At 36.9% G+C, this 57534-nt stretch carries 62 protein-coding genes and 2 pseudogenes (1 of these 64 only partly in view); 53 read left to right on the top strand and 11 right to left on the bottom strand.

What is annotated here, in order from left to right; genetic code table 11:
• The 4 genes in view from pyrK to pyrE are tightly spaced (each overlapping or abutting the next) and all read left to right on the top strand, a layout consistent with a single transcriptional unit that may run on beyond the window.
• Positions 1-185, top strand: partial view of a dihydroorotate oxidase B electron transfer subunit gene (pyrK, locus tag AAIE21_RS02075; protein WP_343265248.1) — the end only. Its footprint begins 595 nt before the window's first position; the window shows 185 of its 780 coding nt (coding positions 596-780); the start codon falls outside the window, past its left edge; its stop codon occupies positions 183-185.
• Positions 182-1111 (top strand): dihydroorotate oxidase B catalytic subunit, encoded by a 930-nt coding sequence (gene pyrD, locus AAIE21_RS02070; protein ID WP_343265247.1) that lies wholly within the window; start codon positions 182-184, stop codon positions 1109-1111. Before pyrK ends, pyrD begins: the two co-directional genes overlap by 4 nt.
• On the top strand, positions 1096-1812 hold the full coding sequence (gene pyrF / locus AAIE21_RS02065) for an orotidine-5'-phosphate decarboxylase (protein WP_343265246.1): 717 nt from the start codon (positions 1096-1098) through the stop codon (positions 1810-1812). The genes pyrD and pyrF overlap by 16 nt, the downstream gene beginning before the upstream one ends.
• Complete coding sequence (pyrE, locus tag AAIE21_RS02060) at positions 1809-2441, top strand: orotate phosphoribosyltransferase (protein ID WP_343265245.1); 633 nt, start codon at positions 1809-1811, stop codon at positions 2439-2441. Before pyrF ends, pyrE begins: the two co-directional genes overlap by 4 nt.
• Positions 2442-2535: 94 nt before the next feature.
• Here the strand turns inward: pyrE and AAIE21_RS02055 are convergent, their stop codons facing one another.
• A complete protein-coding gene (locus AAIE21_RS02055; protein ID WP_343265244.1) occupies positions 2536-3120 on the bottom strand; it encodes a LysE family transporter in 585 nt (194 codons plus the stop codon).
• Between the two features lie 117 nt (positions 3121-3237).
• Here AAIE21_RS02055 and AAIE21_RS02050 point away from each other — a divergent pair, with 117 nt between their 5' ends.
• The gene (locus AAIE21_RS02050; RefSeq protein WP_343265243.1) at positions 3238-3795 is read left to right on the top strand and encodes a helix-turn-helix domain-containing protein; all 558 of its coding nucleotides are present in this window, start codon (positions 3238-3240) and stop codon (positions 3793-3795) included.
• Between the two features lie 127 nt (positions 3796-3922).
• Here AAIE21_RS02050 and AAIE21_RS02045 read toward each other — a convergent pair whose 3' ends face one another.
• Together AAIE21_RS02045 and AAIE21_RS02040 are read right to left on the bottom strand one after the other, a co-directional pair.
• Positions 3923-4177: a YbeF family protein gene (locus AAIE21_RS02045; RefSeq protein WP_343265242.1), complete on the bottom strand. Its 255-nt coding sequence runs from the start codon at positions 4175-4177 to the stop codon at positions 3923-3925.
• 167 nt (positions 4178-4344) lie between these two features.
• Positions 4345-5250: pseudogene (locus tag AAIE21_RS02040) on the bottom strand (hypothetical protein); the annotation flags it as partial.
• 51 nt (positions 5251-5301) lie between these two features.
• Here AAIE21_RS02040 and AAIE21_RS02035 point away from each other — a divergent pair.
• The gene (locus tag AAIE21_RS02035; protein WP_343265241.1) at positions 5302-6822 is read left to right on the top strand and encodes a recombinase family protein; all 1521 of its coding nucleotides are present in this window, start codon (positions 5302-5304) and stop codon (positions 6820-6822) included.
• Here the strand turns inward: AAIE21_RS02035 and AAIE21_RS02030 are convergent.
• Positions 6819-6944 carry a hypothetical protein gene (locus tag AAIE21_RS02030; RefSeq protein ID WP_000792136.1) on the bottom strand — a complete coding sequence of 42 codons (126 nt, stop codon included), beginning with the start codon at positions 6942-6944 and terminating at the stop codon, positions 6819-6821. The genes AAIE21_RS02035 and AAIE21_RS02030 overlap by 4 nt on opposite strands.
• Positions 6945-7317: 373 nt before the next feature.
• On the opposite strand from AAIE21_RS02030, the gene AAIE21_RS02025 reads away from it, so the two are divergent.
• The 5 genes from AAIE21_RS02025 to AAIE21_RS02005 are packed head-to-tail and all read left to right on the top strand — an operon-like array spanning position 7318 to position 9379.
• Entirely contained in the window at positions 7318-7599 is a 282-nt protein-coding gene (locus AAIE21_RS02025; RefSeq protein WP_343265240.1) for a helix-turn-helix domain-containing protein, read from the top strand.
• Between the two features lie 12 nt (positions 7600-7611).
• A complete protein-coding gene (locus AAIE21_RS02020) occupies positions 7612-8235 on the top strand; it encodes a hypothetical protein (RefSeq protein ID WP_343265239.1) in 624 nt (207 codons plus the stop codon).
• Positions 8236-8289: 54 nt separating this feature from the next.
• Positions 8290-8562 (top strand): hypothetical protein, encoded by a 273-nt coding sequence (locus AAIE21_RS02015; RefSeq protein WP_343265238.1) that lies wholly within the window; start codon positions 8290-8292, stop codon positions 8560-8562.
• 35 nt (positions 8563-8597) lie between these two features.
• Positions 8598-8816: a hypothetical protein gene (locus AAIE21_RS02010; protein WP_065223784.1), complete on the top strand. Its 219-nt coding sequence runs from the start codon at positions 8598-8600 to the stop codon at positions 8814-8816.
• Positions 8817-8833: 17 nt separating this feature from the next.
• The gene (locus tag AAIE21_RS02005; RefSeq protein ID WP_343265237.1) at positions 8834-9379 is read left to right on the top strand and encodes a helix-turn-helix domain-containing protein; all 546 of its coding nucleotides are present in this window, start codon (positions 8834-8836) and stop codon (positions 9377-9379) included.
• On the opposite strand, the gene AAIE21_RS02000 is transcribed toward AAIE21_RS02005, so the two are convergent.
• Entirely contained in the window at positions 9376-9660 is a 285-nt protein-coding gene (locus tag AAIE21_RS02000; RefSeq protein WP_088107571.1) for a chromosome segregation protein SMC, read from the bottom strand. The genes AAIE21_RS02005 and AAIE21_RS02000 overlap by 4 nt on opposite strands.
• Before the next feature lie 264 nt (positions 9661-9924).
• Between AAIE21_RS02000 and AAIE21_RS01995 the strand changes: the two genes are divergently transcribed.
• Positions 9925-10134 carry a hypothetical protein gene (locus tag AAIE21_RS01995; protein ID WP_088107572.1) on the top strand — a complete coding sequence of 70 codons (210 nt, stop codon included), beginning with the start codon at positions 9925-9927 and terminating at the stop codon, positions 10132-10134.
• A 443-nt stretch (positions 10135-10577) separates the two neighbouring features.
• Here the strand turns inward: AAIE21_RS01995 and AAIE21_RS01990 are convergent, their stop codons facing one another.
• On the bottom strand, positions 10578-10724 hold the full coding sequence (locus tag AAIE21_RS01990) for a hypothetical protein (RefSeq protein WP_343265236.1): 147 nt from the start codon (positions 10722-10724) through the stop codon (positions 10578-10580).
• A gap of 293 nt (positions 10725-11017) precedes the next feature.
• Between AAIE21_RS01990 and AAIE21_RS01985 the strand changes: the two genes are divergently transcribed.
• The gene (locus AAIE21_RS01985) at positions 11018-11266 is read left to right on the top strand and encodes a phage minor head protein (protein ID WP_343265235.1); all 249 of its coding nucleotides are present in this window, start codon (positions 11018-11020) and stop codon (positions 11264-11266) included.
• Between the two features lie 1587 nt (positions 11267-12853).
• Here AAIE21_RS01985 and AAIE21_RS01980 read toward each other — a convergent pair.
• A pseudogene (locus AAIE21_RS01980) lies at positions 12854-13345 on the bottom strand (hypothetical protein); the annotation flags it as partial.
• A gap of 168 nt (positions 13346-13513) precedes the next feature.
• Between AAIE21_RS01980 and AAIE21_RS01975 the strand changes: the two are divergent.
• Together AAIE21_RS01975 and AAIE21_RS01970 are read left to right on the top strand one after the other, a co-directional pair.
• Positions 13514-13885 carry a YoqO family protein gene (locus AAIE21_RS01975; protein WP_343265234.1) on the top strand — a complete coding sequence of 124 codons (372 nt, stop codon included), beginning with the start codon at positions 13514-13516 and terminating at the stop codon, positions 13883-13885.
• Positions 13886-13924: 39 nt separating this feature from the next.
• Positions 13925-14305: a YoqO family protein gene (locus AAIE21_RS01970; RefSeq protein WP_343265233.1), complete on the top strand. Its 381-nt coding sequence runs from the start codon at positions 13925-13927 to the stop codon at positions 14303-14305.
• A 34-nt stretch (positions 14306-14339) separates the two neighbouring features.
• Here the strand turns inward: AAIE21_RS01970 and AAIE21_RS01965 are convergent, their stop codons facing one another.
• The 3 genes from AAIE21_RS01965 to AAIE21_RS01955 form a co-directional block, all read right to left on the bottom strand.
• Positions 14340-14864 carry a DinB family protein gene (locus AAIE21_RS01965; protein WP_343265232.1) on the bottom strand — a complete coding sequence of 175 codons (525 nt, stop codon included), beginning with the start codon at positions 14862-14864 and terminating at the stop codon, positions 14340-14342.
• Positions 14865-14989: 125 nt separating this feature from the next.
• The gene (locus AAIE21_RS01960) at positions 14990-16057 is read right to left on the bottom strand and encodes a M24 family metallopeptidase (RefSeq protein ID WP_343265231.1); all 1068 of its coding nucleotides are present in this window, start codon (positions 16055-16057) and stop codon (positions 14990-14992) included.
• Positions 16058-16425: 368 nt separating this feature from the next.
• Positions 16426-18135, bottom strand: a complete 1710-nt coding sequence (locus AAIE21_RS01955; RefSeq protein WP_343265230.1) for an Rqc2 family fibronectin-binding protein — start codon at positions 18133-18135, stop codon at positions 16426-16428.
• Between the two features lie 104 nt (positions 18136-18239).
• On the opposite strand from AAIE21_RS01955, the gene AAIE21_RS01950 reads away from it, so the two are divergent.
• From AAIE21_RS01950 to spoVM, 17 genes are all read left to right on the top strand, one after another.
• A complete protein-coding gene (locus AAIE21_RS01950) occupies positions 18240-20960 on the top strand; it encodes a calcium-translocating P-type ATPase, SERCA-type (RefSeq protein WP_343265229.1) in 2721 nt (906 codons plus the stop codon).
• Between the two features lie 99 nt (positions 20961-21059).
• On the top strand, positions 21060-21935 hold the full coding sequence (locus tag AAIE21_RS01945) for a YicC/YloC family endoribonuclease (protein ID WP_343265228.1): 876 nt from the start codon (positions 21060-21062) through the stop codon (positions 21933-21935).
• A 67-nt stretch (positions 21936-22002) separates the two neighbouring features.
• Positions 22003-22266 (top strand): extracellular matrix/biofilm regulator RemA, encoded by a 264-nt coding sequence (gene remA / locus AAIE21_RS01940; RefSeq protein ID WP_001251459.1) that lies wholly within the window; start codon positions 22003-22005, stop codon positions 22264-22266.
• Between the two features lie 13 nt (positions 22267-22279).
• A complete protein-coding gene (gmk, locus tag AAIE21_RS01935) occupies positions 22280-22897 on the top strand; it encodes a guanylate kinase (RefSeq protein ID WP_343265227.1) in 618 nt (205 codons plus the stop codon).
• Between the two features lies 1 nt (position 22898).
• Complete coding sequence (rpoZ, locus tag AAIE21_RS01930; RefSeq protein ID WP_343265226.1) at positions 22899-23111, top strand: DNA-directed RNA polymerase subunit omega; 213 nt, start codon at positions 22899-22901, stop codon at positions 23109-23111.
• A gap of 267 nt (positions 23112-23378) precedes the next feature.
• Complete coding sequence (gene coaBC, locus AAIE21_RS01925) at positions 23379-24584, top strand: bifunctional phosphopantothenoylcysteine decarboxylase/phosphopantothenate--cysteine ligase CoaBC (protein ID WP_343265225.1); 1206 nt, start codon at positions 23379-23381, stop codon at positions 24582-24584.
• Entirely contained in the window at positions 24581-26986 is a 2406-nt protein-coding gene (gene priA, locus AAIE21_RS01920; protein ID WP_343265224.1) for a primosomal protein N', read from the top strand. The genes coaBC and priA overlap by 4 nt, the downstream gene beginning before the upstream one ends.
• Before the next feature lie 11 nt (positions 26987-26997).
• Positions 26998-27474, top strand: a complete 477-nt coding sequence (gene def / locus AAIE21_RS01915) for a peptide deformylase (protein WP_343265223.1) — start codon at positions 26998-27000, stop codon at positions 27472-27474.
• A gap of 16 nt (positions 27475-27490) precedes the next feature.
• Entirely contained in the window at positions 27491-28435 is a 945-nt protein-coding gene (gene fmt / locus AAIE21_RS01910; protein WP_343265222.1) for a methionyl-tRNA formyltransferase, read from the top strand.
• Positions 28432-29766: a 16S rRNA (cytosine(967)-C(5))-methyltransferase RsmB gene (gene rsmB, locus AAIE21_RS01905; protein WP_343265221.1), complete on the top strand. Its 1335-nt coding sequence runs from the start codon at positions 28432-28434 to the stop codon at positions 29764-29766. Before fmt ends, rsmB begins: the two co-directional genes overlap by 4 nt.
• Positions 29767-29770: 4 nt before the next feature.
• The gene (gene rlmN / locus AAIE21_RS01900; RefSeq protein WP_343265220.1) at positions 29771-30859 is read left to right on the top strand and encodes a dual-specificity RNA methyltransferase RlmN; all 1089 of its coding nucleotides are present in this window, start codon (positions 29771-29773) and stop codon (positions 30857-30859) included.
• A gap of 4 nt (positions 30860-30863) precedes the next feature.
• Positions 30864-31616 carry a Stp1/IreP family PP2C-type Ser/Thr phosphatase gene (locus tag AAIE21_RS01895; RefSeq protein ID WP_343265219.1) on the top strand — a complete coding sequence of 251 codons (753 nt, stop codon included), beginning with the start codon at positions 30864-30866 and terminating at the stop codon, positions 31614-31616.
• An 8-nt stretch (positions 31617-31624) separates the two neighbouring features.
• Positions 31625-33598 carry a Stk1 family PASTA domain-containing Ser/Thr kinase gene (pknB, locus tag AAIE21_RS01890; protein WP_343265218.1) on the top strand — a complete coding sequence of 658 codons (1974 nt, stop codon included), beginning with the start codon at positions 31625-31627 and terminating at the stop codon, positions 33596-33598.
• A 293-nt stretch (positions 33599-33891) separates the two neighbouring features.
• Entirely contained in the window at positions 33892-34773 is an 882-nt protein-coding gene (rsgA, locus tag AAIE21_RS01885; RefSeq protein ID WP_343265217.1) for a ribosome small subunit-dependent GTPase A, read from the top strand.
• A 2-nt stretch (positions 34774-34775) separates the two neighbouring features.
• A complete protein-coding gene (gene rpe, locus AAIE21_RS01880; RefSeq protein ID WP_343265216.1) occupies positions 34776-35420 on the top strand; it encodes a ribulose-phosphate 3-epimerase in 645 nt (214 codons plus the stop codon).
• Between the two features lie 98 nt (positions 35421-35518).
• On the top strand, positions 35519-36160 hold the full coding sequence (locus AAIE21_RS01875) for a thiamine diphosphokinase (RefSeq protein ID WP_343265215.1): 642 nt from the start codon (positions 35519-35521) through the stop codon (positions 36158-36160).
• 66 nt (positions 36161-36226) lie between these two features.
• Positions 36227-36307, top strand: a complete 81-nt coding sequence (spoVM, locus tag AAIE21_RS01870) for a stage V sporulation protein SpoVM (RefSeq protein ID WP_001213600.1) — start codon at positions 36227-36229, stop codon at positions 36305-36307.
• Positions 36308-36378: 71 nt separating this feature from the next.
• Here spoVM and rpmB read toward each other — a convergent pair whose 3' ends face one another.
• On the bottom strand, positions 36379-36567 hold the full coding sequence (gene rpmB, locus AAIE21_RS01865; RefSeq protein ID WP_000124776.1) for a 50S ribosomal protein L28: 189 nt from the start codon (positions 36565-36567) through the stop codon (positions 36379-36381).
• Between the two features lie 425 nt (positions 36568-36992).
• Between rpmB and AAIE21_RS01860 the strand changes: the two genes are divergently transcribed.
• The 21 genes from AAIE21_RS01860 to AAIE21_RS01760 all read left to right on the top strand — a co-directional run bounded on the left by AAIE21_RS01860 (position 36993) and on the right by AAIE21_RS01760 (position 57353).
• Complete coding sequence (locus AAIE21_RS01860) at positions 36993-37355, top strand: Asp23/Gls24 family envelope stress response protein (protein WP_000021111.1); 363 nt, start codon at positions 36993-36995, stop codon at positions 37353-37355.
• 22 nt (positions 37356-37377) lie between these two features.
• On the top strand, positions 37378-39054 hold the full coding sequence (locus tag AAIE21_RS01855; protein WP_343265214.1) for a DAK2 domain-containing protein: 1677 nt from the start codon (positions 37378-37380) through the stop codon (positions 39052-39054).
• 365 nt (positions 39055-39419) lie between these two features.
• A complete protein-coding gene (recG, locus tag AAIE21_RS01850) occupies positions 39420-41468 on the top strand; it encodes an ATP-dependent DNA helicase RecG (RefSeq protein WP_343265213.1) in 2049 nt (682 codons plus the stop codon).
• Between the two features lie 90 nt (positions 41469-41558).
• A complete protein-coding gene (fapR, locus tag AAIE21_RS01845) occupies positions 41559-42152 on the top strand; it encodes a transcription factor FapR (protein ID WP_343265212.1) in 594 nt (197 codons plus the stop codon).
• On the top strand, positions 42149-43141 hold the full coding sequence (gene plsX / locus AAIE21_RS01840) for a phosphate acyltransferase PlsX (RefSeq protein ID WP_336452020.1): 993 nt from the start codon (positions 42149-42151) through the stop codon (positions 43139-43141). Before fapR ends, plsX begins: the two co-directional genes overlap by 4 nt.
• A gap of 14 nt (positions 43142-43155) precedes the next feature.
• A complete protein-coding gene (gene fabD, locus AAIE21_RS01835; RefSeq protein ID WP_343265211.1) occupies positions 43156-44106 on the top strand; it encodes an ACP S-malonyltransferase in 951 nt (316 codons plus the stop codon).
• Positions 44100-44840 carry a 3-oxoacyl-[acyl-carrier-protein] reductase gene (fabG, locus tag AAIE21_RS01830; RefSeq protein ID WP_343265210.1) on the top strand — a complete coding sequence of 247 codons (741 nt, stop codon included), beginning with the start codon at positions 44100-44102 and terminating at the stop codon, positions 44838-44840. Before fabD ends, fabG begins: the two co-directional genes overlap by 7 nt.
• A gap of 71 nt (positions 44841-44911) precedes the next feature.
• Positions 44912-45145 (top strand): acyl carrier protein, encoded by a 234-nt coding sequence (gene acpP / locus AAIE21_RS01825; protein ID WP_000786063.1) that lies wholly within the window; start codon positions 44912-44914, stop codon positions 45143-45145.
• 59 nt (positions 45146-45204) lie between these two features.
• Positions 45205-45942 carry a ribonuclease III gene (gene rncS, locus AAIE21_RS01820; protein ID WP_343265209.1) on the top strand — a complete coding sequence of 246 codons (738 nt, stop codon included), beginning with the start codon at positions 45205-45207 and terminating at the stop codon, positions 45940-45942.
• Between the two features lie 153 nt (positions 45943-46095).
• Positions 46096-49668: a chromosome segregation protein SMC gene (gene smc, locus AAIE21_RS01815; protein ID WP_343265208.1), complete on the top strand. Its 3573-nt coding sequence runs from the start codon at positions 46096-46098 to the stop codon at positions 49666-49668.
• Positions 49669-49682: 14 nt separating this feature from the next.
• Positions 49683-50672 carry a signal recognition particle-docking protein FtsY gene (ftsY, locus tag AAIE21_RS01810; protein ID WP_343265207.1) on the top strand — a complete coding sequence of 330 codons (990 nt, stop codon included), beginning with the start codon at positions 49683-49685 and terminating at the stop codon, positions 50670-50672.
• 133 nt (positions 50673-50805) lie between these two features.
• A complete protein-coding gene (locus AAIE21_RS01805; RefSeq protein ID WP_000891064.1) occupies positions 50806-51138 on the top strand; it encodes a putative DNA-binding protein in 333 nt (110 codons plus the stop codon).
• Positions 51139-51150: 12 nt separating this feature from the next.
• On the top strand, positions 51151-52500 hold the full coding sequence (gene ffh / locus AAIE21_RS01800; RefSeq protein ID WP_343265206.1) for a signal recognition particle protein: 1350 nt from the start codon (positions 51151-51153) through the stop codon (positions 52498-52500).
• Between the two features lie 100 nt (positions 52501-52600).
• The gene (rpsP, locus tag AAIE21_RS01795; protein WP_000268748.1) at positions 52601-52873 is read left to right on the top strand and encodes a 30S ribosomal protein S16; all 273 of its coding nucleotides are present in this window, start codon (positions 52601-52603) and stop codon (positions 52871-52873) included.
• Positions 52874-52887: 14 nt separating this feature from the next.
• Entirely contained in the window at positions 52888-53115 is a 228-nt protein-coding gene (locus tag AAIE21_RS01790; protein WP_343265205.1) for a KH domain-containing protein, read from the top strand.
• A gap of 120 nt (positions 53116-53235) precedes the next feature.
• A complete protein-coding gene (rimM, locus tag AAIE21_RS01785; RefSeq protein WP_343265204.1) occupies positions 53236-53751 on the top strand; it encodes a ribosome maturation factor RimM in 516 nt (171 codons plus the stop codon).
• Positions 53751-54482, top strand: a complete 732-nt coding sequence (gene trmD / locus AAIE21_RS01780; RefSeq protein ID WP_343265203.1) for a tRNA (guanosine(37)-N1)-methyltransferase TrmD — start codon at positions 53751-53753, stop codon at positions 54480-54482. Before rimM ends, trmD begins: the two co-directional genes overlap by 1 nt.
• A 149-nt stretch (positions 54483-54631) precedes the next feature.
• On the top strand, positions 54632-54976 hold the full coding sequence (rplS, locus tag AAIE21_RS01775) for a 50S ribosomal protein L19 (protein WP_033672113.1): 345 nt from the start codon (positions 54632-54634) through the stop codon (positions 54974-54976).
• Between the two features lie 101 nt (positions 54977-55077).
• Positions 55078-55629, top strand: coding sequence for a signal peptidase I (gene lepB / locus AAIE21_RS01770; RefSeq protein ID WP_343265202.1), 552 nt, complete (start codon positions 55078-55080; stop codon positions 55627-55629).
• A gap of 22 nt (positions 55630-55651) precedes the next feature.
• Positions 55652-56515, top strand: coding sequence for a ribosome biogenesis GTPase YlqF (gene ylqF, locus AAIE21_RS01765; RefSeq protein ID WP_343265201.1), 864 nt, complete (start codon positions 55652-55654; stop codon positions 56513-56515).
• 64 nt (positions 56516-56579) lie between these two features.
• Positions 56580-57353 (top strand): ribonuclease HII, encoded by a 774-nt coding sequence (locus AAIE21_RS01760; RefSeq protein WP_343265200.1) that lies wholly within the window; start codon positions 56580-56582, stop codon positions 57351-57353.
• Positions 57354-57534: the final 181 nt, after the last annotated feature.

Raw genomic sequence — 57534 nt, 5'->3', positions numbered from 1 at the left:
TTCGTGCATTAGAAGGACGCTATAAAGAGAGAAAAGCCTACATTTCATTAGAAGAACGCATGGGCTGTGGTATTGGAGCTTGTTTCGCATGTGTATGCCACTTACAAGAAGATCCGAGTGGACATTCTTACAAGAAGGTGTGTAGCGACGGACCAGTATTTCCAATCGGGGAGGTTGTACTATGAACAGATTGCAAGTTGAATTACCAGGATTATCATTAAAAAATCCAATTATACCGGCATCTGGATGCTTTGGGTTTGGTCGTGAATATGCACAGTTTTACGATTTAAGTGTACTAGGATCAATCATGATTAAAGCGACGACAGAACAACCACGCTATGGAAATCCAACGCCTCGTGTTGCTGAAACACCGGGCGGAATGCTAAATGCAATCGGACTTCAAAACCCAGGTTTAGAAAAAGTAATGAATTCTGAATTACCATGGTTAGAACAATTTGATCTTCCAATTATTGCGAACGTTGCAGGCTCACAAGCTGAGGATTATGTAACTGTTGCAAAGGAAATTTCTAAAGCGCCTAATGTCCATGCACTAGAATTAAATATTTCTTGTCCAAACGTAAAAACAGGTGGTATCGCCTTTGGTACAAATCCTGAAGTTGCTGCTGATTTAACGAAGCGAGTAAAAGAGGTTTCTGAAGTGCCTGTATACGTGAAGTTGTCACCGAACGTGGCAAACATTGTGGAAATTGCAAAAGCGATTGAAAATGCAGGTGCAGACGGTTTAACGATGATTAATACATTGCTTGGTATGCGTCTAGATTTAAAAACAGCTAAACCGATTTTAGCAAACCGTACAGGCGGATTATCAGGTCCTGCGATTAAGCCAGTAGCAATTCGTATGGTACATGAAGTAAGCCAAGCGGTTAACATTCCAATTATCGGAATGGGTGGTATTGAAACAGCGGAAGATGTAATTGAATTCTTCTACGCTGGCGCAAGCGCAGTTGCAGTTGGTACAGCGAACTTCATTGATCCATTTGTATGTCCGACAATTATTGAAGAGTTACCGGCATTATTAGATGAATTAGGGTTTGATCACATTTCGGAATGTCAAGGAAGGAGCTGGAAGCAAACATGTCACAGTCGTTAATTGTTGCACTAGATTTTCCAGGGAAACAAGAAGTAGAACAATTCTTACACCACTTTGAAGGGGAAGAGTTATTTGTCAAAGTTGGTATGGAGCTATTTTACAAAGAAGGCCCTGCAATTATTACGTACTTAAAAGAAAAAGGACATAAGATTTTTCTAGATTTAAAACTTCATGATATTCCGAACACAGTAAAAAGCGCTATGCGTAGCCTAGCTAGTCTAGATGTTGATATGGTAAATGTTCATGCTGCTGGGGGAAGCAGTATGATGAAATATGCGCTTGAGGGATTAGAGGAAGGTAAGCAAGAAGGAAAAGAGAGACCGATTTGTATTGCAGTTACACAACTAACAAGCACTTCGGAAGCTATGATGAAAAAAGAGATCGGCATTGAGAAAACGTTAGAAGAAGCGGTTGCTCATTATGCAAAATTAACAAAAGAAAGTGGACTTGATGGCGTTGTTTGTTCAACACTTGAAGTTCCAAAATTACGTGAAGTATGCGGAAATGAATTTGTAACAGTAACACCGGGGATTCGTCTGGCAAGTGATGATGTAAATGACCAGGTGCGCGTAGCAACACCGAAACGTGCGAGGGAACTTGGCTCAAGCTACATCGTAGTTGGGCGTAGTATTACAAAAGCAGAAAATCCGCTTGAAGCGTATAGAACAGTAAAACAACAGTGGGAAGGTGTAACAGTATGAAAAAAGAAATCGCATCTCATCTATTAGAAATTGGAGCAGTATTTTTACAACCAAATGATCCATTTACGTGGTCTTCTGGTATGAAATCACCAATTTATTGTGATAATCGTTTAACTTTATCTTATCCAAAAGTACGCCAAGCGATTGCAGCTGGATTAGAAGAGTTAATTAAAGAGCACTTCCCAACTGTAGAAGTTATTGCAGGAACAGCAACTGCTGGTATTGCGCACGCTGCATGGGTAAGCGATCGTATGGATTTACCAATGTGCTACGTACGTAGTAAAGCAAAAGGTCACGGTAAAGGGAACCAAATTGAAGGAAAAGCAGAAAAGGGTCAAAAAGTAGTTGTAGTAGAAGACCTTATTTCAACTGGCGGTAGTGCAATCACTTGTGTAGAAGCACTTCGCGAGGCCGGTTGTGAAGTATTAGGAATCGTATCAATCTTCACATACGAGCTTGAAGCGGGAAAAGAAAAACTAGCAGAAGCAAACGTAGCATCATATTCTTTAAGCGACTACAGCACATTAATTGAAGTAGCAGCAGAAAAAGGTATGATCGGACAAGCTGAAACGAAGAAATTACAAGAATGGCGTAAAAATCCAGCTGATGAGGCTTGGATTACAGCGTAATTATAAAAAAACGACCGCGGGGGGAAACGTGGTCGTTTTTTTATGAGAAACAAATGTGATAGATATATAGGGATTTTTATAATTTCAAAGATATTTACTGTACAAGAATGGATATAGCGCTAAATACTAATAAAACCGCCATGGCGATATTAAATTGTTTCCTATATTGCAATAAAAACTTTTGAAACATTGCTCCAAAGAGGCTCCAACTAAATGTACTCATTAAACCGACTATTCCTAAAAATAAGGAGAAAAGAAGATAACTAGAATATGAATTGTAATAGGGGATAATAAAAGTTGCTACGACGGTAAGTCCAAAAAGAATTCCTTTTGGATTAATAAATTGTAATAAGATACCGATGAAGAAAAGATTTTGATCTCTATCGGCATTTTTTTTAGAATTCCCATGGCTGGTGAGTGTTTTAAAAGCCAAATATAACATATAACCTACACCTAAAAAAGTTAAAGGAGTTTCAATGATTGGCATCGCGTTAGTGAGAATAATATTAAAAATACTACATAATAACGTGAGGACGAAGAATCCAAAACTAACTCCTAAACAAAATTTAAATGTTTCTTTTAGACCATGTTTATTCGCAAATGTCATTGCCATAATATTATTGGGACCTGGAGTAAAACTACTAATAACAACAAATAACAAAAATGAAAATAAAGGCATTGTTAGCCCTCCCTTTTATGGATGTATGTTATAATATCCGAAACGAACACTATAACGTTGTTTGTTTTATTATACATAATGGATGTTATAGTGTAAATGGTATAGGAGTGATTTTTTATGGAAGAAATTCATCTTATTCTTGCTAAAAATTTAAAAGCGATTAGGGAAAAGGAAAAATTAAGTTTAGAAAAAGTCTCTCAATTAAGCGGGGTCAGTAAAGCGATGATTGGGCAAATTGAAAGGGGAGAGTCAAGTCCAACTTTGACGACGATTTGGAAAATAGCTAATGGATTAAAGGTTTCCTTCACTTCTTTAATAAATAATCCGCAGCCTGATACTACAGTTATTTTAAGAAATGAAATTCAAGTATTGTCTGAAGACGGTGGGAGATATAGAGTATATCCTTATTTTCCGTTCCAAGAGGATAGACGCTTCGAAGTATATTCTGTTGAAATTGAAAAAGAAGGAATATTAAATTCTGATTCCCATAAAGAAGGAACGGAGGAATTTATCACCGTTTTTGATGGAGAAGTAACGATTCGCGTAAGTGAGGGTGAGTATCAATTAAAAAGTGGGGATTCTATTAGGTTTAAGGCAGATCGACCACATACATATTATAATTCCGGAGAAGCATTGGCTAGAATGAGTATGACGATATATTATCCAAATGAATAGAAAACGTAAAAAAGTTGACTCCCTTTACGAGTAAAGGGAGTCAACTTTTTGCTTGTATAAGAAGAAATTGAATTACTAAATGTTTAATTTTATTTATCATATTTTTAAAATGATCATATAAAAGATATTAGTGTTTCCCCTCTATAATCTCATATCCTTTTACAAATAATAAAGTCATATAAGAAACGATAAATGAAAAAATGCTATACATGCCGACCCAAAAGAAAAAGGATGGAGGAAATGATATAACTCCTAATATAAGAAAAATAGCAAAGGTTACAATTGGCATCACATAATACGTTCTTGTTTTACGCGTCCCAATTACTGAAACGATAAAAATAAGTAATGGACAAATAAATAAGACGAAAATGAATTCACTCATGGTTATGTCCCCTTTATTGAAGAAGTAATCTGTTTCTCGTAAACGTTGTGAAATAATTGTTCTCCTAATATAGTTTTCGACAGGTGGTTTGAAATCCCTTTTTAAAAATCAGTATATTTCAACAATTTACAAAAGAAAACCGTAAGCAAAGAAAATCTCGCCTACGGTTATAAAAGAAACATCGCTACAATGGTAGTGACAATTAACCCGATTATAACTGGTAAAAAGTTTCGTCTAGCGAGCTCGAATGGATCTACTTTACAAATTGCCGCAGCCGGGATAAGCGCCCAAGGAATTAAGGTGCCGCCTCCAGTCCAAATGGCAGCTACTTGCCCGAGTGCTGTTAATGTAGCTGTTCCGTGTCCAAGTGTTGTTCCGAAAAGATTTGCGATAGAGCCGGCAAGAGAAAGGCCAGAGAAGCCAGATCCGTCTAAACCTGTAATAACACCAACACCGGTTAACGTAATGGCAGAGACATATTGATTAAGAGGGACAGCTTGTGATAGAGCGATACCTAAATCGTTAATGATTCCATGTGACCCTTTTGGTAAATAATCTCCAATGATTTTGACAAAACCGCTGTCTCCTAAGTAAAAGAGTGCGGCAATGGGGATGACAGGACCGAAAATTTTGAAGCCGAATTGGAGGCCTTCAATGAAATAATCAGTTGTTTTATCAAGCCCCTTTTCTCTATATGCAATAAGGGAAATGATAATAATCATGACAACCGTTGTACCACCGATAAGTGCTGTTGCATCGCTGCCTTGTAATTGAAACTGGATCATACAAAGAATATCAATGGCATAAATGATAGGAATACAAATGGCGAGCCACTTTTTTGTGCGAGGGGAAAGAGACGTGAGAGTTTTGGGTGAAATAGTTGCTTCTACATGACTTGTAGGAAATGAAACTGTTTGAAATTCTTTTCGTAATAAGAAAAAAGCAACAGTAGTTGTAACGACTCCCATTACGATAACGAGAGGAATGCTAGCAGAAACAACGCTAGAAACGGGAAGGCCGGCAGCGTCTGCAGTTAGCTTTGGAGCACCTTGGATGACAAAATCACCAGATAAAGTATGTTATTATAATGTATATAAATACTTATTAAATGAGGTGAAACGCAATTGTATAAACCGTTCTCACAGGCAGACTATAAGCCCTCTGATAAGCCTAAAGCCCTGTATATAAGGAAGTCAAAGAAGAGTCAAGGCAAGACTGAGATAGAAACAATTGAAAGCCATTTAAAGCGTTTAACGGACTTCTGCAAAGATCAAGGCTGGAACAACTACGTGATTTATAATGATTATGTTGCAAAGTCGACGGACATAAATAGAATTGAATACAATAAAATGCTGAGTGCTTGTTTAGATGGAAAGCACGATTTAATCGTTGTTGTGGAAGAATCAAGGTTATATCGTACAGTAAATGAACAGACGAATGTGTATGAAGAATTAAAGGGAACTGACATAGCTATCCTTTCCATACGTGAAGGCTACATCTTCCCTAATGATAGAAATCAGTTTCTAACTAATATCATTCGTGGTGCTATGAATCAGCAAGAACTTGAAAACTTTGCTTATAGGATGAATGTAAAGGTTTTAGCAAGTGCGAAGGAAGGTAAATATGTCAATAAGCTACCTTTCGGTTATTTCAAAGATAAGGACAAACTGACACCACACCCTATTGAAAGCAAGACGTTTAGGTTTATTGTAGACAAAGTATTAGAAGGATATGTAATAGCTGAAATCATTGGGCAACTTAACCAACTAGGGTATACCACAAAATCTAATAAGAAATGGAAAGACGTAGGTACAATTACAAGGATGTTGGCTAATCGTGTTTACTTAGGTGAAAGCCACTATTACAGTAAGATGTTTGATGAAGATGTTATAGTGCGTGATACACATCCAGCATTATTAACTATTGAAGAATTTCAAAAAATAAGTAACATGATTCGTTCACGTAGCAGGAACCCACAAGGTATTAGGTATACTAAAATCAATACAGTGCTGGATAGATTAGTTGTATGTGGAATATGCGGTAATAGGTTACCAATTCATAAATCATGGACTAATAAAGAAGGGGTTACATCTTATCAGGTGGGTAAATGCCAAAAGGTTATGGGTGAATACAATGAGAAGAAATGTCCTAATAAATCGATTTCATTGAAGGAACTACTTCCCCACTTTTATATTGCTATTGAAAGCTATAAGGATTCATTAAGAGAAGAAATAGAAAGTGTGGAAATAGATACAACCAGTGATATGAAAATTAAAGTCATGGAACAAATAAAGGATATATCAAAACGTATAGCTGAAATACAAACTGAAATACAAAACGCTAAAAGCTATTTAATCAAAGGAGTTTTATCTGAAGCAGATTATGTAGGATTAGTACCACCCTTAGAGAAGGATTTAAAGGATTTAAATGTGGCACTAGAAGATAATGAACGACTACTTGCTAGTTTGACTGACTATGATAGAAGTGCAGTTATTCAAAACGCTGTTGATTCGCTAAGTAACATTGAAAACGAAGGCATTGAAAATCAGAATAGGGTATATAGACTACTGTTTGAACATCTAGAACTTGTAAATACAGTGAATGAATTTGAAATAAGACTAAAAGAAAAAGACGTCTCCAATTAGGAAACGTCTTTCTTTGTTTCTATGTTAGGCTGAGATAATTTCACGATTGTTTCAGCTACTTGTTTATAGTTAGGATTAGTGGCTTTAATGATTGTTACTTTAGGTATACGTTTATTTTTCATAAACACATCACCCCATGTAAGCCATGGTATTCAGATTGATTTTTTTGGTTACTTAATAATCCATTATTTCCTTCCGTTTTTCTACTTCTACTTACATCTTTCATCTGTACTAGCACCTCACTGAATTTGTGTTTTCATAGAGGTACTTGCAAATACAGAATGAAATAGGACATTGATTTTGAAAATAAATTTTAAAACTTGCTTTAATTACCTGTTACAAACCTAGTCCTCAGAGACTTAAAGGCAGGGAAATCTATTGAGGTTTCCTACGGTGAATAATTTCCCTTTTCGAGGTGTGGCTTAATTGCTACGCCTTTTTTAATTTGTCGTGACTTCTCAAAATGAGAACTTAAAAGAAATTGAGGTGAAATAAATGATTGGTGTAAATACAGACAGCTTGCCTCATGAACGCAAGGTATCTTATCAAATGATTAAGTACCTACGTTTATGCAGGAACATGACTCAAGAACAGTTTGGTGAGGCTTGCAAGCTGGATAGAAGCACACTTGCGAAACTTGAAAGAAATGAACTACCTTTATCGCCACTATATCAATCAAAGATCATGGACGGTATTCATGCATTAAATATTAGCGAACTTGAATTGCTATCAGTAAAACGAATTGTAGAACTAAAACAAAACAGAGGTATCAACTAAGGAGGAAATTACATGTTAAAAATTGACCGTAAAGCAGTAGATAAAGCTATTGAGGAAATGGAACTATTTACAGCTACAAAGGAAGTAATTGCAAGTTATGAAGCAGAGAAAGAAGCATTGGTGAAACGTGGTGACGTGTTAACAGAGAGATTAGCACAGTTACAGGAACAACATACTCAAACTTTAATTGACCGAGAAGTCGCAAATGACAATCCGTCTGACTACATTTATCTTTCAGCACAGCTAACTAAATTAGACAGTGAGGCAAAGGTGCTACTTCCACTACAAGACCAGTTAAAAGAAGATCTGACAGCCCTAAAACAAAAGTACATGCCACTTATTCGAGAAACTTACATTAAAGACTCAGCAACAAGACATAAACATTTTAATGTCAGTGAAACAGTAGCTTATGTCAGAGACGAATTAAAACAAGCTATCTCAGACTATGAAAAAGAGATCCACAAACAAGACCAACAGGTAATGCCTGTTATTTATGATGATTTTCTGGACGACTCAGAACTAATGAATGAAAGCTGGGACAACCCTGATAGACGTATGAAGGCACTCGCATTTAAACGTACCTTTGAATTCGATAGAAACAACTTACTGTATGACAAGGAAATTAGATTGAAATAGAAAGGAAGCTAAATAAATGAACTTAGCTTAACTAGCATTGTAAAACAAGATGTAATGGCAGAACTGAGACAAGGGAATACGGAGGTATTGAAGGGGTTACCACCAGTTCTAGCTATGCAATATGGACTGGCGTTACAGCATGAAGCAGGGAACTATATTGAGAAATCAAAGGTAAATGATAAAGAACTAAATGAGACCATGATTAACCGACTACAAGATAGCGGTGTGAAAGAACGTCTTATTAAAGAAATTGAAGCAGAAGAGAAGGCACACGCTGACAAGGTAGCAATAGCAAATCAAATTACAAAAGAGGTCACTGGTGAATAGCTAGTGATCTTTTTTTATTTAAGGAGATAGAAACAATGGCTTATTACGAGAAAGAAGAACAAGAAACTGTAATTGTGTATGAACATTCCTCAAAATTGTGGGATATCTACACGACTGTACCAAAGCACATTAAACGGTTAGAAAACAGCCCTATAGCTTCGGTTTTTAGGATTGAAAAAGATAGTGAAGGTAAAACCATTGCCTTGCGTGTAAAGGTTGCAAAACTGCCATCTAGCTACATTTTTAATAAGTAAAATAAGGAGGAACTATTATGGCAAATTCTAAAACAAAACAACGTAAGAAGAGAATGAAAAAACAAATGAAGAAACAGCTACAAAATCGAGTTAAAGAAACACCAATTGTTGGTATGACTTTCAGAGAAATAGAAGATAGGAGAGTTAAAGAACAAACTGATTTACACAAGGCAAAGGAAAATGAGGGACTAGAAAGAACAGCCCTATATCAGGAAGCATTAAATAAGAAGTATGGCGGTGCTGTCACAGTAAAAGAGAAGTTCATTAACCCTCGTGCTTCCCTTATTCATCATTGTAGTGAATGTCATAAAGAATGGTATGCACGTCCTATGTGGTTACTTACAAAAGAGAATCAAAAGCATGTTTGTGGATTAGACCCTGTTCGAATGAGTGAAGGTACAAGGAAGAAAAATAGAACATTAACAGAAATGGACAAGATTAAAATGTATGACATGGCTGAAAAAGGCATGAGTCAACCAAAGATCGCCACAACATTAGGGATTTCAAAATCAACTGTATCAAAATATCTAAAACAAATGGAGGAAAGCCGAGTTCTAATCTAATGAACTTGCTTTCCATTTTTCTTTATCTGTTTTACTTCTTTAATTTCAGCCAATCCCTTGTGAATATCCGCAAACCCTTGTTCGAATGTAGCTTGTATCCCTTTATTTACACTCTTTAAATCGTCCAATTTACTTTCTACTGATTTTGAGGTTTCCCCATTTAAATTATCCATTTTACTGTCCGACCTATCTAAACTATCCTCTATACTAGCTAACTTAGTATCCATTTCTTTTAGCTTTTCTAGTATCTGTTTTGCTAGTTCCTTCTCATTTTCTGTCATAGCAGTTAGCCTCCTGAAATTTTTTTAGAACCCGTCGCAAAATTATTTTTTTAGAATGGGTTATTTGATTATAGCAAAAAATTTAAAGACATTCATTTTCTATAAAGCTGTACAGCGAATCGAGTAATATAATTACCTTTCTAGTTAAAAGTTACTTCTTAGCAACATTTGAAATATACCCAGTGGAAAATCAAAAAACAATGTAATAAAAGGATTTTTTCTTGTATTATCGAAATCTATATTTTAGAAAGGTGGTGAAAAAAAATGACATTAGAATCCCCTCAGCAAATGTTAATGAACACGTACAATTCAGCAATTACTTATTCTTTAGAATTACTTGAAGATGAGGATACACCTGAGGAACTACTTGTTTTAGTCAAAGAGTTTCTGCAACAAGCAGAACAAGTAAACAAAGTTGTGAATAATAGGGAAGCGGCTAGTTCCTTATTAAAAGAACTAAAAGTAATTGGATAACATAAACCTTCTAAGGTCTTTTTCTAATCGTGAAAGAGACCTTTTAAAAAACAAATACTATTTTTACCATCCGTTATTTTTAGAGAGACGAATAATCAGTCCCCGAAAAGTTCTTGAAAAAACTGGTGAATTTTTTTACAAGGTTCAACATGAACCGCTAAAGAAAAAAACATAACCACCCCTCTTACATATAACGCTGTACAGCAAAGTTAATGGGTATTAGTACGTTAAACACTACCTTAATTGCCTCAGAATGCGAATCTCGGTTACTCATGTTACAAAAAGGTCTTGAAAAATCAGGTGTACAAGGTAAGTACCAGATACACTATAAGGAAAGGGTGCCTTCCCGTGGTATACCCCACTAGTATATCTATATAAAAAAATATAATGAGTGTCGCCAATCATCGTCGCGTCTCCCACCGCCTCGCCATAGTTCCTTCTTTTCATTCTTTCTTTTCTACTTCATTCGATTTCATTTTTGTCATTCTTGTTCTGATCTGTTCATTCAGTCGTTGCGATTCCGTCCGTATCCTCGCGACTGTCATTGCGATTGTAGTTGCGGTTACTATTGCCAGTCCAGTGCCATGCACCCAGCACCGCACCTTACTACTATCACTATTCTACTGGTGTATGTAGCGGTGTAATGGTGATGAATAGTAGTATATATACCAGCCTATTACATGAGTCTTAGTAAAGGTTGGTTTTCAATCTTTACTTTTGATAGGTGACTTTTGATTGAGGGCTACCCCTTGTTATTGCGTTACAAAACAGCCTCTCTCATAAATGTTCACTAGTGATAATTTCCATAAAAAACTGTGTATCACCAAAATTGAGTTTATAATAGTTTAAGAACATAAAAAATTGAAGAAGTGGGGGATTTGTAATGGCATACGATAAGTACAAAATGGCAAAGGACAAACTTGATAAAGCATTAAAAGGAAATTCAGCAGGTATCCTAATGTCATTTACGGTAAATACATTAGAAGATGAAAGAGTTCGTCCTAAATGTGCGGAATTTGAAGGCTATACCTCGAATGTTTCAAATGCTGTAATAGGTGTGAATCACCCACCTTTCGATGAAGAATGTCGTTGCTTTGCTACTTATCAAATTGAAGGCATACGAAAAAAATAAGATCACTAGAATATCATTATTAAGAAGACATGCCTTTTACGGTATGTTTTTTTATTCTGTAATCATCAGTGATTATATTTTAATGTAACAACATACATGAAATTATCTCTAAGATAGAGGAATAGCATTTGAATGTTTATACATTAACAACTACCTATAACATTGGTTATGTAAATAAGATAGGTTAAAAATCATTGATACAGCTGGATTTCTTAGTTTACCCTATAAAAGTGGTATACGGTATTTTATACATTGTTGATTTAAAGGGGTTTTTCAGTGGTTGCATTAGTAGTTATTGATTAAAAAACTGTATAAAAAGCTGTATATTTTAGGCGACCATATTTTATCATTTAAACAGCAAAGGAAGGGGAGACAACATTCCTCCTTATTTATGCACTAAAAAAGTTTGGCTGGACTGTCTGTATAAAGGGCAACCAAGCGGTAAAATTACATTTTGCACATCTAGGCACAATCACGATGTTGTCATATCAACGTCATATCAACGTTTGTAGCGGATTTTTTAGGATGTGCTATCCTATCACCTCACACCATATTTACCCCCTCTAACAGCCTTGTACAGCGTTTTTATTTTTGAATGGCCTCCTAATCATCCTTTACATTATTGGGTAAAACTAGTATAATTATAGGGAACTTTAGATAAGAAGTGGGTTCTGCTTCGGCGGTAATCCAACCCCTTCTAAAGGGTGAAACAAAATGGAAATCAAGATGTCTCTACGAATCAAAATTTCAAGTGAGGGTGTCACACTTGTTGTGGCTTTAATTAACCTTGCGGTAGCGTTGCTTAGTCTGTAAAGACTAGGCTTTTCTACTTTTATAAGGTAAATCACAAGACGGTGTGATTATTAAATTACATAAAACCAGTCATATCAACGGTTTATTATTTTAGTAAATCACGTCAGTTTGGTACTTGTGATTAACAACCTTTGAAAACCCAGTAATATCAGTACTTCACAACATTTAATAATCACAACAAAGTACCTGATTTAAGGACTTTAAAAATATGATTAACCGATACTATAAATCCACTCAGGCTTGAAATTAAAGTTATAATTATCGGACAACTCCCAAAACCATTGATACACTTGCTTTCATAGTTTCTTTCAAAAATCAGATAATTACAACATAAATTATTCACCTGTAAATGGGTACTAGTTGCCACCTATATAATTAAGAAATACTGATAATAAACTATAACAGTAATAAAGATAAAACATTACCTCACTTCGTTCGGTGCTTCGCACTAAATAACTACTATCTCTATTGATAGCTAGTAAATAATAGTTATAGTTATTAGTTTAAGATATGCACGAATGAAGCGTAAGCGTAATGAGTGGTGTAAGCAATAATAATTTAATTAAATATTGTCACCAGTAATAGCTGGTGTTATAGGTACTAAGTTAATATCCTTTAACAGTGTATCTCTTTTCCCTCTAATGGCATAATAGCTGTTAGAGGTTTTTCTGTTTGTTCATTTTTATATATAGAAAAAAAACTGTCAGGCGTTGACCTAACAGCTGAAATTTCATCATACGCCCTTTTAAAAAATACTTTATATTAAGAAGTTTTATCACCTGATAAGGCAATACCATGACCAAATAAATTCATAGCAATTGCTACACCGATTGCGGGAAGACCAACACGAACGGCAACAGGTAACAAAATTGCTCCCATTAAAGCAACGGCAGGGGAGGGCCAAAAGAAGAAGGAAATGGTCATCATTAAGAGACCAATAATCCAGTAAGCAAGAGTGGGGGTACGAATCATTTTTGTAAATGGTGAAATCATTGTATCGTTTATCCCGGTATGCACGAGTAAATTGCTCATCGATACAATAATAGAGATAATTAAAATCGTTGGCAGTAGTTCAGTAATGGCGTAGATAAAACTTTGAAAAATCCCGCTAACAGCAAGAGGAATGGAATGTGTTGCAGTTAGACCTAATAGAAAGATAAAAATGCTGCATATGATTGTCGTATCTTTTCGAAGAATAAAAAAGGTGATAATGGTAAGTAAACAAAGAATATAGAGGGCGTGCAGAATTGTCAATTCTACTCCCATTATGCTCACATCCTTTAGGCGTTTGTGTAGTTTAGTGTATGAAGAGATTGGAAGTGTGTGTGTATAGGAAGAAAGAAAATGTGATAATTTCATGTACTGTACTGACAAGTTAAATAAACGAATGTTATAATACAAATAATCCCAAAAATGGAATGGGAGGAGAGGCTTATGTTTAAGAAAGTAGGTTTTTGGGGATTTATTATTTCGTGCGGTTTATTCGTGATTTTAAGTCAATTTACGAATAATGAATGGATAAATGTTTTTCTTGTTTTAGGATTTATTTTTCTTCTCTTTCAGTATTGGAATGAAGGGAAAGAATATAGTAGAAAAAGTATTGGGATGATTGCAATTGTAGTTATTGTCTTCTCGTTTGCTACAGCTTTTATTGTAATAGAAGGTCAGAGGGAAATGGAAAAGATGACAATTTTTCAAGATTGGTTAACGGCGGCAAAAGGCCTTTATATTTTAATTATCATTGTTATTCTTATGAGAATTGTGATGAGAGTTGGTAGCTATATTTTAGAGAGAGAAAGGAAATGAATAATTTTAGTACATAACATTTTGAGAGAGGAGAAGGGTATGAAGGAAAAAATAGGGTTTTATGGTGTATTAATTTGTTTGATTGTATCTATTATTTCAAGTCGATTCATTGACAGTGACTGGATAGCCGTTCTGATTACTGTAGTCACATTGATTTTTGTTTTATTATATCGTGGTGCCGAATGGAAAACATATAGCAGAAAAAAGAAGATTATTTTAATTGTTGAGTTCGTTGTTTTAATGAGTACGCTCCCATTTATTTTGATGGAAGGCGGTAAACAAATGAACACGATGCCGATTTTTCAAGGATGGTTATCTTTTGCTAAATTACTGTATTTAATTGCTATTTTAATAATAGTTGGAATAATTGTCACAAAAGTAAATGGGAAACTATTAGTAGATAATGAATCTAAAACATAAAAAGTGCTACCTCGCTAAGAGATAGCACTTTTTATTATTTTACAGAATGAGCCTTTTGCATTTTTTTTATCAATCGAATTTGTCCCCGATGATTAATTTCGTCTTCAAAGACGTGAAACCATTTGAAATAGTTATTTGCTGGTTTATCGTGCCAAAACGGTGTTGTTTTATATAGCCATTCGTCAGGCAGTGATTGAAACGTTGCGATCGTGTTAGTGCGAACTTCTTGTAATGCATTTATGTAGTAGTCTATTGGATGATTTTTAATCGTTTGACGTCCAAGATCACCCAATTCAACTCCTGGTAACCAGCGTTCTAATTCAGCTTCTGTTGGTTCGCGATCTTCAAAAGTATGAATCTGATAGTAAAATTCGATTGCAGCCATATGATATAACAGCATGCCAATGGAATTTGCCTCATCATCGTACAAATAATCGAGTTCTTCAATTGTTAAGTCTTGTACAGCTTGCATAGTCGTATAGCGAGCATAATTCATCATAGACACAAGTTTTGAAAACTCTACGTTTAATCCGTTCATCTTATCAATTACAAAATTCAATAGAAATGCCCCCTAGTAAATGATTTCTTCAGAGAAAGATTTCTCTATACAGGAAGAAATTCCTGTTAAATAAAGAAGGAAAATTCCCCTGTGTTAAAAGAAAGAATCGTTACATAAGGGAAAGGTTAACCAATAACAATAAGGTCTCTATTCGCCTTTGTAATTACTTCATATCCATTTTTTGTAACAACAATATCATCTTCAATTCTACAGCCGCCCCAGTTTGGAATATAAATACCTGGTTCAACAGTCACAACCATTCCTTCTTGTAAAGTAGCTTTACTTTCTTGTGATAATCGAAGTGGTTCATGAATCTCTAATCCAACGCTATGACCGGTAGAATGACCAAAATATTCACCGTAGTCGTGATCTGTAATGTAATTTCTTGTTACATCATCAATCGTTTTTGCGGATGCACCTGGTCTAATTGCTTCGGTTCCTCGTTTTAACGCCTCCAATACAATGGTATATATCTTTTTAAATTCTTTGGAGTAACTTCCAATCGCGACAGTACGTGTTAAATCAGAGCAATATCCGTTATAGAGTGCACCGAAATCTAATGTCACAATATCTCCATCTTCAATTATCTTACTTGTAGCTACACCGTGCGGGAGAGAAGAACGAACTACGGAGGCGATGATAATATCAAATGATGAAGATGAAGCTCCTTTTTTTCGCATGAAAAATTCTAATTCATCTCGGACATCAAACTCTGATACGCCGGGTTTTAGAAAGCTTGTTATATGTTGAAATGCTTCATCTACGATACGAGCTGCGATTTTCATTGTTTCGATTTCAGGGTCTTCTTTAATAGCACGGATTGTTTCTACTAGTTCACTTACTTGTACAAGTTCGATGTTTGTATATTTTTTTAACTCGCTATATTGTTTTAAGGTCATATTGTTTTCTTCAATGGCTAACTTTTTAATGTTTAATCTGGTTATCTGATTTGCAATCTCTTGTTCAATGTTTCCTTTATGCATAATGATTTCAGCTTCTTTTACTTGTGTTTTTGCTTGATTGATATAACGGAAATCTGTAATAAATATAGCATTTGTAGCAGATAGCAAGACAACACCAGCGCTACCTATAAATCCAGTTGCATATCTGCGATTTTCTTTCTTTGTAATGAGTAATCCGTCTATTCCAAATTGATGTAGTTGTTCTTGTATTTTTTTTATTCTTGAAGTCATATTGATTCCTCCCTTTCGCCTTCTTATATAAAGCAATAATTGTGCCAATGTAATTTTCTTTGTATCACTACCTAAGTTGTCAAAATGAAAGAATATAACTCTCATTTGTGTCTATATTTTTTTACATGAAACGTATAAAGTGTCAATTTTTTTATCATTTACATTGGTATGATAGAGGGAGGATGAGGCAATAAAAAAGATGGAATACATAATTTTATCTCGCTATTTTCGGGTAGTAAGACTCCCGCCTCAAGATTCATAGAGAAACGAGGACGATAGGCGGGGAATGAGGGGGGGGGAAGTTTCACTTTATAAGAAAAAACGCAATGATTACTCACAATCATTGCGTTTTTGTGTTTTTTATTAACTTAAGCTTTTAATTTCATCACCGTATCAGCATCTGGTGTTACATACAATGTTTGCTGATTATCATATGTAACAAATCCAAGTTTGGCACCGCTCGGTTTTTTAACATGACGAATCTTTGTGAAATCTACAGGAACAGAGCTAGAATCTTTCGCTTTACTGTAATAAGCAGCGAGTTTGGCAGCTTCTAATAAAGTTTCCTCGGAGGGTTCTAAAGAACGGATGACAACATGAGATCCAGGTATGTCTTTCGTATGTAACCAAATTTCGTCACGGCGTGCAAACTTTGTTGTTAAATAATCATTTTGCTTATTATTTTTACCAACTAAAATTTCTGTTCCGTCGCTCGCGATGTACTTATCTAATATTGGTTTTGTTGGTTTTTTCTTTCCGTTTTTTGCTTTACGGTTACGCATATAACCTTCTTCAGCTAATTCTTCGCGAATTTCTTCAATATCTTTTGAAGAAGCAGCTTCCATTTGTTGGAGTAGGCTATCAAAATAAAGGATTTCTTCATTTGTTTTTTTTATTTGTTCTTCGACAATTGAAACGGAATTTTTCGCTTTTTGATACCTTTGGAAATAACGTTGTGCATTTTGTGATGGTGTTCGTAACGGGTCTAGCGTAATGGTTACGGTTCCGCTATTTTCGTCATAGTAATTAATGACTTCAATTTTTTTATCACCTTTTTTTAATGCATACATATTAGCAGTAAGCAGTTCACCAAATAATTGATATTTATCGGCTTTTCCTGCATCTTGTAAGGTTTTTTCTAATTTGATTAATTTTTTTTCATTCTTTGTTTTTTCATTGTGCATAAATCGTTCTAGATCATGAGCCTGTTGTTTTACACGGTCACGCTCTGCTTTTCCGAAGAAGAAACGATCTAATAATTCACTTACAGATGAGAAAGATTTCTTGTCACCTTTCAAGTGTTCGAGAGGCAATAGGTAAAAGAACTCTTTTCCATCTGCTATTATCATCGTTGGTTCATATTGATGCAATTGTAATGGTTTTTGTAATGTGAAAAATGCTTCTGATAACGCAATTTCGTTTACCATACCAGCTTTTTTTACAACTTCTTTCGCAAATAGTGGAGAAATCCCCATAAAGGCTCCAACGAGCTGTTTATCCATATTTCCTGATAAAAAGTCTAGCGGTCTTATGAATTCTTCTTTTGTTTCAACGTGTAATGGATTTACTTTATGCTGCGCTGGTGGTGCAACATATTCCGCTCCAGCATATACAGTACGATGGCGGTTTACAGCTAAAGAAACGTGTTTTAAGCTGTCTAAAATAATGTTTGTTTTCGTGTCTACTAAAATAATATTGCTGTGGCGACCCATTATTTCAATTACTAATGTTTTTAGTGATTCATCACCAATTTCGTTGCGACTCCGAACGGTAATTTGAATAATGCGCTCTAAATCGATTTGTTCAATTTTTTCAATAAATCCACCTTCCAAATGTTTGCGAAGAAGCATGCAAAACATTGGTGGTAGTGCGGGTGAGTCATAACTTTGATTTGTAAGATGCATCCGCGCATATGTAGGGTGTGCGGAAAGAAGTAATTTTTGATTTTTTCCGTTTGCTCGCATATGTAACAAAATCTCATATTTTGAAGGTTGATATATTTTGGAAATTCTTCCTGTTTGAAGAGAATTTGCAATTTCATGTGTAATCGCTCTTGTAAATAATCCATCGAATGCCATGATGAACACTCCTTTCTAACTAAATGTTAATTATAGCATTTTTTTGGACTGGGCTGAATAAGCTTTCATTAGAGCATGTCTGCAATCAGGAGGTCGATAGCGAGATGAATTGGTATGAAATGCGTGCACATGAAGTGGAAGAAAGAGCGAATACGAATGTGAAGGTAGGGTTGTCAGAGCAAGAAGCGGAAGGGCGCTTAAAGAAGCTAGGCCCAAATGAATTACAAGAAGCAAAGCGGCCTTCTGCACTCGTTGTATTTTTATCACAATTTAAAGATTTTATGGTGCTTGTTTTATTCGGTGCAACGATTATTTCAGCATTTTTGGGAGAGTACATTGATGCCATTGCGATTGTAGCAATTGTGATTATTAATGGGATTCTTGGTTTTTTTCAGGAACGAAAAGCAGAAAAGTCACTTGAAGCTTTAAAGGAACTAGCCGCCCCGCAAGTGACAGTTTTACGAAATGGAAAATGGGTAAAGGCACCATCAAAAGCGCTTGTTCTTGGGGACGTCCTTAAATTTTCGAGCGGGGATCGTATTGGAGCTGATATTCGTCTTATTGAAACATCCAGTTTATATATCGAAGAATCAGCGTTAACAGGGGAATCTGTACCTGTTCAAAAGAAAGTAGAAGCATTACAAGGTGAAAATGTTGCGATTGGTGATCAAAGAAATATGGCTTTTATGGGAACGATGATAACGAGAGGGTCCGGGATAGGGGTAGTAGTAGGGACAGGAATGAATACTGCAATGGGACAAATTGCAAATATGTTACAAAATGCGGAGCAAATGGAAACGCCGCTGCAAAGAAGATTAGAACAACTTGGAAAGATTTTAATCATTGTGGCTCTTATTTTAACGGCACTTGTTGTACTAGCTGGGGTCTATCAAGGAAATGAAGTGTACCATATGTTCTTAGCTGGTGTGTCCCTTGCTGTTGCAGCAATTCCAGAAGGATTACCAGCAATTGTTACGGTCGCATTGTCACTTGGTGTACAGCGCATGATAAAAAAGAGAGCGATTGTTCGAAAATTACCAGCAGTAGAAACTTTAGGGTGTGCTTCTGTTATTTGCTCGGACAAAACAGGAACGATGACACAAAATAAAATGATGGTAACACATATGTGGTCAGGTGGCGAAACATGGCATGTAACAGGGCAAGGGTACGAGCCTACTGGATCGTTTATGAAAGATGAGCAAAAGGTTAATCCAGCATCTACAAGGTCGTTATATCAATTGTTAACATTTGGGTGTCTATGCAATAACGCTAATATTGTAAAAAAGAAGAAAACGTATGTTTTAGATGGAGATCCGACAGAAGGTGCACTTGTTGCAGCGGCGATGAAAGCGGGAATATCACGTGAGGCTTTAAAAGAGAAGTTTGAAATTATTCATGAGTTCCCGTTTGATTCCACACGTAAAATGATGAGTGTAATCGTTCGTGATCGTGATGGTAAAAAATTTGTAGTTACAAAAGGGGCACCTGATGTTCTATTGCAAATGAGTCAAACCATTTTATGGGGAAATAAACAGCAGCCTTTAAGTGAATTATACCGTAAAGAAGTGCAGGCGGCGATCCATAGTCTTGGGAGTCAAGCGCTTAGAACAATAGCAGTGGCGTTTAAGCCGTTAAAAATAACGGATTCAATTGAACAGGAAAAAGAAGTAGAAAAAGACTTTATGCTTGTTGGGATACAAGGAATGATAGATCCGCCAAGACCAGAAGTGAAACAGGCTGTAAAAGAATGTAAAGAGGCCGGTATTAAAACGGTAATGATTACAGGTGATCATAAAGTGACAGCGATGGCTATTGCAGAACAACTAGGGATTTTACCACAAAATGGTCGCGTTGTAGAAGGTGTGGAACTAGCAAATATGTCTGTAGACGAATTAGAAGATATTGTAGAAGATACTTATGTGTTTGCACGTGTATCACCGGAACATAAGTTAAAAATTGTAAAGGCTCTTCAAAATAAAGATCATATTGTGGCGATGACAGGTGACGGAGTGAATGATGCCCCAGCTATTAAAACAGCTGATATTGGGATAGCAATGGGGATCACAGGAACGGATGTTGCCAAAGAAGCCTCATCTCTCATATTATTAGATGACAATTTTGCTACAATTAAATCGGCAATTAAAGAAGGTAGAAATATATATGAAAATATTAGGAAATTCATTCGTTATTTACTAGCATCAAATGTTGGGGAAATTTTGGTTATGTTATTTGCGATGATACTCGCACTGCCGCTTCCAATGGTTCCGATTCAAATCTTATGGGTGAATTTAGTAACAGATGGTTTACCAGCTATGGCACTAGGATTAGATGCAGCTGAGGGAGATGTAATGCGAAGAAATCCACGGCATCCGAAAGAAGGTGTGTTTGCAAGAGGGCTTGCCTGGAAAATTGTGAGTCGGGGATTTTTAATTGGTTTTGTAACCTTACTTGCATTTATTATTGCGTTTAATCAGCACCCAAATGAATTGAAATATGCGCAAACGGTAGCTTTTGCTACACTCGTTTTAGCACAGCTTATTCATGTGTTTGACTGCAGGAGTGAACACTCTATATTCCATCGTAATCCTTTTGGGAATATATATTTAGTTGGAGCAGTTATTATTTCGGTGTTATTAATGCTTGTGGTTATTTATTATCCACCATTGCAACCGATTTTTAGTACAATGCCAATTCAAGCGAGAGATTGGTTATTAATCGTTGGTTTATCGTCTGTTCCAACATTTTTATTAGTTGGTTCTTTATTGACAGGGAAAAAGGAAAAAAAGAAGCCTGTATTGTATAAGAAGGGCATAAACTTGAAATAGTCAATGATATGAAAATGTGATATAATTTACAAAAGGTAGTAGAGCTATATCTCTATTACCTTTTTCATTGAGTTATTTCATGGCGTGGATGTGATAAAAATGATTTCTAGTATGACAGGATTTGGACGAGCGAAGGTGGAAAATGACGCTTTTCAAATCACAGTAGAAATGAAGTCAGTGAACCATCGCTTTTTAGAGATGAACATTCGACTTCCGAAGCAAATGATGGTTTTTGAGGACAAAATTCGTAAGTTAATTGCAGAACAAGTTCGCCGCGGGCGTATTGAGGTATCCATTAGTATTACAGGGGAAGAGCTTGTTGAAAGAAAGTTAAGTGTGAATTGGCCGCTTCTCAAGCAGTATAAATCCATTATGGAAGACGTGAAAACAGAATTTCAATTACAAGATTCCATTACACTGCAACAATTAATGGCAATGCCGGAAGTAACGGCGATTGAAGAAATAGAAAATGTAAATGAACAGTTTGAACAAAATTTATATGAAGCTGTTCGCCAAGCAGCTCGTATGTTAAAAACGATGAGAGATGGCGAAGGAGAAAGATTACATAAAGACATAGCGTATCGTTTGCAAGAAATTCACAATTGTGTCAATGCGATTATTCCTCATGCACCAATTGTGATTCGAAAGTATCGTGAACGATTGGAAAATCGCTTAAAGGAATTACATAATCAAGAGTTAGATGAACAAAGGTTATTAACAGAAGTAACAATATTTGCAGAGCGCTCGGATATTCATGAAGAATTGGTGCGATTGCAAAGTCACTTAGATCAATTTTATGAGGCGCTTGAGATTTCGGAGCCTGTTGGTAGGAAAATGGACTTCATTGTACAAGAGATGCATCGGGAAATTAACACGATTGGTTCTAAGGCAAATGACTTAACAATTTCAAAATATGTTGTAGAAATGAAAAATAACCTTGAAAAAATTCGTGAACAGGTACAAAATATTGAGTAGCTGTCAAAAAATATATAAAGTTATACGTGGTGGAGAAATCGGATAGACTTACTAGGAGGCGCAAACTATGGCCATGCGGTTTTTAAATATTGGATACGGAAACATTGTATCCGCTCATCGAATTATTGCAATTGTAAGTCCGGAGTCAGCTCCTATTAAACGAACGGTACAGGAAGCGCGTGAGCATAACGTGTTACTTGATGCTACGTATGGGAGAAAAACAAGGGCGGTTATTGTTATGGATGATGGGCATATTGTACTAAGTCCAATTCAGCCAGAGACGATTGCACATCGTTTAAATAATAAAGAAGATTTAAGTGAGGAAGGGTAGGTTTTACATATTTATGAGAAGTAGAAGAGGGTTGCTCATCGTTCTGTCAGGACCTTCTGGCGTTGGGAAAGGGACGGTTCGAAAAGAGTTGTTCAGCCATGAAGATACAAAATTTCAATACTCTATTTCAGTAACGACACGTAAACCACGTGAAGGTGAAGTAGATGGTGTGGATTATTTCTTTAAAGAGAGAGAAGAGTTTGAAGAAATGATTCGGGGCGAAAGGTTGCTTGAGTGGGCAGAGTTTGTTGGGAATTACTATGGAACACCAATCGATTATGTTGAACAGACATTACAAGAAGGAAAAGATGTGTTCTTAGAAATTGAAGTACAAGGAGCAATTCAAGTAAAGAAAGCTTTCCCAGAAGGTGTATTTATTTTCTTAGCTCCTCCAAGTTTATCAGAGCTTAAAAATCGCATCGTTGGTCGCGGTACAGAGACTGAGGATGTTATTGAAAATCGTTTAACTGTAGCAAAAGAAGAAATCGAGATGATGGACGCTTATGACTATGTAGTAGAAAATGATAAAGTAGAACTTGCTTGTGAACGCATTAAAGCTATTGTGGTTGGTGAACATTGCCGCCGCGAAAGAGTAGCGAAATATTATAAAGAAATGACGGAGGGTATATAATATGTTAAATCCATCAATTGATTCATTACTAAAAAAAATCGACTCTAAATATACATTAGTAACGGTAGCTGCAAAACGCGCTCGTGAAATGCAGATTGTTAACAACTGTGTTATTGAAAATCCTGTTTCTCATAAATGTGTAGGTAAAGCATTGGAAGAAATCGATGCGGAAGCATTAAATTATGTGCCAAGCGAAGAGAAAGTATCTGAGTAAAGCATTCTCTTCGACAAATAAAAACATAGACTTTATACTTTTCTATGTAACGGTAACAACCTATTTACAAGTAGGTTGTTATTTTTTTACAGATGGAAGAATGTAAGTAGGATGTTTGCGAAAAAGAATCCCATGGCTTCAGCCGTGGGATTGGTCAAGATAGAGCTAAAAAGAAATAGGCTTTTGTTTCATGAAATACTAGCACTGACGAGCTGGAATGGATATATTTCAGTAGAATAAGTTTGAAAAAGAAAGAGGACGAGTCATATGCTAAAAGGGAAAAAGGTACTTCTATGTGTAACAGGAGGTATTGCTGTTTTTAAAGCAGTTGCGTTAACGAGTAAATTAACACAAGCAGGAGCACTTGTAAAAGTAATGATGAGTGAATCAGCGATGAAATTTGTTACACCTCTAACATTTCAAGCGCTTTCCCGCCACGATGTATACACGGATACGTTTGATGAAAAAGATTCTGCAGTTATCGCTCATATTGACTTAGCAGATTGGGCGGACGTTGTGCTTGTTGCTCCAGCAACAGCGAACTGTATCGGAAAACTAGCAAATGGTATTGCTGATGATATGATTACAACAACATTATTAGCTACTACAGCACCTGTTTGGATCGCACCTGCTATGAATGTGCATATGTATGAAAATAAAATTGTTCAAAAGAATATGATGACGTTACAATCAGTAGGATATACATTTATTGAGCCTGGAGAAGGCTTTTTAGCATGTGGATATGTTGCGAAAGGTCGATTAGAAGAACCAGAAACGATTATTGCCCGATTGCAAGAAGTTTTTTCAGAACATAAACCATTAAAGGGAAAGAAAATTTTAGTAACAGCTGGTCCAACTCGTGAAAAAATTGATCCAGTACGTTTCATGACGAATTTTTCTTCGGGGAAAATGGGTTATGCGCTAGCAGAAGTTGCGGCTAACTTAGGGGCGGATGTAATTCTCGTTTCAGGTCCAACTGCTATAACACCGCCTAGGAATGTAACAACTGTGCAAGTAGAATCTGCACAAGAGATGTTAGAAGCTGTAATGCAATATTATGGATGTATGAATGTTGTGATTAAAACAGCTGCAGTAGCAGATTATCGTCCCAAAATTGTGCATGATCAGAAGATGAAAAAGAAAATCGGCGATGCTGTCATTGAGTTAGAAAGAACAACTGATATTTTGAAAACACTCGGTGAGAAAAAAGAACATCAGTTACTTGTCGGTTTTGCCGCTGAAACGACAAATATAGAAGAATATGCAACGAAAAAATTACGTGAAAAAAATGCGGATATGATTGTTGCAAATGATGTAAAAGCGCAAGGAGCAGGATTTGGTACAGATACGAATATTGTAACAATGTATAGAAAAGATGGAGAAGTGATTCGACTGCCTCTTTTAACAAAGAAAGAAGTTGCACGTGAAATCTTAATGAAAATCGAAGCGATGTTAGAAGAGGATCATGTATGAAATTTGCAAGTGTAATCGTTGATGTACCGGCACGTCAAACAGACCGCCCATTTGATTATGTTATCCCAAAGAAATGGGAGGATATTGTACAAACAGGTATGCGTGTAGTCGTTCCATTTGGTCCACGAAAATTACAAGGTTTCATTATTGAAATAAAAGATTCAGTCGATGTGGAAAGTAAGAAGTTAAAAGCATTATATGAAATACTAGATGTTACCCCAGTTTTAAATGAAGAATTGTTAAAACTGGGATTTTGGCTGACGGATGAAACGTTATGTTATACAATTTCAGCTTTTCAAGTTATGCTTCCAACAGCGATAAAAGCAACTTATAACAAGCGATTGCAGCTCCATAAGTCGGAAGAAGTAGCGCCGGAAATTCGTGATTGGTTTCAAGGGAAAGAAGCAATAGATTGGGAAGAAATTGCCGCGCACTCACATATGTATCGCATGGTTCAAAAAGAGATAACAAAGGGCACTATTGAAGTTATCTACAAAGTAAAGGATAAAGTACAAAAGAAGAAACAAAGAGTGGTTCAGCCAGAATTGCCACAGGAACAATTAGAGGCAGCAGCATTTGAACTGAAAAGTAAAAAGCAACAAGATGTACTTTATTACTTTGTAGAAAATTATCATAGCGTGGCATTAAAAGCGTTAACGGAAGAACTACAAATAACAGATGCACCAGTAAAGTCTCTTGTAAAAAAAGGATTACTTTTAGAAAAGTATGTTGAAGTATATCGTAATCCATATGACGACGAGGCTTTTGAACAGACAAAGCCATTTCCACTCACAGATGAACAAAATCAAGTGATTACACCTATTTTGTCATCTATTGAAAATGAAACATATAATCCATTTTTACTATATGGTGTTACAGGAAGCGGTAAAACAGAAGTTTATTTACAATCCATTGCTGCAGTATTAGAAAAGGGAAAGGAAGCCATTGTGCTCGTTCCAGAAATCGCGTTAACGCCGCAAATGGTAGACCGTTTTAAAGGACGATTTGGCTCGCAAGTTGCGGTTCTTCATAGTGCGCTTTCTGTTGGGGAAAAATATGATGAATGGCGGAAAATTTTACGGAAAGAAGTAAAGGTGGTCGTCGGGGCACGCTCTGCTATTTTTGCGCCATTTGAAAACTTAGGAATTATTATTATTGATGAAGAACATGAATCAAGCTATAAACAAGAAGATAATCCAAGATATCATGCTAGAGATGTTGCAGTTTGGAGAGGGAAATACCATAATTGCCCAATCGTACTCGGTAGTGCAACGCCGACACTTGAATCGTTTGCTAGAGCGAAGAAAGGCGTGTATGAGCTATTAACAATGCAAAAGCGTATGAATGAACAAGCACTGCCGACAGTAGAAATTGTTGATATGCGTGAAGAGCTTCGTGATGGAAATCGGTCTATGTTTTCGAAATTACTTCATGAAAAAATAGCAGATCGGCTAGAGAAGAAAGAACAAATGGTTCTTTTTTTAAATCGAAGGGGCCATTCAACGTTTGTCATGTGCCGTGATTGTGGATATGTAGTGCAATGCCCACACTGTGATATATCACTCACCTATCATAAAATGAATCATCGTTTAAAATGTCACTATTGTAGCTATGAGGAAAGTATGCCAACTGCTTGTCCTGCTTGTAATAGTTCGTATATTCGTTTCTTTGGTACAGGAACGCAAAAGGTAGAAGAAGAAATTACAAAGTTATTTCCTGAAGCGCGGGTTATCCGTATGGATGTTGACACAACGAGTCGTAAAGGGATGCATGAAAAACTATTAAAAGCGTTTGGTGAAGAGAAAGCAGATATCTTACTTGGTACACAAATGATTGCGAAAGGGCTTGATTTTCCAAAGGTTACACTTGTTGGTGTTTTAACAGCTGATACGATGCTTCATTTACCAGATTTCAGGGCAAGCGAAAAGACATATCAGTTATTAACACAGGTAAGTGGGCGTGCAGGAAGACATGAATTACCAGGAGAAGTGGTAATTCAAACATATACGCCTGAACACTATAGTGTAGAACTAGCAAAAGATCAGCAGTACGATGTATTTTTCGAACAAGAAATGCAAATGAGAAAAATGAGGCAATATCCACCGTATTATTACGTCGTACTTGTAACCGTTTCGCATCCAGAGTTATTAAAAGCAGTACAAGTAACGGAAAAAGTTGTCAGTTATTTACGAACGCATTGCTCTCGGCAAACAATGGTGCTAGGACCGGTTGCTTCAGCAATTCCAAGGATAAAAGATAGATATCGATACCAATGCATGATAAAATACAAGCGGGAACCAAACTTAAAGTACGTGCTCAAAATGGTAAATGAACATTATCAAGCAGAAATGCAAAAGGATTTGCAGATCTCAATCGACTTTAATCCAACAATGTTAATGTAGCGGAGGAAAATATGGCAGTTTTAGAAATTGTAAAGCACCCAGATGAAGTATTAGAAACCCCATGTGAACGGGTAATTAACTTTGATAAAAAGTTAGTAAATTTATTAAAAGATATGCATGAAACAATGTTAGTTGCAGACGGCGTGGGCTTAGCTGCGCCACAAGTCGGTGTAAGTTTGCAAGTAGCTGTTGTTGATATCGGTGATGATACTGGAAAGATTGAACTAATTAATCCAGTTATTTTAGAAAAACGTGGTGAACAAGTGGGTCCCGAAGGCTGCTTAAGCTTTCCGGGACTTTATGGTGAAGTGGAACGTGCAGACTATATTAAAGTACGCGCGCAAAACCGCCGTGGTAAAATCTTTTTATTAGAGGCAGATGATTTTCTAGCACGTGCAATTCAACATGAAATCGATCATTTACACGGTGTGTTATTTACATCAAAAGTGACGAGATATTATGAGGAAAATGAATTAGAAGAGATGTAAAAGGAGCGGTTTTTGAATGGTAAAAGTAGTATTTATGGGAACACCGGACTTTTCTGTACCGGTGCTTCGTCGTCTTATTGAAGATGGATATGATGTAATAGGTGTTGTAACGCAGCCGGATCGTCCAGTGGGCAGAAAAAAGGTTATGACACCAACACCTGTTAAGGTTGAAGCGGAAAAACATGATATCCCGGTATTACAACCGTTAAAAATTCGTGAAAAAGACGAATATGAAAAAGTATTAGCATTAGAGCCGGATTTAATTGTGACAGCTGCGTTCGGACAAATTGTACCAAACGAAATTTTAGAAGCACCAAAGTATGGATGTATTAATGTTCATGCTTCATTACTTCCAGAACTTCGCGGCGGTGCACCAATTCATTATTCCATTATGCAAGGAAAAGAAAAAACAGGTATCACAATTATGTATATGGTTGAAAAATTAGATGCTGGAGATATTTTAACGCAAGTAGAAGTGGAAATTGAAGAGCGCGAAACAACAGGCTCATTATTTGATAAATTGAGTGAGGCTGGAGCACACTTATTATCAAAAACTGTTCCCTTGTTAATCCAAGGGAAATTAGAACCGATGAAACAAAATGAAGATGAAGCAACATTTGCTTACAATATTAAACGTGAGCAAGAAAAGATTGATTGGACGAAAACAGGAGAAGAAATTTACAATCACATTCGTGGTTTAAATCCGTGGCCAGTTGCTTATACGACTTTAGCAGGACAAGTTGTAAAAGTATGGTGGAGCGAAAAAGTTCCTGTAACTAAGCAGGCTGAAGCGGGTTCTATTGTAGCGATTGAAGAAGATGGTTTCGTTGTGGCAACAGGAAATGAAACTGGGGTTAAAATTACTGAACTGCAACCATCTGGTAAAAAGCGCATGAGCTGTTCGCAGTTTTTACGTGGAACAAAACCTGAAATTGGTACGAAGTTAGGAGAAGACGCATGAGACAAAATGTTCGTGAGTTAGCTCTCGATGGTTTAATACAAGTAGAAAAAAGCGGTGCTTATAGCAACTTGCTTTTAAATAATTTGATTGAAAAAAGTGAAATTGATCGAAAAGATATCGGCTTGTTAACGGAAATTGTATATGGTACAATTCAGCGTCGTGATACGCTTGATTATTATTTACAACCATTTCTGAGAAAAAAGGTTGAAGCGTGGGTAAAAGTTTTACTCCGTTTATCTTTATATCAAATGATATACCTAGATCGTGTTCCAGAAAGAGCGGCAATCCATGAAGCGGTTGAAATTGCAAAGCGTCGTGGGCATAAAGGGATTGCTGGAATGGTAAATGGGGTGCTGCGTTCAATTCAACGTGAAGGTGTTCCATCTGTAGAAGAAATACAAGATCCCGTAAAACGTCTTGCTGTTGCGATGAGTCATCCAGAGTGGCTTGTACAAGAATGGGTGTCAGCATATGGGTTAGAAACGGCGCAAAAAATGTGTGAAGTAAACATGCTTCCACCTGTTTCGGCAGCACGTGTGAATGTCGATAAAGCAACGGTAGAAGAAGCGATTGCCTTGTTGGAAAATGAGGGAATACAAGCTAAATATGGTGATTTATCAGAAGATGCTATTCAAATTGAAAAAGGGAATGTCGCGCATACAGAAGCGTTTCAAAAAGGTTTCCTTTCTATTCAAGATGAAAGCTCTATGCTTGTTGCGCGTGCCTTGGAACCAAGTGCAGGAGATACAGTGCTTGATAGTTGCGCAGCTCCAGGTGGGAAGACAACACATATCGCAGAGCGCTTAAAAGGAACTGGAAAGGTAACATCTCTTGATTTACATCCGCATAAAGTTCGTCTAATCGAGCAACAGGCAAAGCGACTTGGCTTAGAGAATGTAGAAAGTAAGGCATTAGATGCAAGGAAAGTCCAAGAGCATTTTGCAAACGAAAGCTTTGATAAAATCTTAGTAGATGCACCATGTTCTGGGTTTGGTGTTATCAGACGTAAACCTGATATTAAATTAGGGAAAGAAAAAGGCGATAGTGAAAGACTATCGACAATTCAGCTAGCAATATTAGACAAGGTAGCGCCTCTGTTAAAAGCAGGTGGTCGTCTTGTTTATAGTACATGTACAATTGAAAAAATAGAAAATGAACAAGTAATAGAGCGATTTTTACAAGATCATCCTGAATTTGAATGGGATACTACGATAAAAGAGCGCATGCCAGAAAAATTACATCCTTATATAAATGATGGACAAGTACAAATTTTACCGCATTATTTTGCAACAGATGGCTTTTATATTGCTTGTTTAAGAAAGAAGGTGTAGCATCATGGAAACGACTGTAAAAAAACAAAAGAAAAATCTAGAAACAAAAAAACCATCAATTTACTCTTTACAACTTCATGAAATGCAAGATTGGTTAAAGGAACAAGGTGAACCGAAATTCCGTGCAGGCCAAATTTTTGATTGGCTATATAAAAAACGTGTAAAAAATTATGAGGATATGACAAACCTTTCCAAAGGATTGCGTGATAAATTGTCGAATTCCTTTGATATTACGACTTTAAATACGTTAGTAAAACAAACATCTTCTGATGGAACAATTAAATTTTTATTCCAATTATATGATGGCTATTCGATTGAAACGGTATTAATGCGACATGAATATGGAAATTCCATTTGTGTAACAACGCAGGTAGGTTGCCGAATTGGTTGTACATTCTGTGCATCAACACTAGGTGGTTTAAAGCGAAACCTAGAGGCTGGAGAAATCGTCGCGCAAGTAGTAGAGGTTCAACGTGCGCTGGATGAGACGGATGAGCGCGTGAGTTCTCTTGTTGTAATGGGAATTGGAGAGCCATTTGATAACTACGATAATTTAATGGCATTCCTACGCATTGTAAACCATGAAAAAGGAATTCATATTGGTGCACGTCATATGACGGTTTCAACAAGTGGGATCATTCCGAAGATTTACAAGTTTGCTGAAGAAGATATGCAAATTAACTTTGCGATTTCATTGCACGCTCCAAATACAGAATTACGTTCAAAGTTAATGCCGATTAACCGTGCTTATAAGCTGCCTGACTTAATGGAAGCTATTAAATACTATGTAAATAGAACTGGGCGTCGTATTACGTTTGAATATGGTTTATTTGGAGGAGAAAACGACCAAGTTGAGCATGCTGAAGAGTTGGCCCAACTTTTAAAAGGTGTAAAATGTCATGTGAACTTAATTCCGGTAAACTACGTACCAGAACGCGATTACGTAAGAACACCACGTGAACAAATTTTCTTATTTGAAAAAACGTTGAAAGACCGTGGAGTGAATGTAACGATTCGCCGTGAACAAGGTCATGATATTGATGCTGCCTGCGGTCAGTTGCGTGCAAAGGAGCGCAAAGAGGAGACGAGGTGACAAGATGAAAGCCGTGTTTCTATCGGATAAAGGTAAAGTTCGTCAACATAATGAAGATAGTGCAGGAGTTTTTCATAATTTAGATGGAGATATTTTAGCTGTAGTAGCTGATGGAATGGGAGGTCATCGAGCAGGCGATGTTGCTAGCTCGATGGCCATTCAACTATTCCATGATTATTGGAAGCAAACGTATAATATGGATACACCAAAAAAAGCAGAAGAATGGTTACATACAAACGTTGAAATGATTAACGAGAGGGTATACGAATACTCGAAGAAGCACACGGAGTGTAGTGGTATGGGGACTACTGTTATTGTTGCGATTTGTACGGCGGGATTTGTAACAATTGGACATATAGGAGATAGTCGTTGTTATATGTTATCAGATGGAGAAATTTCACTTATAACTGAAGACCATTCACTTGTAAATGAACTTGTCAGGTATGGTGAGATTTCAAAAGAGGATGCAGAGTATCATCCAAAAAAGAATGTGCTTTTACGAGCGCTTGGAACAGAAGAAAAAGTTGGATTAGATGTTAAAACATTAGTGTTAGAAGAAAATGATCAACTGCTTCTTTGCTCTGACGGATTATCAAATAAAGTTGCTATGGATGATATGCGAAAGATTTTGCAATTAAACGAACAACTCGAGACAAAGGGAGAACATCTTATTCAACTTGCGAATGATCGTGGTGGAGAAGATAATATTACCCTTGTCATTGTTGATTATGCGGGTTCGGCAAACGAAAGTAGGTGAATTACAACGTGCTGATTGGAAAACGCCTAAATGACCGTTACAAGCTACTGAAAATGATTGGTGGCGGAGGAATGGCCAACGTATATTTGGCTCATGATGATATACTGGGCCGGGATGTAGCGGTAAAAATACTACGACTCGATTATGCAAATAATGATGAGTTTATTAAACGTTTCCATCGAGAAGCGCAATCTGTTACAACGTTGTCGCATCCGAATATTGTGAATATGTATGATGTTGGGGAAGAAGAGGGAATTTATTATCTTGTTATGGAATATGTACCTGGGCAAACATTAAAGCAATACATAAATCAGCGTGGAATGTTACCTATAGGAGAAGCTCTTGATATTATGGAGCAGTTAACATCTGCAATGGCGCATGCCCATCATTTTGAAATTGTACATCGAGATATAAAACCGCATAACATCTTAGTTCGGGATGATGGAGTTGTGAAAGTAACTGATTTTGGAATTGCGACAGCTACAAGTGCAACGACGATAACCCATACAAACTCAGTGCTAGGTTCTGTTCATTATTTGTCACCAGAACAAGCACGTGGGGGGATAGCGAATAAACAATCAGATATTTATTCACTCGGCATTGTTATGTTTGAATTGTTAACAGGGCGACAACCATTTTCAGGGGAGTCCGCCGTTGCGATAGCTTTAAAACATTTACAAAACGAAACACCATCTCCAAAACGCTGGAATCCAGATATTCCGCAAAGTGTAGAAAATATTATTTTAAAAGCAACTGCAAAAGATCCGTTTCATCGATATCAGTCTGCTAATGCAATGAAAAGAGATATTGAAACAGCACTTTACCCGGAACGTATAAACGAACAACCATTTTATATACCTGAAGATATGGAAGCGACGAAGGCGATTCCGATTATTCAACAAGAACAGTTATTTGGAAATGTAAGTGACGAAACAATTGTATTGAATGGAAGCAAAGCGGATAAGCAGATAAAAAATGAAGAAGTCAAACCGAATGTGGAAAAAAAACGAAGTAATAAATGGTTAAAAGTATTAATTACAACCTTTTTACTTTTAGCAATCGGTACAACGTTAGCGCTTACGGTAATTCCAGGATTCTTTATCCCAAAAGATGTGAAAATTCCTGATGTGTCTGATATGAAGTATGAGACTGCAGTTAATGCTCTTGTTGAGAAAGGATTTGAAGTTGCTGAGCCAAACATTGTTTATACAGATGATGTTGAAGCGGGGAAAGTAATTAAAACAAGTCCAGCAGCAGGAAGGGTTGTAAAGGAAAGTTCTAAAATTACAATCTATCAATCCGGCGGGAAAAAAAAGAGTAAAATGAGTAATTTAATCGGAAAAGATTTTGGTAGTTTGAAGGACGAATTGGAAGGGAAATATAAAATTATTGTTCCATCCTATATTGAAAGTGATAAACCAAAAGGTCAAATTCTAGACCAAAGTCCAGCAGCAGATCAAATGGTTGTGGAAGCGGAGCAAGACGTGAAGGTTTGGATAAGTAAGGGTCCTTATCAAATTAGACTGGGTGATTTTTCAGGGTGGACTGAAAATTATGTGAATAGCTATTTGAATGAAAATAAACTTGTTCCTAATATAAAAAGAGAGTATTCGGATACAGTTGAGAAAGGTTTGGTGGTCTCACAAGCACCGAAACCAGGGACTCCGTTAAAAGAAGAAGATAAAGTAACGGTTACTATTTCAGATGGACCAAAACCGAAAGTAACGAAGACTGTAAAAGTTGATAACATTTCGCTTCCGTATGAGGCTCCCGCAGAAGGTGAGAAAAAACCACAAACAATTGAAATTTATAAAGAAGATATGCAGCAGAAAATGGATAAACCAATTGAAACCCGAACAATAACAGAATCTGCTACTATCTCTTTGGAATTTGTAATCCAAGAAGGAACAAAGGGTCATTACAAAATTGTTCGAGATGGAACGACAATTATTGATAAAGAAGTGCCATATCCAGCCCAGTAAAGGTGTGACTCCATTTGGTGGATTCCACCTTCTTCGTATGGAGGGTGGAATTTGTTGCTCTTGCCTGTTATGCTGTTAACGTAGTGGATGGCAAAAAGGACGAGAAATTACCATTGAAATAGAGGGACAGCCATAAAAGTGAGGTAGGAATAAAGGATAAACTAACTGGTAGATCGTTAGTTTTATCCTACTATCCCGTTTCAAGGTTTTAAGGAAGGGATAACTATAGGTATAATCCTACTTGATAAGGGACGGATAATCATTTCACTTTATATAGAATAAAGGAGAATTATATGGCAGAAGGAAAAATTATAAAAGCTTTAAGTGGTTTTTATTATGTGCAGCATGAAGGTGAGATTACACAATGCCGTGGGCGTGGTGTATTCAGAAAAAATAAAATTACACCGCTTGTAGGAGATCAAGTAGTTTTTCAAGCGGATAATCCGAATGAAGGCTATGTTTTAGAGGTTTTTGAGCGAAGAAATGAACTTGTTAGACCACCAATTGCCAATGTTGATCAAGCAATCCTTGTCTTTTCAGCAGTTGAACCAGATTTTAACCCAGGATTATTAGATCGATTTCTAGTATTAATCGAATATCATAACATTAAACCGATTATTTGCATTAGTAAAATGGATTTAGTAGATGAAAAAATGCGAGAAAACGTCGAATCTTATGCGAATGATTATCGTGAAATGGGATACGATGTGTTGTTTACTTCGATAAATACATCGGAAAGTATTGATATTTTAAAACCATTTTTAGAAGGTTGTGTCTCTGTTGTTGCGGGGCAATCTGGTGTAGGGAAATCTTCCATGTTAAATGTATTACGTCCAGATTTAGCGCTGAAAACAAACGATATCTCTTCACATTTAGGACGAGGGAAGCATACGACAAGACATGTAGAATTAATTGCAGTTGGAAGTGGACTTGTTGCAGATACACCTGGATTTAGTTCACTTGATTTTATTGATATAGAAGTAGAAGATCTTACATATTGTTTTCCAGAGTTGAAAGAAGAGAGTCAATACTGTAAATTTAGAGGGTGTACACATCTTTCTGAGCCGAAATGTGCGGTGAAAGCTGCGGTGGAAGAAGGAAAGATTACTCAGTATCGTTATGAAAACTACAAACAATTTGTAGAAGAAATTAGAGAGAGAAAGCCGAGGTATTAGTCATGATTAAAATTGCACCATCGATTTTATCAGCAGATTTTTCAAAATTAGGGGAAGAAATTAAAGATGTAGAAAAAGGCGGAGCGGATTATATCCATGTTGATGTAATGGATGGACACTTTGTTCCAAACATTACAATTGGTTCGTTAATTGTAGAGGCGATTCGCCCGATTACATCTTTACCATTAGATGTACATTTAATGATTGAAAATCCTGATAATTATATCCCTACTTTCGCAAAAGCTGGAGCGGATATTATTACTGTTCATGTAGAGGCTTGCCCACATTTACATCGTACGATTCAACTAATTAAATCACATGGTATCAAAGCTGGGGTTGTATTAAACCCGCATACACCAGTTTCAACGATTGAGCACGTATTAGAAGATCTTGATATGGTATTGCTTATGACAGTAAATCCAGGATTTGGTGGTCAGAAATTTATTCATTCTGTATTACCAAAGATTAAACAAGTTGCGGAAATGGTTAAAGAGCGTAATTTACAAGTAGAAATCGAAGTTGATGGTGGTGTAAATGCTGAGACTGCGAGACTTTGTGTGGAAGCAGGAGCGAATGTTCTTGTAGCTGGATCGGCAGTATACAATCAAAAAGACCGCGGTGAAGCAATTCGAGTAATTCGTGGATAACGAATAAAAGTTTTCATGACCTGTTAGAACGGGATAATGTGAAAAAAGGCAATCTACCGACTGGCAGATTGCCTTTTTCTATAGAAGGGGAAGAAAAGATGATCATTCATATTTTAGCTGGAGGACCTGAGGAGTACTGTGCAGATTTCTCTCATTATGAAAATGAGGAAGTTGTATGGGCTGCGGTTGATCGTGGTGTATATCGTTTGTTGCAAAGGGGAATCATGCCAACCGTTGCATTTGGTGACTATGACTCAGTTACAGATGAAGAATTAGTGTGGATGCAAAAACAGACTGATGAGTTGCATATTGTTCCTCGTGAAAAAGATCAAACGGATTTAGAAATTGCAATTCATTGGGCATTGGAGCAAAAACCAGATTTGATTCGTATTTTTGGCGCTACAGGTGGAAGACTTGATCATGGATTAGCAAACATACAAATGCTTTTAAAAGGACTAGAAGCATATACTGAAATGTATATCGTTGATAATAAAAATGAAATCTCCGTAAAAAAAGTAGGCACATATATAATTGAAGAAAATGAACAATTTCCATACGTATCTTTTGTACCTGTTACGGAAATTGTAAAAGGTATTACACTTCGTGGCTTTAAATATCCTCTTACTGATAAAACGATAGAATGGGGATCAACACTTTGTATTAGTAATGAACTCATTGCGGAAAAAGGTACTTTTTCATTTACTTCTGGCATATTAATGGTGATAAGAAGCACTGATTGAAGAAACATATTTGCTCCTTGCATCATATAGTAAACAAGTGGAGTAATGGGGATTAGGAGGGAAACCATGAGATTTTATACAATTAAGTTACCTAAATTTCTTGGTGGAATTGTTCGCGCGGTGTTAAATACCTTTAAAAAGGACTAAAAAAGCACCATTAATGGTGCTTTTTTCATGAGGATAATAAAAAAAGAGCCTAGTGGCTCCTTTTTTTATTATTAAACACGTTCGATTTTGCCAGATTTTAATGCTCTAGCAGAAACGTAAACACGTTGAACTTTACCGTCGATGCGTACGCGAACTTTTTGAAGGTTAGCGCCCCATTTACGTTTTGTAGCGTTCATTGCGTGAGAACGAGAGTTACCAGAACGAGCTTTTCTTCCAGTAATAGCACAAACACGAGCCATCTATATTTCCCTCCCTTAACTACCTTACCATACGTAATTTTTTCAATGTTAGTCTTTTATGCGATGCTAAAAACACTACTATAATTTAACACAACTAAAAAGAGAATGCAACACTGTATAAAAAAGAAATCAAGAAAAATTACTTGACACTAAATTTCAGTAAAGAAAAGTAGAAATCAAGAAAAATCACTTGACACTAAATTTCAGTAAAGAAAAGTAGAAATCAAGAAAAATCACTTGACATATTATAGTGGTACATGTTGTATAATAACAATGGACTATTTTGCTCATCGTAGAAAAGTGTAATAATAATTATAAAATATGAGAGCGAAAAGAAAGAACGATGGAATTTTCTTTTAAAAGATTATATGATAGTAATTAAAGTAGTCTAGCTCACTTTCACCATTTATGAAGGGGGAAAAGAGATGTCAATTGAAATTAAAACGAAGTACGGTCAAATTGATATTAGTACAGATGTAATTGCAACGATTGCTGGAGGTGCCGCTGTAGATTGCTACGGTATCGTTGGTATGGCTTCAAAAAATCAATTAAAAGATGGATTAACAGAAATTTTACGAAAAGAAAACTTCACTAGAGGCGTTATTGTTCGTAAAGACGAAGATGAAGTACATATTGATATGTATATTATTGTGAGCTATGGTACAAAAATTTCAGAGGTAGCACATAACGTCCAAACGAAAGTGAAATATACATTAGACCAAACGGTAGGACTAGCAGTAGATTCTGTAAACATCTACGTACAAGGAGTTAAAGTAATAAACTTGTAATGTGCATTAAGGAGGAAAATCTGTGTCAATTCAAAAAATTGATGGAAAACGTTTATCACAAATGATCATTCAAGGGGCGAATAATTTAACAAACAATGTTCAGCTTGTTGATGCATTGAACGTTTTTCCAGTTCCAGATGGCGATACCGGTACAAATATGAATTTATCAATGACTTCAGGCGCGCGTGAAGTGAAAGCAAACCCTTCGCAGCATGCTGGTAAAGTCGGCGTAAGTTTAGCAAAAGGATTATTAATGGGAGCTCGTGGTAACTCAGGTGTTATTTTATCTCAGTTGTTCCGTGGTTTCTCTAAATCCATTGAACAAAAAGAAGAGTTAACGACAGTTGATTTTGCGGCAGCTTTAGAAGCTGGTGTAGAAACGGCGTATAAAGCGGTTATGAAGCCGATTGAAGGAACGATTTTAACAGTTGCAAGAGAAACGGGGAAATATGCAGTCACAGTTGCGAAAAAACAGCGCGACTTTGTTTTGTTTATGGAAGACGTTGTAAAAGAAGCGAATGCATCGTTAAATCGTACGCCAGATTTATTACCTGTATTAAAACAAGTTGGCGTTGTAGATAGCGGTGGTAAAGGTCTTGTTGTTGTATACGAAGGCTTTTTAGCTGATTTAAAAGGAGAAACAATTTCTTCTGATGTACCAGCGCAACCATCTATGAATGAAATGGTGCGTGCGGAGCATCACCGTAGTGTACAAAGCCAATTGAGTACAGAAGATATTAAATACGGATATTGTACAGAGTTTATGGTGAAATTAGATTCTGAAAAAATGAAAGAACATAATTTCTCTGAGCAGAAATTCCGTGAAGATATTAGTGTATACGGTGATTCATTGCTTGTTGTATCGGATGATGAAGTTGTAAAAGTCCATATTCATGCAGAACATCCTGGTGATGCGATGAACTATGGTCAACGTTATGGTAGTTTGATTAAAATTAAAGTAGAAAATATGCGTGAACAGCATACTGCTTTATTAGATGATCCAGCACCGATGCCGGAAAAAGTAATTCCAGTAAAAGAAAAGCAACCATACGGTATTGTAACTGTAGCAATGGGGACGGGTATTAAAAACTTATTCGAGAGCATTGGGGCAACTGAAGTTATCGAAGGTGGTCAAACGATGAATCCAAGTACGGAGGATATCGTAAAGGCAATCGAAGACGCGAATGCTGAAAAAATCATTATATTACCGAATAACGGTAATATTGTGATGGCAGCCGAGCAAGCGGCATCTGTTGTTGATCAAGAAGTGATTGTTGTTCGTTCAAAAACTGTTCCTCAAGGTATGGCTGCGATGTTAGCATTTAATCCAGCTGGAACGTTAGAAGAAAACGAAGAGAACATGCAAGAAGCGCTAACACATGTGAAAACAGGTCAAATTACGTATGCAGTTCGTGATACGGAAATTGACGGCGTAGCGATTCAAAAAAATGATTTCATGTGTATTGCAGATGGGAAAATTGTATCTACAAATGCTAAAAAAGTAAGTGCAGCCGAGCAATTACTTGAAAGCATGATTGATGAGGATTCTGAAATCGTAACGATCTTACAAGGTGAAGATGCAACTGATGAAGAGGTTGCGGAGTTAGTTGCATTTGTAGAAGAGAAGTTTGAAGATGTAGAGGTAGAAGTTCATCAAGGAAATCAACCTGTATATTCTTTCATTTTCTCTGTAGAATAAGATAAAGTTCTTCTAAGGAATAGTTTGTTTACTTGCTAATGAGCAAGAACGAATGACATATATTGTCTGCGGTTCTTATTCAAAAGGCTAGCATATTGATGATAAAAAGAGCCTTACTGTTATAGTAAGGCTCTTTTCTTTCATATACAAAGGGATGTCAGTAGAGAAGCAGTGAATGTTATAGTGAGTAAAGATGTAAGAGTAGTTTCCTTTCGAATGCCTATGATAGAATAGAACAGGTGGAAGAGAACGATTGCAATTAAGATAGAACTTGAGATAGTCGCTATGTATTACATGTGAAAATAATTCCGCAAGATTAAACGAGGATGAAATAAAGAAAAATGATGTGACGGAGCGTGAAAATCTTGAATGAAGTTGTGCAAGTTCCTGTTACGGATGTAAAGGGAATCGGGGAAGAAACATCTGAATTATTACATGAGATGGGAATTTATACAGTTTCCCATCTATTAGAGCATTTTCCGTACCGTTATGAAGATTACGCGATGAAAGATTTGGCAGAAGTAAAGCATGAAGAGCGTGTAACAGTAGAAGGAAAAGTACATAGTGCGCCCTTATTACAATATTACGGGAAGAAGAAATCGCGTCTTACTGTTCGTGTACTTGTTGGCCGTTATTTAATTACGGCTGTATGTTTTAATAGACCGTATTATAAGCAAAAATTAAAGCTTGATGAAACGGTGACGATTACTGGTAAATGGGATCAACATCGTCAAACGGTTTCTGTATCGGAGCTTCACTTCGGTCCAGTCGTACGTCAGCAAGAAGTGGAACCTGTGTATTCAGTAAAAGGAAAACTAACAGTAAAACAAATGCGTCGTTTTATTGCGCAAGCTTTAAAAGAATACGGTAACTCTATAGTTGAAGTGTTGCCAGGTGGCTTACTGAGCCGTTACAAATTATTACCTCGATATGAAGCTCTTCGGGCGCTACATTTCCCGATGGGTAAAGAAGATTTAAAACAGGCACGTCGCCGATTTGTATATGAAGAATTTTTCTTATTCCAGCTCAAAATGCAAGCGCTGCGTAAAATGGAAAGAGAGAGCTCGAAGGGGACGACAAAAGATATTTCAATGAAAGAATTAGAAGAATTCACTGATGCACTTCCGTTCCCGCTTACTGGTGCACAGCGCCGCGTTGTTTCTGAAATTATGAAAGATATGCAATCTCCGTACCGGATGAATCGGTTATTACAAGGGGATGTTGGATCTGGGAAAACAGTCGTAGCTGCAATTGCTCTTTATGCAGCGAAACTTGCGCATTATCAAGGTGCGTTAATGGTCCCTACAGAAATTTTAGCGGAGCAACATTATCAATCACTAGCAGAGACGTTCTCGCATTTTAATATGAATGTGGAATTGTTAACGAGTTCAGTTAAGGGCGCACGTCGTCGTGAAGTTTTAGCAAAACTTGAACAGGGAGAAATAGATATTCTTGTTGGGACACATGCTTTAATTCAGGATGAGGTCATTTTCCATAGACTTGGACTTGTTATTACTGACGAACAACACCGTTTTGGTGTGGCGCAGCGCCGTGTTTTACGGGAGAAGGGTGAAAGTCCAGATGTGTTATTTATGACAGCGACACCGATTCCTCGTACATTGGCGATTACTGCTTTTGGAGAAATGGATGTTTCTATTATTGATGAAATGCCGGCTGGGCGTAAAGTGATTGAAACGTATTGGGCAAAACATGATATGTTAGAGCGTGTCCTTGGATTCGTAGAAAAGGAAGTGAAGAAAGGGAGACAAGCTTATGTAATTTGTCCGCTTATTGAAGAATCTGAGAAGCTTGATGTGCAAAATGCAATTGATTTGCATAGTATGCTGATGCATCACTATCAAGGGAAATTTCAGGTTGGATTAATGCACGGACGTCTATCTTCTCAAGAAAAAGAAGATGTAATGGAGCAATTTAGTGAAAATAAAGTGCAAATTCTTGTTTCGACAACTGTAGTTGAGGTTGGAGTTAACGTGCCAAATGCAACAGTTATGGTAATTTATGATGCGGAGCGCTTTGGTTTATCGCAATTGCACCAGCTTCGAGGACGTGTTGGTCGTGGAAGTGAGCAGTCGTATTGTTTATTAATCGCAGATCCGAAATCGGAAACTGGGAAAGAGCGAATGCGCATTATGACGGAAACAAATGATGGATTTGTATTGTCAGAAAAAGATTTAGAGTTACGTGGTCCTGGAGATTTCTTTGGGAGTAAGCAAAGTGGTCTGCCAGAGTTTAAGGTAGCTGATATGGTACATGATTATCGAGCATTGGAAACAGCGAGACAAGATGCAGCCATACTGGTTGATTCAGAAGTGTTTTGGTATAACGAGCAGTATGCGCCGCTTCGTGTATATCTTGAAGGAACAGGTGTGTTTCAAGGAGAAAAGCTTGATTAAAAGTGGAATGTGCGAATTTTTTTGTTGCATTCTACTTTTAATGATTATATACTACTGTTAGTACCTAGTCATAAAAATGGATGGTGCGGTATGAAAAAGAGAAAAAGTAAGAAAGAAAGACAAGCGTTATTGCAACAAACAATAGAAACAAATCCGTTCATAACGGATGAAGAGTTAGCAGAGCAGTTTCAAGTAAGCATACAAACAGTTCGCCTTGATCGAATGGAATTATCCATTCCAGAGTTAAGAGAGCGAATTAAACATGTAGCGACACGGCAGCATGAAGAAGACGTGAAATCTTTACCGTTAGAAGAAGTAGTTGGAGAAATTATTGATATAGAATTAGATAGGCATGCAATTTCTATTTTTGAAGTGAAGATGGAGCATGTATTTAAAAGAAATCAAATTGCACGTGGGCATCATTTATTTGCCCAAGCAAACTCACTAGCTGTTGCAGTTATTGATGAAGAACTAGCTTTAACTGCAAAGTCTACCATTCGATATATTCGTCCTGTAAAATTAGGAGAACGTGTTGTTGCTAAAGTGCGCGTTGAAGATGTGGAGAATGATAAAGGGCGGACGGTTGTCAAAGTGCATAGCTTTGTCGGTGAAGAACTTGTTTTTTCAGGCACTTTTGAAATGTATCGATCTAGTAATTATAGTGAGGAAGGTAACAAGTTATGAAAATCGCAATAGATGCAATGGGTGGCGATCACGCTCCAAAAGCAGTTGTATTAGGGGCAATGAAAGCTATTAAGGAATATTCGGATTTACATATTACCCTAGTAGGGAAAGAAGAGGAAATTCGTCAGCATTTAACAAATGAAGAGCGTATTACTATACTTCATACAGACGAAATGATCGAAGCGACGGACGAGCCAGTAAGAGCTGTTCGCCGTAAAAAACAAGCTTCAATGGTACTTGCAGCACAGCAAGTAAAGGAAGGTGTAGCGGATGCTTGTATATCAGCAGGTAGCACAGGAGCTTTAATGGCTGCTGGATTGTTTGTGGTAGGACGTATGGAAGGGATTGAACGACCTGCTTTATCACCTACAATGCCAACTGTTGATGGAGAGGGATTTGTTATGCTAGATGTTGGAGCAAATGTCGACGCAAAACCAATTCATTTATATCAATACGCGGTTATGGGTTCTGTTTACGCTGAGAAAGTAAGAGGAATTCAAAATCCACGCGTTGGACTTTTAAATGTTGGTACAGAAGATGGGAAAGGAAACGACCTTTCAAAACAAGTATTTGCTATGTTAAAAGATGCGCCGATTAACTTTGTTGGAAATGTTGAATCAAGAGACTTACTGCAAGGTGTAGCGGATGTAGTTGTGTGTGATGGTTTTACTGGGAATGTAGCATTAAAATCATTAGAAGGAACAGCACTTGCGTTATTCTCTATGCTAAAAGAACAATTAATGAGTTCATTTACAAGCAAATTAGCAGCAGCAGTGTTAAAACCAAAACTTATGGTATTAAAAGATAAAATGGATTATTCGGAGTATGGCGGAGCAGCGTTATTTGGATTAAAAGCTCCAGTCATTAAGGCTCACGGTTCTTCTAATGATCAATCGATATTTAGTGCGATTCGTCAAACGAGAGAGATGGTAGCGAAAGAAGTAATTCCTACAATTTCAAGTGTAATGGAGAAAGAGCCGCTTCAATAAGAGGAGGATTTGAAATGGGAAAACTAGCATTTCTTTTTCCGGGCCAAGGTTCACAGGCAGTTGGAATGGGTAGACAGTTAGCGGAGAGTTATCAAGAGGTTGCAAGCGTGTTTCAAAGAGCGGATGAAGTTTTACAGGAGTCTCTTTCAGAGGTGATTTTTGAAGGGCCACAGGAAAAACTGACATTAACGACAAATGCACAGCCTGCATTGTTGACGACAAGCTTTGCAATTTTAACAGCTTTGAAAGAATATGATATTACACCAGACTATGTGGCAGGACATAGTTTGGGTGAGTATAGCGCGCTTGTAGCAGCTGGAGCATTGACATTCGACGATGCTGTGTATGCTGTGAGAAAACGTGGTGAATATATGGAAGAAGCTGTGCCGAGTGGAGAAGGGGCAATGGCCGCTATTTTAGGAGCGGATCCAGATGTCCTGAAACAAGTTACAGAAGAAGTAACAAATGAAGGTTACGCTGTGCAAATTGCTAATATGAACAGTACAAAGCAAATTGTTATTTCTGGAACAAAACAAGGAGTAGAACTCGCTTCTCAAAGAGTGAAAGAAAAAGGTGCAAAACGAGCAATTTCGCTCCGTGTGAGTGGTCCGTTCCATTCTTCATTAATGAAGCCAGCAGCTGAAAAATTTCAAGGTGTTTTAAATGAAATTACAATCCAAAATGCAAATGTTCCAGTTGTTGCAAACGTTACGGCAGATTGTATTACGCATAGCGCAGAGATTAAAGAAAAGCTAATTGAACAACTCTATTCACCTGTTTTATGGTACCCGTCGATTGAACGTATGGTAGAGCAAGGGGTAGACACGTTTATTGAAATCGGACCCGGAAAAGTGCTAGCTGGTCTTATGAAATCAATTGCTCCATCGGCTAAAGTATATGCGATATATGATGACGAGACATTGAAAGATACCATTTCAAATTTGAGAGGAGAAAGCGGATGTTAAAAGGAAAAGTAGCATTAGTAACAGGTGCATCACGCGGAATTGGTCGCGCAATTGCAATTGATTTAGCAAAGCAAGGTGCGACGGTTGTAGTGAACTACGCTGGCAATGAACAAAAAGCAAATGAAGTAGTCGATGAAATAAAAAAACTTGGCTCAGAAGCAATCGCAGTAAGAGCTGATGTTGCTAATGGCGAAGATGTTGCAAATATGGTAAAACAAACAGTAGATACATTTGGGCAAGTTGATATTCTTGTAAATAACGCAGGTGTAACGAGAGATAATTTATTAATGCGTATGAAAGAAGAAGAATGGGATACAGTTATTAATACAAACTTAAAAGGTGTATTCTTATGTACGAAAGCAGTATCTCGCTACATGATGCGTCAACGTCATGGCCGTATTATTAATATTGCTTCTGTTGTTGGTGTTACAGGAAACCCAGGCCAAGCGAATTACGTTGCTGCAAAAGCAGGTGTAATAGGATTGACAAAAACGTCTGCTAAAGAATTAGCTAGTAGAAATATAACTGTAAATGCCATCGCGCCTGGATTTATTGCTACCGATATGACAGAGGTACTGGCAGAAAACTTAAAAGAAGAAATGTTGAAATTGATCCCTGCTGCTAAGTTTGGAGAAGCGCAAGATATTGCGAATGCTGTAACATTTTTTGCTGCTGATCATAGCAAATATATTACAGGACAAACATTACATGTTGATGGCGGTATGGTAATGTAATAAAAGAAACGATTTCACCTAGTTTTTTTGTGAAATATTTAATATAATATTTGAGGGGAGGTGAATGAATTATGGCAGATGTTTTAGAGCGTGTAACGAAAATCATCGTGGATCGTTTAGGAGTAGAAGAAACAGAAGTAGTACCAGCTGCAAGCTTTAAAGAAGATTTAGGTGCAGACTCCCTAGATGTAGTTGAACTTGTAATGCAATTAGAAGATGAGTTTGAAATGGAAATTTCTGATGAAGAAGCAGAAAAAATTGCTACTGTTGGCGATGCTGTGACTTACATAGAGAGTCATCTATAATGTTTGAGTGAAGTCCCGTTTTATAGCGGGGCTTTCTCGGCTTATATCTGGAGGGACCTATGCCGTACCGAAAATATAGAGAAAAAAAATATGAAACAAAATATCGTGAAGCTTTTAAAACATTTCAACAAAAGATAAGTATTACGTTTACAGATGAAAAATTATTGATTCAAGCATTTACGCATTCATCGTATGTGAATGAGCATCGAAAAAAACCACATGAAGACAACGAACGTCTTGAATTTCTTGGGGACGCTGTGTTAGAACTAACTGTATCGCAGTATCTGTTTCAAAAATATCCGACAATGAGCGAAGGGGAATTAACAAAGTTACGCGCAGCTATTGTGTGTGAGCCATCTCTTGTTCGTTTTGCGAATGAATTGTCATTTGGTAACCTTGTGCTATTAGGAAAAGGGGAAGAAATGACAGGTGGACGTGAACGACCAGCTTTATTAGCGGATGTCTTTGAAGCGTTTATTGGTGCCCTTTATCTTGATCAAGGATTAGATACGGTTTGGGGATTCTTAAAAGAAATTGTATATCCAAAAATTAATGAAGGTGCTTTTTCTCATGTGATGGATTATAAGAGTCAATTACAAGAATTAATTCAGCGTGATGGTAGCGGTAATATTGAGTATCAAATTTTGCAAGAAAAAGGCCCTGCTCACAATCGAGAATTTGTGTCACGTGTTACATTAAATGGCGTGGCTCTTGGTCTTGGTAGCGGTAAGTCAAAAAAAGAGGCAGAACAACAAGCTGCTGCAGAGGCGTTGAAAAAATTAAAAGAACAATCATAAGGAATCCCCCTTTACATGAGGGGGATTCCTTGTGCATAGAATGAAACTTTATTTTTATTTGGATATAAAAAGATAAATATGAATCCGTGCAGTAGCTTGTTTTGTTTTTACAGATATAGACTATAACAACGGAGAATAGGGGGAAGGCCTTTCGTGTTTTTAAAGAGATTAGAAATAGCAGGATTTAAATCCTTCGCGGAGCGCGTATCTGTTGATTTTGTTCCGGGTGTAACATCTGTAGTTGGTCCTAACGGAAGTGGGAAGAGTAATATTACTGATGCAATCCGCTGGGTACTTGGTGAACAATCTGCAAAATCATTACGCGGTGCAAAGATGGAGGATATTATTTTTGCAGGAAGTGATACGCGAAAAGCAGTTAATGTTGCAGAAGTAACGTTAACTTTAAATAATGAAGATCAGCGTTTGCCAATTGAATATAATGAAGTATGTGTAACGCGCCGTGTTTCTCGCTCAGGAGATAGTGACTTTTTTATTAATAAACAGTCTTGTCGCTTAAAAGATATTGTTGATTTATTTATGGATTCTGGCATGGGGCGAGAAGCTTTCTCGATTATTAGTCAAGGGAAAGTAGAAGAAATTTTAAGTAGTAAATCTGAAGAGCGTCGCGGTGTATTTGAAGAAGCAGCGGGCGTATTAAAATATAAACTTCGTAAAAAGAAAGCTGAAGGAAAATTAGCAGAAACACAAGAAAACTTAAATCGTGTGCAAGATATCATTCATGAACTAAGTAGTCAAGTAGAACCACTCGAACAGCAGGCTTCTATTGCGAAAGACTATCTTGAGAAAAAAGAAGAGCTAGAAAAAGTAGAAGCGGCTCTCATTGTATATGAAATTGAAGAATTACATGAAAAATGGGAAACACTTAGAAAACAGTTTGGACACAATAAAGATGAAGAAGTAAAAATGTCAACGCATTTACAAAAAAGTGAAGCAGAGCTCGAAGAATTACGTGGACAATTGCAAGCGATCGATGAATCTGTAGATTCTTTGCAAGAAGTGCTCCTTCTTTCTAGTAAAGAGTTAGAAAAATTAGAAGGGCAGCGTGAATTGTTAAAGGAAAGAAAACAAAATGCAACAACGCATTGTGCGCAGCTTGAGCAGTTAATTATTGAGTTGACAGAAAAAACCAAGGTTGACGATGGGGAAATTGAAACAAGTACGGAAGAACTCATGAAATTTGCAAATCAGGTAAAAGAGTTAGAACAGAAGTTGCACGAAAATGAGAAACTTCTTTCTACATATGCAGAAAACCTAGAAGAGCAAATTGAACATTTAAAAGGTGACTATATTGAGCTTTTAAATCGACAAGCAAGTCATCGTAATGAACTATTTATGCTTGAGGAACAATTCAAACAACAAAACTCTAAAAACCAACGCCTTGATGAAGAAAATGAAAAATATGTACAAATGCGTATGCAAATTACAGCTAAAAAAGAAAAACTTGTAGAGGGTTATGAACAAGTAAAAGAGAAAGTGACAAGCGTTATTGCAAATATACAAAAAACAGAAGCGGCGCTTGGAAAATGCAAAGCGCAATATAGTGAAAATGAAACAAAATTGTATCAAGCGTATCAATTTGTTCAACAAGCACGCTCTCGAAAAGAAATGCTAGAAGAGATGCAAGAGGATTATTCTGGATTTTATCAAGGTGTACGTGAAGTATTGAAGGCCCGTGAAAGTAAACTACATGGCATTGAGGGTGCGGTAGCTGAATTACTTACTGTACCGAAAGAATATGAAATCGCGATGGAGATTGCACTGGGTGCAGCGATGCAGCACGTTGTTGTACAAACAGAAGAGCATGCTCGCACGGCAATTGCCTTTTTGAAACAAAATCGTCATGGACGTGCAACGTTTTTACCGCAGGCAGTTATTAAGGGAAGATCACTATCTTTTGAACAGCTAAGAATGGTAAAACAACATTCATCCTTTGTAGGCGTCGCAGCAGAATTAGTGCATTATAATAATAAATATGAAAACATAGTTTCGAATTTATTAGGAACGGTCGTTGTTGCCAAAGATTTAAGAGGTGCAAATGAGTTAGCGAAGCAGTTGCAATATCGCTACCGTATTGTAACGATTGAAGGCGATGTTGTGAACCCTGGTGGTTCTATGACTGGTGGAGCTGTAAAACAAGCGAAATCTTCTTTATTAGGACGTCAGAGAGAATTAGAAGAGTGGAGCAAGAAGCTTGCTGAAATGGAAGAAAAAACTTCTAAGTTAGAAAACGTCGTTAAAGCGTTAAAACAGGAAATTCAAGAAAAAGAAGTTAAGATAAAAGAATTACGTCATGATGCGGAACAAGAGCGTGTAGATGAACAAAAATTAAAAGAAGAAATTAATCAACTAGAGTTAGAAGAGCATCGCATTAATGATCGTTTATCTATCTATGACTTAGAAATAGAAGGTTTTTTACAAGATCAAGTCAAAATGCAAGGGCGTAAAGAAGAGCTAGAAGGAATTTTAGCGAGTCTTCAAAAAGATATCACAGAGCTGGATAAAAAAATTGTTGCCTTAACAAAGCAGAAAAGCGAGCAACATTCTTCGAAAGAAAAAGTTCAAGCGGAGATGACGGAGCTGAAAGTACAAGCAGCAGAAAAGCAGCAACGTTTGTCCAACCAAAAAGAAAAAGTAGATCGCTTAACGAAAGAACAAGAAGAAACGCAGCGGACACTTGTAAAAACAAAGGAAGACTTAGCGTTCTTAAAGCAAGAAATGACATCAAATTCAAGTGGTGAAGAGCAAATTACGAATATGATTGAAAAGAAAGCATACGATCGAAATCAAACATCGGAATTAATTAGTTCCCGTCGTGAGCAGCGTCTGACATTGCAAGAACGGGTAGAACATATAGAGCGTGAAGTAAAAGAGACAAAAGGGCGACATAAATATGTTCTCGAAGTTTTAAAGGATCAAGAGGTGAAAATCAATCGTCTCGATGTTGAATTAGAAAATAGATTGCAACATTTACGCGAAACGTATACGATTTCATTTGAAGCAGCAAAACTGAAATATACGATGACAATGCCTGCAGAGGATGCGCGTAAAAAGGTGAAATTAATCAAACTATCTATTGAAGAGCTCGGAACAGTAAACTTAGGAGCGATTGAGGAGTATGAACGGGTAGCCGAAAGACATACATTCTTGTTAGAGCAACGGGATGATTTGGAAGAAGCGAAGGCGACATTGCACCAAGTTATAATGGAAATGGATGAAGAAATGAAAAAACGTTTTTCTGCCACATTCCAAGCGATCCGAACAGAGTTCCAATCTGTATTCTGTGAATTATTTGGAGGCGGAAGAGCAGATTTAGTAATGACGAACCCGCAAGATTTATTAAATACGGGCATTGATATTGTAGCGCAGCCACCAGGTAAGAAATTGCAAAATTTAGGTTTACTTTCAGGTGGGGAACGTGCTTTAACTGCAATTGCATTGCTATTCGGTATTCTAAAAGTACGACCTGTTCCGTTCTGTGTACTAGATGAGGTGGAGGCTGCTCTTGATGAGGCGAATGTAGCCCGTTTTGCGCAGTATTTGAAGAAGTTCAGTGATGAAACGCAGTTTATTGTCATCACACACCGAAAAGGTACAATGGAAGAGTCTGATGTACTATATGGGGTAACGATGCAAGAATCAGGTGTCTCTAAGCTTGTTTCCGTTCGTTTAGGTGACGGAGAAGAAGAGCTTGTTACAAGCGAATAGGAAGGATGGGAAAAATGAGTTTCTTTAAAAAATTAAAAGAAAAGATTTCAAAACAAACAGATACTGTAACTGAAAAGTTTAAGCAAGGGTTAGAAAAAACAAGAAATTCATTTGCAGATAAAGTAAATGATTTAGTGTATCGCTATCGTAAAGTTGATGAGGAGTTCTTTGAAGAATTAGAAGAAATTTTAATTGGTGCAGATGTTGGGGTTGCGACAGTGATGGAACTTATTGATCAGCTGAAAGAAGAAGTACAGCGTCGTAACATTCAGGATCCGAAAGACGTACAGGCTGTTATCTCAGAGAAATTAGTAGGGATTTACAAAGGTGACCAAGAATTTAGTAATGAAATTAATATGCAACAAGATCAATTAACTGTTATTTTATTTGTTGGCGTTAATGGTGTTGGGAAAACAACAACAATTGGTAAAATGGCACATAAATTTAAATCAGAAGGCAAGTCTGTCCTATTAGCAGCAGGTGATACGTTCCGTGCAGGGGCAATTGAACAGTTAGAAGTATGGGGCGACCGCGTTGGGGTGGAAGTTATTAAACAAGGATCAGGTTCTGATCCAGCAGCAGTTATGTATGATGCTGTTCAAGCGGCGAAAGCTCGTAAAGTAGATGTCTTGCTATGTGATACAGCAGGTCGTCTGCAAAATAAAGTAAACTTAATGAAAGAGCTAGAAAAGGTGAAACGTGTTATTGAACGTGAAGTTCCAGGTGCTCCTCATGAAGTATTACTTGTTATTGATGCGACAACAGGACAAAATGGTTTAAGTCAAGCGAAAACATTCCGCGAAGCAACGAACGTTTCAGGTATTGTTTTAACGAAATTAGATGGAACTGCTAAAGGTGGTATCGTATTAGCAATTCGTAATGAGATGGATGTACCAGTGAAGTTTGTTGGACTTGGAGAGCAAATGGACGACTTACAGCAATTTGATCCAGAGCAATATGTGTATGGTTTATTTGCGAACTTAGTAGAAAAAGAAGAAATATAAAGCGAAAGAAGCGGTATTTCCGCTTCTTTTTTATAAAAAATATAGGATGTTAAGAAAAAAACTTGACACTCTTTTATACTCCATGTAAACTAATTCATGTAAAGGGAAATCACTTAACAAAGGATGATCCAACATGCTCGAAAAAACAACGAGAATGAATTATTTATTTGATTTTTATCAATCGTTGTTAACGCAAAAACAAAGAAGTTATATGTCGCTTTATTATTTAGATGATCTATCTCTTGGTGAAATTGCGGAAGAATTTGATGTAAGTCGCCAAGCCGTGTATGATAACATTAAACGGACTGAAGCGATGCTTGAAGAATATGAAGAAAAATTAGTATTACTTCAAAAGTTTCAAGAGCGACAGCGACTTGTTGCAAAGCTAAAACAGCTAATCAGCGAAGAAGAGCATGTGAATAAAGAAATGAAACAAGTTGTTGAAGCTATCGAAAAATTAGATTAGGAGGGCGGCAATATGGCATTTGAAGGATTAGCCGACCGACTTCAACAGACGATGCAAAAAATCCGCGGCAAAGGAAAAGTTTCTGAAGCCGATGTGAAAGAAATGATGAGAGAAGTTCGTCTTGCTCTTTTAGAAGCGGATGTTAACTTTAAAGTAGTAAAAGATTTTGTAAAGCGTGTGTCTGAGCGTGCTGTCGGACAAGATGTAATGAAAAGTTTGACACCTGGACAACAAGTAATTAAAGTTGTACAGGAAGAACTTACAGAACTTATGGGCGGAGAGCAAAGTAAAATTGCTGTCGCTAATAAGCCTCCAACTGTTATTATGATGGTTGGTCTGCAAGGTGCAGGTAAAACAACGACAACAGGTAAACTTGCGAATTTGCTTCGTAAAAAGCACAATCGTAAACCAATGCTTGTTGCGGCAGATATTTACCGTCCAGCAGCAATTAAACAGCTTGAAACATTAGGGAAGCAATTGGACATGCCTGTTTTCTCATTAGGGGATCAAGTAAATCCAGTTGAAATTGCGAAACAAGCGATTGCAAAAGCGAAAGAAGATCATCATGACTATGTTTTAATCGATACAGCAGGTCGCCTGCACATTGATGAAGAACTAATGGATGAATTAGCGAAAGTGAAAGAAGTTGCTAAACCGGATGAAATTTTCCTGGTTGTCGATGCGATGACAGGACAAGATGCGGTCAATGTTGCACAGAGCTTCCATGATCAGTTAGGTTTAACAGGTGTTGTTTTAACAAAATTAGATGGTGATACGCGCGGTGGTGCAGCATTATCTATTAAAGCTGTAACAAACACACCAATTAAATTTGCTGGTATGGGTGAAAAGTTAGATGCAATTGAAGCCTTCCATCCTGAGCGCATGGCATCTCGTATTTTAGGTATGGGTGATGTGCTAACATTAATTGAAAAAGCGCAAGCTACAGTTGATGAAGAAAAAGCAAAAGAACTTGAGCAAAAAATGCGTACGCTTTCGTTTACACTCGATGATTTCCTGGAGCAACTTGGACAAGTGCGTCAGCTTGGACCGCTTGATGAATTGCTAGGAATGCTTCCTGGTGCAAATAAAATTAAAGGGCTGAAAAATGCACAAGTTGATGAAAAACAAATTGGGCATATTGAGGCAATCATTCGTTCTATGACAATCTTAGAACGAGAACAACCGGAAATAATCAATGCTAGTCGTAAAAAACGCATTGCCAAAGGTAGTGGTACAACAGTACAAGAGATCAATCGTCTACTGAAACAGTTTGAAGATATGAAAAAAATGATGAAGACGATGACAGGCATGCAAAAAGGTAAGAAAAAAGGACTAGGTGGATTGAAGTTTCCATTCATGTAAGGAAAAAAGATAGCTCTGTTAAGAAAAAATACTTTACAAAGCAATAGTCTTTTTGCTAATATAATTATCTGTGTGAAATAAATTCGGAGGTGCTTTATAAATGGCAGTTAAAATTCGTTTAAAACGTATGGGAGCTAAAAAAACTCCTTTCTATCGTGTAGTTGTTGCAGATTCTCGTTCTCCTCGTGACGGACGTTTCATCGAGGAAATCGGTACTTACAATCCAGTTGCTCAACCAGCTGAAGTGAAAATCGACGAAGAAGCAGCATTAAAATGGTTAGGAAATGGTGCGAAACCATCTGATACAGTTCGTAATCTTTTCTCTAACCAAGGTATCATGGAGAAATTCCACTTATCTAAACAAGGTAAGTAATTGAGGCAATGGCTATGAATGGGTTAATCGAAACGATCGTCAAGCCTCTTGTAGATCATCCTGAAGATGTAAAGGTTACACAGGAACTTTGCAACGGAGAGATAAAGTATCGATTAACCGTACATCCTGAGGATGTTGGAAAAGTCATTGGAAAGCAAGGGCGGGTTGCTAAAGCGATTCGAATGCTCTTGTATTCAGTGGGACATCATAATCATGAAAAAGTTACACTGGAAATTCAATAAATATGAAAAGGGCGAGGATCTATTCCTCTCCCTTTTTTAACATTTTAAGAGAAGTTGCATGTTCCATATATGGAATGGAGATGCTTAAAATATATAGAAAACAGGGGTGACATGCTGTTTATGACAAAATGGTTTAACGTAGGAAAAATTGTAAATACTCATGGTGTTAGAGGAGAAATCCGTGTCATTTCTCGCACTGATTTTCCAGAAGAGCGATATAAGGTAGGGAATACATTATACATATGGAATGATAAAGGAACAGAACCACTTCCAGTAAAAATCACTTCTCATCGTCAACATAAAACATTTGATTTATTGACATTTGAAGGATATAACAATGTAGATGAAGTGGAGAAATTTAAGGGTTCTTTATTAAAAGTGCCAGAAGAGCAATTGGGTGAACTTGCTGAGGGTGAATATTATTACCATGAAATTATTGGTTGTAACGTTGTAACAGAAGAAGGAGAGGCGTTAGGTACGATAAAAGAAATTCTATCTCCTGGTGCAAATGATGTATGGGTAATTAAGCGTCCAAAAGGGCAAGATCTTTTAATTCCATACATTGATGATGTTGTACTGCAAGTTAACATCGAAAATAAACTAGTAACCATTCATGTAATGGAAGGATTGCTATAATGAAAATTGATATTTTAACATTATTTCCAGAGATGTTCACTGGTGTGTTTGGATCTTCGATTTTAAAAAAAGCGCAAGAAAAAGAAGCGGTTAAGCTTCGAGTTGTGAATTTCCGTGATTATACGACAAGTAAACATAACAGTGTAGATGATTATCCGTACGGTGGTGGTGCCGGAATGGTGTTAACTCCGCAGCCGATCTTTGATGCTGTAGAAGAATCAACAAAAGAAACAGAGCGTAAGCCAAGGGTTGTATTAATGTGTCCACAAGGAGAGCGCTTCACGCAGAAAAAGGCGGAGGAGTTAGCGAAAGAAGAGCATGTTATTTTTGTATGTGGTCATTATGAAGGGTATGACGAACGGATTCGCGAACATCTTGTAACAGATGAGATTTCTATCGGTGACTATGTGTTAACGGGCGGTGAATTAGCATCTATGGTTGTTACGGATAGTGTTGTACGTCTTTTACCGGGAGTACTTGGAAATCAGAATTCGCAGATCGAGGATTCTTTTAGTACAGGTTTATTAGAACATCCACATTATACGCGTCCTGCTGATTTTCGTGGCATGAAGGTACCTGATGTACTCATGTCAGGAAATCATAAACATATCGAAGAATGGCGCCACAAGGAATCGTTGCGCCGCACGTATACGCGTAGACCAGATTTACTTGAAGGACGCGAGTTATCAAAGCAAGAAGAAAAATGGATGGAGAAAATAAAAGAAGAGTAGTATAAACTTCTTTTATTTTCTATTGCAACAGGCCTAGCAATATGCTATTATAACATTTGTGCTACTGAAAGAAGTAGCCGTATTAACGATGTTCCGCTGTAATTTATTAAGACTTTATAAGAGCATCTGTTTAAAGGAGAGAATTGAATATGCAACAATTAATCGCAGATATTACAAAAGGCCAATTAAAAACTGACCTACCTTCATTCCGTCCTGGTGACACTTTACGTGTACACGTAAAAGTAGTTGAGGGTACTCGTGAGAGAATTCAGCTTTTTGAAGGTGTTGTAATTAAACGTCGTGGTGGCGGAATTAGTGAAACATTCACAGTTCGTAAGATTTCTTACGGTGTAGGTGTTGAGCGTACATTCCCAGTTCACACACCAAGAATCGCGAAAATCGAAGTACTTCGCCGTGGTAAAGTACGTCGTGCTAAGTTATACTACTTACGTAACCTTCGCGGTAAAAAAGCACGTATTAAAGAAATTCGATAAGATATGTATGGGAGCTTGTAATTGCACAAGCTCCCTTTTTCCAATCTATATGGAATTTTGATATAATACGATCAGCTTACATATTTGTGGAGGGGAAATACATGAAGAAAGAAAAGAGTTCGCTTGGAGAATGGATCAAAGCGATTTTAATTGCTGTTGTATTGGCTGTAGTCATTAGACAGTTTTTCTTTGCCCCAATTCTTGTAGATGGTGTATCAATGTCACCTACGCTACATGATCGTGATCGAATGATCGTTAATAAGATCGGCTATCACATTGGAGAACCGAAGCATTTTGATATAATCGTATTCCGAGCAACAGAGGACAAAGATTATATTAAACGTGTTATCGGCCTGCCGGGCGATGAAGTTGAATATCGTAATGATAAACTCTATATTAACGGAAAACCTTATGAGGAACCGTATTTAGACAAGCAGAAAAAACAACTTGCTGATGGACCACTTACATATGATTTCAAACTTGAAGAAATTACAGGTAAGAAAACCGTTCCAAAAGGTCAATTATTTGTACTAGGTGACAATCGTCGTTTTAGTAAAGATAGTCGTACGATTGGAACGATTTCGATGGACCGAGTAATTGGAAAAGCGAATATGTTATATTGGCCATTAAAAGATGCGCGTATTGTGAAATAAATGAAAAAAAGAAGGTGGCAACATGGCAATTCAATGGTTTCCAGGGCATATGGCAAAAGCGAGGCGCCAAGTAACAGAAAAATTAAAGTTAATCGATGTTGTAATTGAACTTGTAGACGCTCGTTTACCTTTATCTTCCCGAAATCCGATGATTGATGAAATTATTACACATAAACCAAGGTTGGTCGTTTTAAATAAGGCTGATATGGCAGATGATCGCTTAACAAAGCAATGGATTGCTTATTTTGAAGAGAAGGGTCATAAAGCGATTTCGATTAATGCGCAAGCTGGACAAGGCATGAAAGAAATTGCAGCGGCATGTAAAGTGCTTGTGAAAGAAAAGTTTGACAAAATGATTGCAAAGGGAATTCGACCAAGAGCAATTCGAGCTTTAATTGTTGGTATTCCAAATGTTGGGAAATCAACGTTGATTAATAAGTTAGCAAAGAAAAATATTGCAAAAACTGGTGATCGTCCAGGTGTTACAACAGCGCAGCAGTGGATTAAAGTTGGTAAAGAAATGGAACTTTTAGATACGCCAGGTATTTTATGGCCGAAATTTGAAGATGAATTAGTAGGACTTCGTCTTGCAACGACTGGTGCAATTAAAGATTCTATTTTAAATTTACAAGATGTAGCGATTTATGCACTTCGTTTTATGGAAAAACATTATCCAGAACGCTTACAAGAGCGTTATAAATTAAATGGAATTCCAGAAGACATCGTAGAATTATTTGATGCAGTTGGAAAGAATAGAGGATGTTTAATGGGCGGTGGCCTTGTTGATTATGACAAAACATCAGAACTTGTTCTTCGTGAGCTTCGCGGTGGTAAACTTGGAAAAATGACATTTGAAACACCAGATGAGTTTGTAGAAGAAGTATAAGAAGTATAGGGCGTGCGTTTGTGCGTCTTTTCTTTTTGGCTATGTTTAAAAGGAGTGTACACTGATGCAAAAAATTACTATACAAGAAGCGGAAGGTTTGCTACAAGGAATTACGAATGAAGAAGATGAACGTTTTCAAATGTTGAAAGAAGATGAACGGAAAGGTGTTCAAAAGTTAATTTTGAAGTGGTATAAACAAAAAGAGTTAGCGCAAAAGGAAAAAACGAAATTTTTAGAAATGTCAAAGTATGAAAAAGCGTTACGTGAAAAAGGATTTACATACATTGCTGGTATCGATGAAGTGGGAAGAGGGCCTCTAGCAGGACCTGTTGTTACGGCTGCTGTCGTCCTTCCAGAAGATTTCTATATACCGGGGTTAAATGACTCTAAAAAGCTAAGTGAAGCGAAACGTGAGCGTTTTTATGACGTGATTAACGAGGAAGCTATTGCAATTGGTGTTGGGATTGTGTCACCGCAAGTTATTGATGAAATAAATATTTATCAAGCAACGAAACAAGCCATGTTAGATGCGATTGCAAATTTATCATGTACACCGGAGCATTTATTAATTGATGCAATGAAACTTCCTACTCCAATTCCCCAAACGTCTATTATTAAAGGAGATGCAAAAAGTATTTCTATCTCAGCCGCATCCATTATTGCGAAAGTCACACGTGATTGTATGATGAAAGAACTAGGTAAGGAACATCCGGAATATGGTTTTGAACAGCATATGGGCTATGGAACAAAACAACATTTGCAAGCGATTGAAACGTATGGTGTATTAGAAGAACATCGAAAAACATTTGCGCCAATTAAAGATATGATTCAAAAATAAGCTGTGAATCCACAGCTTATTTTTTTATTTTCGTATATTAACATTACTATTTTCAAAAAAGAATAAAGCGATTTCAGTTTTCTGACACTTTATTGTAGACAGCGTGGCAATCATTTTATACAATGGCAATGTAGTGTTTTTTAAACATTAAAAAACTTTTTGAGTAAAACAGGAAAATAGG

The sequence above is a fragment of the Paenibacillus sp. 102 genome (assembly GCF_039549175.1).
Lineage (GTDB): Bacteria > Bacillota > Bacilli > Bacillales > Bacillaceae_G > Bacillus_A.
Note: the sequence above shows the minus strand (reverse complement) of the source record. Positions and strands in the feature narration are given on the sequence as shown.

Excerpts from the sequence above, each read along its gene's own strand:
- rpe (WP_343265216.1), top strand. The coding sequence starts at position 34,776 with ATGATTAAAATTGCACCATCGATTTTATCAGCAGATTTTTCAAAATTA.
- AAIE21_RS02025 (WP_343265240.1), top strand. The coding sequence starts at position 7,318 with ATGATTGGTGTAAATACAGACAGCTTGCCTCATGAACGCAAGGTATCT.
- AAIE21_RS02000 (WP_088107571.1), bottom strand. The coding sequence starts at position 9,660 with ATGACAGAAAATGAGAAGGAACTAGCAAAACAGATACTAGAAAAGCTA.
- plsX (WP_336452020.1), top strand. The coding sequence starts at position 42,149 with ATGAAAATCGCAATAGATGCAATGGGTGGCGATCACGCTCCAAAAGCA.
- remA (WP_001251459.1), top strand. The coding sequence starts at position 22,003 with ATGGCCATGCGGTTTTTAAATATTGGATACGGAAACATTGTATCCGCT.
- ylqF (WP_343265201.1), top strand. The coding sequence starts at position 55,652 with ATGGCAATTCAATGGTTTCCAGGGCATATGGCAAAAGCGAGGCGCCAA.
- rsgA (WP_343265217.1), top strand. The coding sequence starts at position 33,892 with ATGGCAGAAGGAAAAATTATAAAAGCTTTAAGTGGTTTTTATTATGTG.
- rpsP (WP_000268748.1), top strand. The coding sequence starts at position 52,601 with ATGGCAGTTAAAATTCGTTTAAAACGTATGGGAGCTAAAAAAACTCCT.
- AAIE21_RS02005 (WP_343265237.1), top strand. The coding sequence starts at position 8,834 with ATGGCAAATTCTAAAACAAAACAACGTAAGAAGAGAATGAAAAAACAA.
- AAIE21_RS01895 (WP_343265219.1), top strand. The coding sequence starts at position 30,864 with ATGAAAGCCGTGTTTCTATCGGATAAAGGTAAAGTTCGTCAACATAAT.
- rlmN (WP_343265220.1), top strand. The coding sequence starts at position 29,771 with ATGGAAACGACTGTAAAAAAACAAAAGAAAAATCTAGAAACAAAAAAA.
- rpoZ (WP_343265226.1), top strand. The coding sequence starts at position 22,899 with ATGTTAAATCCATCAATTGATTCATTACTAAAAAAAATCGACTCTAAA.
- rsmB (WP_343265221.1), top strand. The coding sequence starts at position 28,432 with ATGAGACAAAATGTTCGTGAGTTAGCTCTCGATGGTTTAATACAAGTA.
- AAIE21_RS02055 (WP_343265244.1), bottom strand. The coding sequence starts at position 3,120 with ATGCCTTTATTTTCATTTTTGTTATTTGTTGTTATTAGTAGTTTTACT.
- AAIE21_RS02010 (WP_065223784.1), top strand. The coding sequence starts at position 8,598 with ATGGCTTATTACGAGAAAGAAGAACAAGAAACTGTAATTGTGTATGAA.
- acpP (WP_000786063.1), top strand. The coding sequence starts at position 44,912 with ATGGCAGATGTTTTAGAGCGTGTAACGAAAATCATCGTGGATCGTTTA.
- fabG (WP_343265210.1), top strand. The coding sequence starts at position 44,100 with ATGTTAAAAGGAAAAGTAGCATTAGTAACAGGTGCATCACGCGGAATT.
- AAIE21_RS01975 (WP_343265234.1), top strand. The coding sequence starts at position 13,514 with ATGTTTAAGAAAGTAGGTTTTTGGGGATTTATTATTTCGTGCGGTTTA.
- AAIE21_RS02020 (WP_343265239.1), top strand. The coding sequence starts at position 7,612 with ATGTTAAAAATTGACCGTAAAGCAGTAGATAAAGCTATTGAGGAAATG.
- AAIE21_RS01970 (WP_343265233.1), top strand. The coding sequence starts at position 13,925 with ATGAAGGAAAAAATAGGGTTTTATGGTGTATTAATTTGTTTGATTGTA.
- def (WP_343265223.1), top strand. The coding sequence starts at position 26,998 with ATGGCAGTTTTAGAAATTGTAAAGCACCCAGATGAAGTATTAGAAACC.
- AAIE21_RS01985 (WP_343265235.1), top strand. The coding sequence starts at position 11,018 with ATGGCATACGATAAGTACAAAATGGCAAAGGACAAACTTGATAAAGCA.
- pyrF (WP_343265246.1), top strand. The coding sequence starts at position 1,096 with ATGTCACAGTCGTTAATTGTTGCACTAGATTTTCCAGGGAAACAAGAA.
- trmD (WP_343265203.1), top strand. The coding sequence starts at position 53,751 with ATGAAAATTGATATTTTAACATTATTTCCAGAGATGTTCACTGGTGTG.
- priA (WP_343265224.1), top strand. The coding sequence starts at position 24,581 with ATGAAATTTGCAAGTGTAATCGTTGATGTACCGGCACGTCAAACAGAC.
- AAIE21_RS01950 (WP_343265229.1), top strand. The coding sequence starts at position 18,240 with ATGAATTGGTATGAAATGCGTGCACATGAAGTGGAAGAAAGAGCGAAT.
- AAIE21_RS02045 (WP_343265242.1), bottom strand. The coding sequence starts at position 4,177 with ATGAGTGAATTCATTTTCGTCTTATTTATTTGTCCATTACTTATTTTT.
- spoVM (WP_001213600.1), top strand. The coding sequence starts at position 36,227 with ATGAGATTTTATACAATTAAGTTACCTAAATTTCTTGGTGGAATTGTT.
- fmt (WP_343265222.1), top strand. The coding sequence starts at position 27,491 with ATGGTAAAAGTAGTATTTATGGGAACACCGGACTTTTCTGTACCGGTG.
- AAIE21_RS01860 (WP_000021111.1), top strand. The coding sequence starts at position 36,993 with ATGTCAATTGAAATTAAAACGAAGTACGGTCAAATTGATATTAGTACA.
- AAIE21_RS01995 (WP_088107572.1), top strand. The coding sequence starts at position 9,925 with ATGACATTAGAATCCCCTCAGCAAATGTTAATGAACACGTACAATTCA.
- coaBC (WP_343265225.1), top strand. The coding sequence starts at position 23,379 with ATGCTAAAAGGGAAAAAGGTACTTCTATGTGTAACAGGAGGTATTGCT.
- pyrE (WP_343265245.1), top strand. The coding sequence starts at position 1,809 with ATGAAAAAAGAAATCGCATCTCATCTATTAGAAATTGGAGCAGTATTT.
- AAIE21_RS02050 (WP_343265243.1), top strand. The coding sequence starts at position 3,238 with ATGGAAGAAATTCATCTTATTCTTGCTAAAAATTTAAAAGCGATTAGG.
- AAIE21_RS02015 (WP_343265238.1), top strand. The coding sequence starts at position 8,290 with ATGGCAGAACTGAGACAAGGGAATACGGAGGTATTGAAGGGGTTACCA.
- AAIE21_RS01875 (WP_343265215.1), top strand. The coding sequence starts at position 35,519 with ATGATCATTCATATTTTAGCTGGAGGACCTGAGGAGTACTGTGCAGAT.
- lepB (WP_343265202.1), top strand. The coding sequence starts at position 55,078 with ATGAAGAAAGAAAAGAGTTCGCTTGGAGAATGGATCAAAGCGATTTTA.
- AAIE21_RS01790 (WP_343265205.1), top strand. The coding sequence starts at position 52,888 with ATGAATGGGTTAATCGAAACGATCGTCAAGCCTCTTGTAGATCATCCT.
- pyrD (WP_343265247.1), top strand. The coding sequence starts at position 182 with ATGAACAGATTGCAAGTTGAATTACCAGGATTATCATTAAAAAATCCA.
- rplS (WP_033672113.1), top strand. The coding sequence starts at position 54,632 with ATGCAACAATTAATCGCAGATATTACAAAAGGCCAATTAAAAACTGAC.
- rpmB (WP_000124776.1), bottom strand. The coding sequence starts at position 36,567 with ATGGCTCGTGTTTGTGCTATTACTGGAAGAAAAGCTCGTTCTGGTAAC.
- AAIE21_RS01945 (WP_343265228.1), top strand. The coding sequence starts at position 21,060 with ATGATTTCTAGTATGACAGGATTTGGACGAGCGAAGGTGGAAAATGAC.
- ffh (WP_343265206.1), top strand. The coding sequence starts at position 51,151 with ATGGCATTTGAAGGATTAGCCGACCGACTTCAACAGACGATGCAAAAA.
- gmk (WP_343265227.1), top strand. The coding sequence starts at position 22,280 with ATGAGAAGTAGAAGAGGGTTGCTCATCGTTCTGTCAGGACCTTCTGGC.
- AAIE21_RS02030 (WP_000792136.1), bottom strand. The coding sequence starts at position 6,944 with ATGAAAAATAAACGTATACCTAAAGTAACAATCATTAAAGCCACTAAT.
- ftsY (WP_343265207.1), top strand. The coding sequence starts at position 49,683 with ATGAGTTTCTTTAAAAAATTAAAAGAAAAGATTTCAAAACAAACAGAT.
- AAIE21_RS01960 (WP_343265231.1), bottom strand. The coding sequence starts at position 16,057 with ATGACTTCAAGAATAAAAAAAATACAAGAACAACTACATCAATTTGGA.
- rncS (WP_343265209.1), top strand. The coding sequence starts at position 45,205 with ATGCCGTACCGAAAATATAGAGAAAAAAAATATGAAACAAAATATCGT.
- rimM (WP_343265204.1), top strand. The coding sequence starts at position 53,236 with ATGACAAAATGGTTTAACGTAGGAAAAATTGTAAATACTCATGGTGTT.
- AAIE21_RS01760 (WP_343265200.1), top strand. The coding sequence starts at position 56,580 with ATGCAAAAAATTACTATACAAGAAGCGGAAGGTTTGCTACAAGGAATT.
- fapR (WP_343265212.1), top strand. The coding sequence starts at position 41,559 with ATGAAAAAGAGAAAAAGTAAGAAAGAAAGACAAGCGTTATTGCAACAA.
- fabD (WP_343265211.1), top strand. The coding sequence starts at position 43,156 with ATGGGAAAACTAGCATTTCTTTTTCCGGGCCAAGGTTCACAGGCAGTT.
- AAIE21_RS01805 (WP_000891064.1), top strand. The coding sequence starts at position 50,806 with ATGCTCGAAAAAACAACGAGAATGAATTATTTATTTGATTTTTATCAA.
- AAIE21_RS01955 (WP_343265230.1), bottom strand. The coding sequence starts at position 18,135 with ATGGCATTCGATGGATTATTTACAAGAGCGATTACACATGAAATTGCA.